This is a genomic window from Bombella apis (assembly GCF_018221685.1).
In the GTDB taxonomy this organism is placed as follows: Bacteria; Pseudomonadota; Alphaproteobacteria; order Acetobacterales; family Acetobacteraceae; genus Bombella; species Bombella apis.
The window spans coordinates 113,231-170,064 of sequence record NZ_JAGJTM010000001.1 but is presented as its reverse complement, the minus strand read 5'-3'; the positions used below and the strand labels follow the sequence as shown (position 1 = coordinate 170,064).

Annotated in this window: 49 protein-coding genes and 1 riboswitch (2 of these 50 running past the window's edge); of the genes, 27 read left to right on the top strand and 22 right to left on the bottom strand. The window is 59.4% G+C overall.

Annotated features, from left to right (window positions below; all coding sequences use genetic code 11):
• From J8Z04_RS00725 to J8Z04_RS00715, 3 genes are all read left to right on the top strand, one after another.
• Window positions 1-1,559: the 3' portion of a DnaJ domain-containing protein gene (locus tag J8Z04_RS00725; protein WP_192848688.1), read on the top strand. The gene continues 577 nt to the left of window position 1, outside the view; only the last 1,559 of its 2,136 coding nucleotides appear in the window; its start codon lies beyond the left edge, outside the window; its stop codon occupies window positions 1,557-1,559.
• A gap of 160 nt (window positions 1,560-1,719) precedes the next feature.
• Window positions 1,720-2,655, top strand: a complete 936-nt coding sequence (locus tag J8Z04_RS00720) for a ribose-phosphate pyrophosphokinase (protein ID WP_043559073.1) — start codon at window positions 1,720-1,722, stop codon at window positions 2,653-2,655.
• An 89-nt stretch (window positions 2,656-2,744) separates the two neighbouring features.
• Entirely contained in the window at window positions 2,745-3,341 is a 597-nt protein-coding gene (locus tag J8Z04_RS00715; RefSeq protein ID WP_192848689.1) for a histidine phosphatase family protein, read from the top strand.
• A gap of 85 nt (window positions 3,342-3,426) precedes the next feature.
• Here J8Z04_RS00715 and J8Z04_RS00710 read toward each other — a convergent pair whose 3' ends face one another.
• The 4 genes from J8Z04_RS00710 to J8Z04_RS00695 form a co-directional block, all read right to left on the bottom strand.
• Entirely contained in the window at window positions 3,427-4,986 is a 1,560-nt protein-coding gene (locus J8Z04_RS00710) for an efflux transporter outer membrane subunit (protein WP_081562414.1), read from the bottom strand.
• Between the two features lies 1 nt (window position 4,987).
• The gene (locus tag J8Z04_RS00705; protein WP_192848690.1) at window positions 4,988-8,080 is read right to left on the bottom strand and encodes an efflux RND transporter permease subunit; all 3,093 of its coding nucleotides are present in this window, start codon (window positions 8,078-8,080) and stop codon (window positions 4,988-4,990) included.
• A gap of 16 nt (window positions 8,081-8,096) precedes the next feature.
• Entirely contained in the window at window positions 8,097-9,212 is a 1,116-nt protein-coding gene (locus tag J8Z04_RS00700; RefSeq protein WP_192848691.1) for an efflux RND transporter periplasmic adaptor subunit, read from the bottom strand.
• Window positions 9,213-9,438: 226 nt separating this feature from the next.
• A complete protein-coding gene (locus tag J8Z04_RS00695; protein ID WP_232086413.1) occupies window positions 9,439-10,305 on the bottom strand; it encodes an OmpW/AlkL family protein in 867 nt (288 codons plus the stop codon).
• 264 nt (window positions 10,306-10,569) lie between these two features.
• Here J8Z04_RS00695 and J8Z04_RS00690 point away from each other — a divergent pair, with 264 nt between their 5' ends.
• The 8 genes from J8Z04_RS00690 (at window position 10,570) to J8Z04_RS00655 (ending at window position 18,373) form a co-directional block, all read left to right on the top strand.
• Window positions 10,570-11,313 carry a Crp/Fnr family transcriptional regulator gene (locus tag J8Z04_RS00690; protein ID WP_227656483.1) on the top strand — a complete coding sequence of 248 codons (744 nt, stop codon included), beginning with the start codon at window positions 10,570-10,572 and terminating at the stop codon, window positions 11,311-11,313.
• 98 nt (window positions 11,314-11,411) lie between these two features.
• Entirely contained in the window at window positions 11,412-11,936 is a 525-nt protein-coding gene (locus tag J8Z04_RS00685; protein WP_081562411.1) for a hypothetical protein, read from the top strand.
• Between the two features lie 110 nt (window positions 11,937-12,046).
• A riboswitch (FMN riboswitch) is annotated at window positions 12,047-12,198 on the top strand.
• Between the two features lie 92 nt (window positions 12,199-12,290).
• Window positions 12,291-13,352 (top strand): bifunctional diaminohydroxyphosphoribosylaminopyrimidine deaminase/5-amino-6-(5-phosphoribosylamino)uracil reductase RibD, encoded by a 1,062-nt coding sequence (gene ribD / locus J8Z04_RS00680; protein ID WP_232086414.1) that lies wholly within the window; start codon window positions 12,291-12,293, stop codon window positions 13,350-13,352.
• 4 nt (window positions 13,353-13,356) lie between these two features.
• Entirely contained in the window at window positions 13,357-14,007 is a 651-nt protein-coding gene (locus J8Z04_RS00675) for a riboflavin synthase (protein WP_081562410.1), read from the top strand.
• Window positions 14,008-14,012: 5 nt separating this feature from the next.
• Window positions 14,013-15,257, top strand: coding sequence for a 3,4-dihydroxy-2-butanone-4-phosphate synthase (gene ribB / locus J8Z04_RS00670; RefSeq protein WP_192848748.1), 1,245 nt, complete (start codon window positions 14,013-14,015; stop codon window positions 15,255-15,257).
• Window positions 15,258-15,260: 3 nt separating this feature from the next.
• The gene (ribH, locus tag J8Z04_RS00665) at window positions 15,261-15,731 is read left to right on the top strand and encodes a 6,7-dimethyl-8-ribityllumazine synthase (protein WP_043559053.1); all 471 of its coding nucleotides are present in this window, start codon (window positions 15,261-15,263) and stop codon (window positions 15,729-15,731) included.
• 269 nt (window positions 15,732-16,000) lie between these two features.
• Complete coding sequence (locus tag J8Z04_RS00660; RefSeq protein WP_332067211.1) at window positions 16,001-16,942, top strand: glycosyltransferase family 2 protein; 942 nt, start codon at window positions 16,001-16,003, stop codon at window positions 16,940-16,942.
• 18 nt (window positions 16,943-16,960) lie between these two features.
• Entirely contained in the window at window positions 16,961-18,373 is a 1,413-nt protein-coding gene (locus J8Z04_RS00655) for a hypothetical protein (protein WP_192848692.1), read from the top strand.
• A gap of 96 nt (window positions 18,374-18,469) precedes the next feature.
• On the opposite strand, the gene J8Z04_RS00650 is transcribed toward J8Z04_RS00655, so the two are convergent.
• A complete protein-coding gene (locus J8Z04_RS00650; RefSeq protein WP_192848693.1) occupies window positions 18,470-19,963 on the bottom strand; it encodes an ArnT family glycosyltransferase in 1,494 nt (497 codons plus the stop codon).
• A gap of 284 nt (window positions 19,964-20,247) precedes the next feature.
• On the opposite strand from J8Z04_RS00650, the gene J8Z04_RS00645 reads away from it, so the two are divergent.
• From J8Z04_RS00645 to rfbD, 6 genes are all read left to right on the top strand, one after another.
• Window positions 20,248-21,597: a glycosyltransferase family 39 protein gene (locus tag J8Z04_RS00645; protein ID WP_192848694.1), complete on the top strand. Its 1,350-nt coding sequence runs from the start codon at window positions 20,248-20,250 to the stop codon at window positions 21,595-21,597.
• Window positions 21,598-21,733: 136 nt separating this feature from the next.
• Window positions 21,734-23,146 (top strand): mannose-1-phosphate guanylyltransferase/mannose-6-phosphate isomerase, encoded by a 1,413-nt coding sequence (locus tag J8Z04_RS00640; RefSeq protein ID WP_192848695.1) that lies wholly within the window; start codon window positions 21,734-21,736, stop codon window positions 23,144-23,146.
• Between the two features lie 189 nt (window positions 23,147-23,335).
• Complete coding sequence (gene rfbB / locus J8Z04_RS00635) at window positions 23,336-24,391, top strand: dTDP-glucose 4,6-dehydratase (RefSeq protein ID WP_043559038.1); 1,056 nt, start codon at window positions 23,336-23,338, stop codon at window positions 24,389-24,391.
• Complete coding sequence (gene rfbA / locus J8Z04_RS00630) at window positions 24,388-25,311, top strand: glucose-1-phosphate thymidylyltransferase RfbA (protein ID WP_227449732.1); 924 nt, start codon at window positions 24,388-24,390, stop codon at window positions 25,309-25,311. Before rfbB ends, rfbA begins: the two co-directional genes overlap by 4 nt.
• Window positions 25,312-25,388: 77 nt before the next feature.
• Window positions 25,389-25,949, top strand: a complete 561-nt coding sequence (rfbC, locus tag J8Z04_RS00625; RefSeq protein ID WP_081562405.1) for a dTDP-4-dehydrorhamnose 3,5-epimerase — start codon at window positions 25,389-25,391, stop codon at window positions 25,947-25,949.
• Window positions 25,950-25,994: 45 nt separating this feature from the next.
• Entirely contained in the window at window positions 25,995-26,885 is an 891-nt protein-coding gene (gene rfbD, locus J8Z04_RS00620) for a dTDP-4-dehydrorhamnose reductase (RefSeq protein WP_192848696.1), read from the top strand.
• A 79-nt stretch (window positions 26,886-26,964) separates the two neighbouring features.
• Here rfbD and J8Z04_RS00615 read toward each other — a convergent pair whose 3' ends face one another.
• From J8Z04_RS00615 to pqqA, 6 genes are all read right to left on the bottom strand, one after another.
• Window positions 26,965-27,762, bottom strand: coding sequence for a polyprenol monophosphomannose synthase (locus J8Z04_RS00615; protein WP_081563323.1), 798 nt, complete (start codon window positions 27,760-27,762; stop codon window positions 26,965-26,967).
• A 167-nt stretch (window positions 27,763-27,929) separates the two neighbouring features.
• Window positions 27,930-29,036, bottom strand: a complete 1,107-nt coding sequence (pqqE, locus tag J8Z04_RS00610; RefSeq protein ID WP_081563322.1) for a pyrroloquinoline quinone biosynthesis protein PqqE — start codon at window positions 29,034-29,036, stop codon at window positions 27,930-27,932.
• Window positions 29,037-29,056: 20 nt separating this feature from the next.
• Window positions 29,057-29,359: a pyrroloquinoline quinone biosynthesis peptide chaperone PqqD gene (pqqD, locus tag J8Z04_RS00605; RefSeq protein WP_192848697.1), complete on the bottom strand. Its 303-nt coding sequence runs from the start codon at window positions 29,357-29,359 to the stop codon at window positions 29,057-29,059.
• Window positions 29,360-29,388: 29 nt separating this feature from the next.
• Window positions 29,389-30,120 (bottom strand): pyrroloquinoline-quinone synthase PqqC, encoded by a 732-nt coding sequence (gene pqqC / locus J8Z04_RS00600; RefSeq protein WP_192848698.1) that lies wholly within the window; start codon window positions 30,118-30,120, stop codon window positions 29,389-29,391.
• Window positions 30,117-31,034 (bottom strand): pyrroloquinoline quinone biosynthesis protein PqqB, encoded by a 918-nt coding sequence (pqqB, locus tag J8Z04_RS00595; RefSeq protein WP_043559430.1) that lies wholly within the window; start codon window positions 31,032-31,034, stop codon window positions 30,117-30,119. The genes pqqC and pqqB overlap by 4 nt, the downstream gene beginning before the upstream one ends.
• A gap of 167 nt (window positions 31,035-31,201) precedes the next feature.
• Entirely contained in the window at window positions 31,202-31,282 is an 81-nt protein-coding gene (gene pqqA / locus J8Z04_RS00590) for a pyrroloquinoline quinone precursor peptide PqqA (RefSeq protein ID WP_043559425.1), read from the bottom strand.
• 255 nt (window positions 31,283-31,537) lie between these two features.
• Between pqqA and gmk the strand changes: the two genes are divergently transcribed.
• From gmk to hisD, 3 genes are read left to right on the top strand one after another with little or no spacing between them, the layout of a single operon-like run.
• A complete protein-coding gene (gene gmk / locus J8Z04_RS00585; protein WP_043559423.1) occupies window positions 31,538-32,161 on the top strand; it encodes a guanylate kinase in 624 nt (207 codons plus the stop codon).
• A gap of 49 nt (window positions 32,162-32,210) precedes the next feature.
• Complete coding sequence (gene hisG, locus J8Z04_RS00580; protein ID WP_043559032.1) at window positions 32,211-32,903, top strand: ATP phosphoribosyltransferase; 693 nt, start codon at window positions 32,211-32,213, stop codon at window positions 32,901-32,903.
• Window positions 32,903-34,195: a histidinol dehydrogenase gene (gene hisD / locus J8Z04_RS00575; protein WP_043559031.1), complete on the top strand. Its 1,293-nt coding sequence runs from the start codon at window positions 32,903-32,905 to the stop codon at window positions 34,193-34,195. Before hisG ends, hisD begins: the two co-directional genes overlap by 1 nt.
• 82 nt (window positions 34,196-34,277) lie before the next feature.
• On the opposite strand, the gene J8Z04_RS00570 is transcribed toward hisD, so the two are convergent.
• Entirely contained in the window at window positions 34,278-35,054 is a 777-nt protein-coding gene (locus tag J8Z04_RS00570) for an alpha/beta fold hydrolase (protein WP_192848699.1), read from the bottom strand.
• A 235-nt stretch (window positions 35,055-35,289) separates the two neighbouring features.
• Here J8Z04_RS00570 and J8Z04_RS00565 point away from each other — a divergent pair, with 235 nt between their 5' ends.
• The 4 genes from J8Z04_RS00565 (at window position 35,290) to J8Z04_RS00550 (ending at window position 38,913) form a co-directional block, all read left to right on the top strand.
• Entirely contained in the window at window positions 35,290-36,579 is a 1,290-nt protein-coding gene (locus tag J8Z04_RS00565; RefSeq protein ID WP_192848700.1) for an O-acetylhomoserine aminocarboxypropyltransferase/cysteine synthase family protein, read from the top strand.
• A 97-nt stretch (window positions 36,580-36,676) separates the two neighbouring features.
• Window positions 36,677-37,147, top strand: coding sequence for a RidA family protein (locus J8Z04_RS00560; RefSeq protein WP_086431576.1), 471 nt, complete (start codon window positions 36,677-36,679; stop codon window positions 37,145-37,147).
• A 171-nt stretch (window positions 37,148-37,318) separates the two neighbouring features.
• Window positions 37,319-37,567: a DUF3297 family protein gene (locus tag J8Z04_RS00555; RefSeq protein ID WP_043559024.1), complete on the top strand. Its 249-nt coding sequence runs from the start codon at window positions 37,319-37,321 to the stop codon at window positions 37,565-37,567.
• A gap of 56 nt (window positions 37,568-37,623) precedes the next feature.
• Entirely contained in the window at window positions 37,624-38,913 is a 1,290-nt protein-coding gene (locus J8Z04_RS00550; protein ID WP_081563321.1) for an Nramp family divalent metal transporter, read from the top strand.
• A gap of 6 nt (window positions 38,914-38,919) precedes the next feature.
• Here J8Z04_RS00550 and J8Z04_RS00545 read toward each other — a convergent pair whose 3' ends face one another.
• From J8Z04_RS00545 to J8Z04_RS00535, 3 genes are all read right to left on the bottom strand, one after another.
• Window positions 38,920-39,414, bottom strand: coding sequence for a flavin reductase (locus J8Z04_RS00545; RefSeq protein ID WP_192848701.1), 495 nt, complete (start codon window positions 39,412-39,414; stop codon window positions 38,920-38,922).
• Between the two features lie 162 nt (window positions 39,415-39,576).
• Entirely contained in the window at window positions 39,577-41,295 is a 1,719-nt protein-coding gene (locus J8Z04_RS00540; protein WP_192848702.1) for an alginate export family protein, read from the bottom strand.
• A gap of 418 nt (window positions 41,296-41,713) precedes the next feature.
• A complete protein-coding gene (locus J8Z04_RS00535; protein WP_086431646.1) occupies window positions 41,714-44,302 on the bottom strand; it encodes an MMPL family transporter in 2,589 nt (862 codons plus the stop codon).
• Between the two features lie 342 nt (window positions 44,303-44,644).
• On the opposite strand from J8Z04_RS00535, the gene J8Z04_RS00530 reads away from it, so the two are divergent.
• A complete protein-coding gene (locus J8Z04_RS00530) occupies window positions 44,645-45,256 on the top strand; it encodes an IMPACT family protein (protein WP_043559417.1) in 612 nt (203 codons plus the stop codon).
• A 33-nt stretch (window positions 45,257-45,289) separates the two neighbouring features.
• Here the strand turns inward: J8Z04_RS00530 and J8Z04_RS00525 are convergent, their stop codons facing one another.
• From J8Z04_RS00525 to J8Z04_RS00500, 6 genes are all read right to left on the bottom strand, one after another.
• Window positions 45,290-46,282 (bottom strand): MIP/aquaporin family protein, encoded by a 993-nt coding sequence (locus tag J8Z04_RS00525; protein ID WP_081562395.1) that lies wholly within the window; start codon window positions 46,280-46,282, stop codon window positions 45,290-45,292.
• Between the two features lie 83 nt (window positions 46,283-46,365).
• Window positions 46,366-47,772 carry a DNA repair protein RadA gene (radA, locus tag J8Z04_RS00520; RefSeq protein WP_043559018.1) on the bottom strand — a complete coding sequence of 469 codons (1,407 nt, stop codon included), beginning with the start codon at window positions 47,770-47,772 and terminating at the stop codon, window positions 46,366-46,368.
• A gap of 1 nt (window position 47,773) precedes the next feature.
• A complete protein-coding gene (locus J8Z04_RS00515; RefSeq protein WP_192848750.1) occupies window positions 47,774-48,610 on the bottom strand; it encodes an ABC transporter ATP-binding protein in 837 nt (278 codons plus the stop codon).
• Window positions 48,610-49,395: an MlaE family ABC transporter permease gene (locus J8Z04_RS00510; protein WP_043559016.1), complete on the bottom strand. Its 786-nt coding sequence runs from the start codon at window positions 49,393-49,395 to the stop codon at window positions 48,610-48,612. Before J8Z04_RS00510 ends, J8Z04_RS00515 begins: the two co-directional genes overlap by 1 nt.
• Before the next feature lie 25 nt (window positions 49,396-49,420).
• Entirely contained in the window at window positions 49,421-50,551 is a 1,131-nt protein-coding gene (locus tag J8Z04_RS00505) for a hypothetical protein (RefSeq protein WP_192848703.1), read from the bottom strand.
• A 153-nt stretch (window positions 50,552-50,704) separates the two neighbouring features.
• Window positions 50,705-52,051: a UDP-glucose dehydrogenase family protein gene (locus J8Z04_RS00500; protein WP_192848704.1), complete on the bottom strand. Its 1,347-nt coding sequence runs from the start codon at window positions 52,049-52,051 to the stop codon at window positions 50,705-50,707.
• 126 nt (window positions 52,052-52,177) lie between these two features.
• On the opposite strand from J8Z04_RS00500, the gene J8Z04_RS00495 reads away from it, so the two are divergent.
• The gene (locus J8Z04_RS00495; protein ID WP_081562391.1) at window positions 52,178-53,971 is read left to right on the top strand and encodes a DUF262 domain-containing protein; all 1,794 of its coding nucleotides are present in this window, start codon (window positions 52,178-52,180) and stop codon (window positions 53,969-53,971) included.
• Between the two features lie 9 nt (window positions 53,972-53,980).
• On the opposite strand, the gene J8Z04_RS00490 is transcribed toward J8Z04_RS00495, so the two are convergent.
• Window positions 53,981-55,621, bottom strand: coding sequence for a hypothetical protein (locus J8Z04_RS00490; RefSeq protein ID WP_192848705.1), 1,641 nt, complete (start codon window positions 55,619-55,621; stop codon window positions 53,981-53,983).
• A gap of 289 nt (window positions 55,622-55,910) precedes the next feature.
• Between J8Z04_RS00490 and pstS the strand changes: the two genes are divergently transcribed.
• Window positions 55,911-56,834, top strand: the 5' portion of a protein-coding gene (pstS, locus tag J8Z04_RS00485; protein ID WP_408610232.1) for a phosphate ABC transporter substrate-binding protein PstS. It continues 135 nt past the right edge of the window; 924 of the gene's 1,059 nt are visible here — the first part of the coding sequence; it begins with the start codon at window positions 55,911-55,913; its stop codon lies off the right edge, out of view.

Genomic DNA, 56,834 nt, shown 5'->3' with positions numbered 1-56,834 from the left:
CGTCTCCAGACAGTACGGCTTCCCAGCAGGAGGCTGCATCTCCCCAGACAGAGGATCATGAAACGGCAGGGGGACTTTTTTCCCTGCTGTCCGTGCCGTTCTGGTTGCTGGGGGCTGTCATTCATATGTGCGGGGCCGTTCTGGCGGGCGTCTGGCACGTGTTGATCTTCATCCTTCTTTTGCCCGTAAGGCTCGTCCGGTTGATCTGGAGCTTCATCACCTGGCTGTTCAGCTGGAAGGGGCTGCTTCTTTTGATTGTCGGTCTGATTGTGAATGGCCTCCGCTCTGCAGAAAAGAAGGATGATTCCGCCCAGTCGTCAGAGTTTCCGTCCAGGGAGGAAGAGGAGGCCTATCAGCAGTCCGGACTGTTGTGGAGCAGCTTTTATGAGGGGACAGGGGTTCGCCCTATAAAGGATCTCATCGAACTTCTTCTGGAGAAGCGCAGGGATGACGCTTTCGATTTTCTGAAGGCTCTGCTGGAAAGGGAGGCAGGGTCTTTGCCTGCCACCCTGCGGGTCCTGTTCTTTCAGGCCCGGCAGGAAAAGAGCTGGAAAGGCTTCCAGCGTTTTTCCATAGAGGTTCTGGCGTTTCTGCGGGAGCATTTTCAGGCAGGCAGTGAAGAGGCGGCGCAGGAGCAGCAGGAGCGGGAACAGGCCTATCGCCGGGCCAGACAGTCCGGCTCCGCCCCACCGGAGGATGAGCCCTGGCATATCGTGCTGGAGGTTTCTGCAACGGCCTCTGCCGAGGAGATCACGGCCTCATACAGGCGGTTGATGAAGCAGCATCACCCGGACTGCTTTGCGCAGGAGGGAGGTGCTGCCTACGAGGCAGCCGTGGTAAAAAGCAAGAAGATTACCGAAGCCTACCGCTATGCCAAAACACTGAAACAGTTCTCGGAAAAGACAGGCCGGACGTCCCGGCAGAAACCGGAACCTGAGACGGATCCGCCACCTTCCGGCTTCGCCTCCAGCAGGGAGCAGGAAGCGTATCAGGCGGTCGGGATGATGTGGGCTGGCTGGATCAGCGAGCTGGCTCTTGCTGATGGTCAGCTTCTGCTGGACCATCTCGTGGCCCGGCGCCTGCGGGAGGCGTTCCGGTTTCTGTCTGCGCTGGTGCAGCCGATGGGTGGCGAGACCGCCCGGAACGTGCTGGAGGAGCTGGAGGCTGGCCGTTCATGGCAGGATTTCCGGCGTTGTTCGGTGCATGTGCACGGTCTGCTGCTTCAGGTGAACAGGGCAGAGACGGCCAGAAAGCGGCGGCGGCAGGAACAGCAGAGAGCCTGGGAGAGGGAAGAGGCAGAGCGGCGGCGTGAACAAGCCCGGCGGGACTGGCAGCGGGCCAGAAATGCGCCCCCCGCGGACAGGGCCTGGCATGTTGTGCTGGAGGTCTCCGAGGGGGCTTCCAATGAGGAGATCACCAGTGCCTACAGGCGGCTTGTCAAGCAGCACCATCCAGACCGTTTTGCCCATGTTGGTGGGGACGTCTATCAGGAGGCTGTCCGCCGGACGGCGGAAATCACACAGGCCTATCGTTATGTGCGGCAGTACCGGCGGTTCTGACCTGTGGGCGTGGACGGGAGAGCATACGGCATTTCATGGTAAACAGGTGGTAAATTAATCGTTCCGAAATAGGTCTGCTGGAAAATCATGACATTGATCGGGCGGGCTGATAGAAGGAGCTGAACCGCATCTTACCGTCCTTCTATGAAAAGTACCCGTCATGAAGATCGTTGCCTGCAACAGTAACCTGCCTCTGGCCCAGGCTGTGGCTGATGAGCTTGAAATCCCTTTGTGCAAGACATCCATTCGCCGCTTTGCGGATGGTGAGGTGTTTGTCGAGATTCAGGAAAACGTGCGTGGGGAGGACATGTTTGTCCTTCAGAGCACCTGCATGCCAACCAATGATCATCTGATGGAACTTCTCGTCGTGCTGGATGCCCTGCGGCGCGGCTCTGCACGCCGTGTCACGGCGGTGATGCCTTATTTTGGCTATGCCCGGCAGGACCGCAAGTCCGGTCCCCGCACGCCCATCAGTGCCAAGCTTGTCGCCAATCTGCTGACAGAAGCGGGTGCCAACCGCATCCTGACGATGGACCTGCATGCCATGCAGATTCAGGGTTTTTTCGATATTCCCACGGACAACCTCTACGCAGCACCGCTCTTTGTGCGGGACCTGATTTCCCGTCACCCGGACCCGGGAAAACTGATGATCGTTTCGCCGGATGTGGGTGGGGTGGTGCGGGCCCGTCAGCTGGCCCGCAGGCTGAATGTGGACCTGGCCATCATCGACAAGCGTCGTGAGCGCGCTGGTGTGTCTGAAGTGATGAATGTGATTGGCGATGTGTCCGGCCGTTTCTGCGTACTGGTGGATGACATCATTGATAGCGGCGGGTCTCTCTGCAATGCTGCTGAAGCCCTGATGAAGCACGGTGCTGCCGGGGTGGAGGCCTATGTGACGCATGGTGTGCTGACAGGCAATGCCTGCAAGCGGGTGCAGAGCAGCCCGCTTTCCATGCTGACCCTGACAGACAGCATCCCTGCGACGGATGAGCTGAAGGCAACGTCCAACATCCGGCAGATTCCTACGGCCAATCTGCTGGGCCGTGCCATCCGGGCCGTGGCGGATGAAAGCTCGGTCTCCACTCTTTTTGACTGAGATCTTTTTGATTGAGAGGTGCTTTGCGTGGCCAGGGGCATGAGACAGGTCCCGCCACGCTCTGACGGGATTTTGGGGAGGGTCAGGAAATGACACAGCTTCGGGCAGAACCGTACTGGTTTCTCCGTCATGGTGAAACGGACTGGAATGCACGCCATCTCTCCCAGGGGCGGACGGATATTCCCCTGAATGAGACCGGCCTAACACAGGCCCGCCTGGCAGGCCGCCAGCTGGCAGACCTGTTCGAGGCGGGGATGCGGCCCTTCACGCATATCGTAAGCTCTCCGCTCAAGCGGGCTTTCGTCACAGCCGAGCATGTGCGGGATGCGATCCGGGATCGGACGGGCCTTGATCTGCCGCTGATAAAGGATGCAGACCTTCAGGAGGTCAGCTTTGGTGTGCAGGAAGGCCAGCCGATGGGAGATTGGTACAATACATGGATCAACGGCACGTTTGTCCCGGAAAAGGGTGAGGATTTCCTCACGCTGAAGACCCGTGGTGTCCAGGCGCTCAACAGGGCGCAGGAGGCTGGAGAGGGAGCCCCCCTGATCGTGGCGCATGGGGCATTGTTCCGTGGGCTGCGGGCAGCCATGGGGCTGGAGATCAATGTACGTCTGCCCAATGCCGTACCGCTGAAGGCCATGCCGGAGGAAGAAGGCTGGGTGCTGAAACTGCTTTCGGCCTGAGATTTTCCCCGCTGAAGAAAAGGCCGCTTCCGTCTCTGTCAGGAAGCGGCCTTTTTCATGTCTGGATGGTTTGGCGGCCGTCAGCTTACCACGGCACAAGCGTGGTGGAGAGGCGTTTGGCATCCTTCGGGCTGACACCGAGGTCATTGCGGTTCCACCATCCCCCGCCGAGAGCCTGGAACAGGCCGACCGTATCGGAAAGGCGGGTGACCTTGTCCTGTGCGACGGAAATCTGGTCCTGCGCCACGGCCATGCGGGCCTGTGCCACGTCAATCTGGCTGTTGTCCCCCAGCCTGTGCTGGGCTTCTGCAATGTGCAGGGCCTGTGTGGCGGCGTCCAGCCCATTCTGGTCGGCCAGAAGTGTGCTGCCATCCAGCTCTACGGCATGGAGGCTGTCTGCCACATCGCTGACGGCAGACATGATGGCAGCCTTGTAATATTCCTTGGCCTGTTCGTAATTGGCTTTGGCTTCCCGCTGGGCATGAAGCAGTGACCCTCCCTGGAAAATGGGTTGGGTGACCGTGGCAGCCAGCATCCAGTTGCCCATCCCGGGTTTGAACATCTTGCTCATGCTGTCCACAGCCTCGCCAGGCAGGGCACTCAGCTGCACATTGGGGAGGCGGTTGGCAATGGCAATGCCGAGCTGCGCCCCGGCAGAGCGGATCTGCGCCTGTGCAGAGGCGATGTCAGGCCGTTGCAGGAGGAGCTGGGCCGGCAGGCTGACGGGCAGCTGATGCGGCAGGGTGAAGTCTTTCAGCTCGAAGATGGGCAGGTCCGCATTGGGGCTGAGGCCCACCAGAGTGGCCAGCTGGTCCCGGGTCTGGGCAAGCTGTGTCCGGAGAGGAGGTAGATCCGCCTGAAGTTGCGCCAGCGAATCCCGCAGCAGGAGCTGGCTCTGGCGGGACTGGTCCCCCAGGCCGACCTGATTCTGATTGATGCGAACCATGGCTGCCTGCTGGGCGATCAGAACTTCCTTGGCACGGATCTGCTCACGGAGACCCGCCTCGGTGATGGCCGTGTTGACGATGTTGGAGATCATCGTCAGCGTCGTGGCCTCCAGCTGGAAGCGCTGGATATCCGCCTGGGCTTTGGCGTTGCGAATGGCAAGGCGGGAGCCACCCCAGAGATCGGGCACATAGCCGATGTTCAGCTGGGCCGTGTGCAGGTTATAGAGCCATTCATTATTGTTCGGCACGGGCGAGAGTGCCTTGGAGGTCTTGTTGCGTGTCGGAATGAACTGGGCAGAAATGCTCGGATAGAGTGACGCCCCCTCAACACGGCGCTGCTCCCATGCTGCCCGCAGGCCAGCCTGCATGGCTTTCAATGTCTGGTTGTTGGTCAGGGCCAGCTCCACCATCTGGTTCAGACGGGGATTCTGGAAGGCCTCCCACCATCTGCCGGGAACATCTGCCCCGGAGATGAACTGCTGGCGGTGGAGGAGGCTGTCGCTGCTTCTGTCCCGTCCAGCTTCAGACTGGGTGATGTTCTTCTGGCTGTATCCTGTCCTCTCTGGCAGGGGGGGAATGTCCTTGGAGGAAGGGCCGACAATGCAGCCCCCCAACCCGGCAGCCATGCCGCCAAGAAGAACACTGGCCAGCAATCGGGAGGAACGGCCCCTCATGCAGGGGGTGGAATGCTGTTTCATGTCAGGCCTCCTGCTCTTTCTGGCTGGTCCTGCGGCTGACCCATTCTTCCAGACGGCAGAAGCAGACTGGCAGGATGAAAAGGGTCAGCAGGGTGGCAATGCCCAGTCCACCGACAACGACCGTCGCCAGGCCACGCTGCACATCGGTTCCCACACCTGTGGCCAGAGCGGCGGGCAGCATTCCGACACTGGCCACGGTTGCTGTCATCAGCACGGGGCGGAAGCGTTCGGTTGCTCCCAGCCGGGTGGCCTCCCGTATGTTGCCACCAGCACCAAGATGACGGTTGATGTTGGATACCATGATGATCCCGTTCTGGATGGCCACACCAAACAGGGCGATGAAGCCGACCGCCGTGGCAATGTTCAGTGTTTCGGCCCGTAGATGCAGGGCGATCAGCCCGCCCAGGGCGGCAAGTGGCACAATGCCGATGATGAGCAGCGCATGGCGGAACTTCTGGAACTCCGCATAGAGCAGCCCCAGCATGACGGCGAACATGACGCCCAGGGCTGCCACGAGGCGGACCTGGGCGTGCTGGGCCTCCTGGAAGGTTCCGGCCCATTCCAGACGGAACTTCTGGTGGTCGTAATGGACGTTCTGGTCGATGAGCTTCTGGGCATCGTCAAGGTAGAGGGACATGGGCCGGTTGCCATTATCCACCTGAAGGGTGATCTGCCGCTCGCCCATCTCATGGGCGATGCTGCTTTCACCCATCTGGAGACGGATATGGGCAATTTCAGCCAGAGGGATGGCACTGCCATCACCCGTAATCATGGGAATCTGGCCCAGCAGCTGGAGGTTGGAACGCTGCGTGTTGTCGATGCGCAGGGTTGCATTGTAGAAGCGGTCGCCCTCAATCACGCTGGTCAGCGGGGCATCGCCGATGGCGCTGTTGATGACATCCGTTACATCATTGATGCTGATGCCATAACGGGCGGCTTTCAGCCGGTCTGGTGTGATTGCAATCTGTGGAATCTTGGGTTCCTGGAAGATGTCGGCCTGCACGGTGCCGGGTACCTGCCAGAGCTGCTGGACGACCTGCTTGCCAAGGGTACGCAGGCCCGAGAGGTCGTCCCCATAGATGCGCATGACCAGCGGGCTGTGCGCTCCGCCAAGCTGATCGCTGAGATTGTCCTCGATCGGCTGGCTGATGGAGAAGGAAATGCCAGCGATCTTGTTCAGGCGGGCCCGGAGTTTCGTGATGAACTCGGCTTTGGTCTCGCCGTGGGCCCACTGGTTGTAGGGCGTCAGGCCAACGGGCATTTCGATGTGGGAGGGCGTCCATGGGTCCGTACCATCATCCGAGCGACCAAGCTGCGTTATGGCATAGGATGTCTCCGGGAACTCCCGTACCGCACGACGGATTTCCGAAGCCTTTTCCTGCCCTTTTTCCAGTGAGATGCCCGTTGGCATCTGCACCTGGAGCCACAGCGCCCCTTCATCAAGGTCAGGCAGGAACTCCCGGCCCGTCGTGACCCCAAGGGCAATGACGGTCACCAGTGCCAGTCCGGCACTGACGAAGGGGATGACAGGGTGGTCAATCAGATGGCGGAGCAGGGCGTCATAATATTTGTGCAGCCAGTCCAGTGGCCTGTTGTGCCAGATGGGCCGTGGCTTGCGCAGGGCCAGGAAGGACATGGTGGGTGTCAGGGCCAGGGCGCAGAGCAGCGCTCCCAGCAGGGCGAAGCTGACTGTCCAGGCCATGGGGCGGAAGATTTTGGCCTCGCTGCCTTCAAAGGCGAAGAGGGGACTGTAGGCCACCACGATGATGATGGTGGAGGCGAAGATGGCCCGGCCCGCACGGCGGGTGATGGCAAGAATGTCCGGCTGGTTCAGCGGGAGGTTGGGGTGCTCCTCCCTGTGGCGGAGGATGACCTCGGTGATGACGATGGCTCCATCGACGATCACGCCAAAATCCACGGCTCCGAGGGAGAAAAGGTTGGCCGCCATGCCGCAGGCCCGCATGAGGATGAAGGCGAATGACAGCGCAAAGGGAATGGTCACCGCCGTGATGGCGGCACTGCGGGGCGAGCCCAGGAAGAAGGTCAGGATGACCAGCACGAGGCCGATCCCCTCAAGAATCGTTTCGCTGACCTTGTCCGTTGTGGATTTTACGAGGTTGTCACGGTCCAGATACGGAACAATGCGGATATGTTTGGGTTTGAGCTGTGTCTGGAGCTTGGCGACGGCAGAGTGCAGGTCATCCAGCACCTGTGAGGGATTGGCGCCCCGCAGCATGGTCACGACCCCTTCGATCGTATCCGGATTGCCGTTTTTCCCAAGCATCCCTTCCCGGACCTGATGGCCGAATTCGATCCGCCCCAGCTCGGAGAGGAAAATGGGAACACCATCATGATGGCCGATGACGGTGTTGCGCATGTCCTCCAGAGAGTGGATCTGCCCCACGCCACGGATAATGTAGGACTGCTCACCACGGGTGACGCGGCCACCACCAGCATTGGCATTGCTGTTGCGGATGGCGTTCATCACATCGCTGATGCTGATGCCAAAGCGGATGAGGGCGTTGGGGTCGAGGATCAGCTGATATTCCCGGGTGAAACCGCCGAAATTGTCGATGTTCACCACGCCGGGCACCCGCTGGAGGGCGGGAATGATCTCCCACCGCTGCACGTCGGAGATGGTCATGAGGTCCTGATCGTCGGACTCGACCGTATAGCGGTAGATTTCTCCGCTGGCCCCGCTGATGGGGCCAAGGGAGGGCTGGGCACCGCCTGTCAGCTGGAGGCCGTCAAGCTGGCTCTGCACCAGCTGGCGGGCACGGTAGATGTCCTCTCCATCCTTGAAGATGAGCGTGATGAGCGAGAGGCCGAATGTCGTGCTGGAGCGGCTCTCCACAACACCGGGGACGGCTGCCAGTTCACGCTCGACAGGCGTGGTGACCTGATGTTCCATCTCCTCGGCAGCAAGACCGTTGACCTGCGTGGTGACCAGAACACTGGCCGGGCCGAGGTCCGGGTAGGCTTCCACGGGCAGCTGTTTCCACGCCAGCATTCCGGTGACGAACAGAGCTGCGGTAAGAAAAGCGACGGCCTTGCGGTGACCAAAGCACCATGTGATGAATTTCTCGATGAACATGACTGCTCAGCGGTCCTCAGTAATCATTGAGCAGGATGGCCCCATGCGTGATGATACGCTCACCAGCTTTCAGGCCGGAGAGAATGCGTACGGACTCTCCTTCCTCGTAGCTGATGGTGATGAAGCGGCGGCGGTAGGTGTTGGGGGCTGTCTCCACAAAGACGGAAACCTGGTCATTGTCCATCAGCAGGGCTGTTTTGGGCAGGAGGGGCTGGGCCTGCTGGGTGATGTTCAGCGTGGCGGTGGTGAACTGTCCGGGGCGCAGCGCCCCCTGGGTGTTGTTGCAGCGCAGATAGAGATTCAGGCGGCGGGTATCAGTATGGACGGTGCCGTCCAGCGAGGTGACGGGTCCATGGCATGTCTGGCCGGGGAAGGAGGCTTCCAGCGTCATGCTTGCACCGAGCATGGGCAGGAGGGATTCCGGCAGGCTGGCCTGGATCCAGACAGTGTCCAGATTGGCGACGTTCATCAGGGTTGCTGTCATGTCTGTCACATTCTGGCCGATGCCGGTGGATATGGCGGTGACGATGCCGGAGACAGGCGCTACCAGTGGTTGGTAGCCGGCATTGCCGTCTGTGCCGAGAGCCTGAAGGCGCAGATGGGCACGGGTGGCTTCGGCCTGGGCCTGTTCCAGATCATTTCTGGCAGACTGCATGTCTTTTACCGCATTGCCTCCCGCATTCAGCACGCCAACAGCACGGCGATAGGCCAGCCGGGTAAGGGTGAGGGTTGCCTGTGCTTTGCGGTCATCTGACCATGCCTGTGCCAGGTCACCGGAATACAGGATGGCAAGAACATCGCCTTTCTGTACATGCTGGCCTGTCTGCACATACAGGTTGGCCACCCGCCCGACGACCGGGGAATGGATGTCCACGCTCTGGCCGGGGGAGGCGATGATCTGTGCTGGAAGCTCTACCTGATGGGGGGAGAGGGTTTCCGCGACGGGCTCGACAGTCAGCTGGCCATCCAGCGGCCCTCCGGGCCTGATGCGCAGCAGGTCGCCGTTGTGAGTAACAGCGGGCGGTGGGGCAGTCTCTATGACCCGGTGGGGGACGAGAGACCACACACCCCAGAGAAGCAGAAGAACGACCAGGACGATGCCAGTAATAATCATGTTACGTGAGACACGCATTATTGGGATGTTCTCCGTTCTTCTGACTGCCAGGGCAAAATTCGTTCCCTTCTGACACATGCGCAGTGATTTGTCACGGTATTGTATCTGTACCGTAATATTCGAACTTTATGGATGAAGGCTGTCGTGATGAGTAATTGCTGTCCAGTATTGCGACTATATGAAAAAGGGGCCGCAATTACTCTGCGGCCCCTTTCCCGAATGATCTGATGTTGTTGTGGAAAGATCAGAAGCGGTATTCGATACCGGCACCAACAACAGTCGGATGCACGTCATCATGAACACGGACCCGACCACCAGTAATGGGGTTGCCGCGCTGGCTCAGATGAACGCTCTGATTGAACAGAAGGATCTGTTTGATATCGAAGTTGAAGAACCAGTTGCCGACCAGCTGGTAATCAAACCCGAGGTTGAAGCTCGGCCCGACGTTGGTTTTCATGTGCATGGCATCAAACACGGCCCCGTTGAAGGCCCCACCCAGATTGGTGGCCTGATGCATGTTGTGGAAGATGGCCACCGTGATGCCAAGACCGGCATAGGGGTTGAAGCGCTTGTGCGGGCGGAAGTGGTAGGCGGCTGTCAGTGTCGGGGGGAGAATCCAGAAGCTGCCAGCATCCAGCTTGCCCAGGTTGCCGACATGGGCAGCGGCTTCATGACGGGTGGAAGAAGCAATGAGGTCCAGGGAGAGGTGGTCCGTCAGGAAATATTCAAGCGTCAGTTCCGGCATGACCTGGTTGGTCACGCTTACATTGTGGCGGAAGATGCTGCCACCAGCCAGAGCTGCCGCAGGTGAGCTGGCATTCAGCTTGACGCGGGAGCCGGTGTTGTTGGTGATTACGCCGAGAGCGGAGAGGCGGACAACGAAGTCCCCTTTGCCAAGGCCGATCTTGGTATTGGCACAGGTCTGGAAAATGCCGCAGCGATGGTCATCCGGAGCATGAAGATGCACGGAGGCATCCGGAGCGGCCTGCATGGTGCTGGATGCGGATACGGAGGTGCGGGCTCCTGGCGCTGTTGTCTGGGCAACGGCGAAGGAGACAGACCCAAGAGCAAACAGCGCAGCTGTGGCCATCCGGGTGAAGGTGCGGCTCATTTTTCCTAGAATCCTCGATGAGTTACAACGGCGTGGCGAAAATGGACAAAATGTAATTGTTCCTTCCCCGCCTATAAGAATGATCTGCCTCGAAAACAAGAAAAAATTTATAACTGTAATAGGGCATTAACTGAAAATATTCTAGAAATTGATCTATATCAAAAAATGGGGCTTTTCTTATCACTGTCATAAGGAAGGTTTCTTTTCCAAGGGGGGGGATAACCCGCTAACTCTGACACCGGCTATAGTGAGACAGGAAAGATAATGGTGGAAACAGGTCGCAGCCTCATGGAGGCCGTTCGGGAACGGTGTGGTCGCTGCCCTGGCCGTTCGGTCAGTATCTGCAACGTCATTGAGGACCAGGACCTTCCTGCCCTTGTGGCGGAATCTTCCCGGGTGGTTGTTCAGGCGGGGCGCTGTTTCATACAGGAAGGCGCACCGGCGCACGATTTTTATGTGCTGACAGGCGGCCGGGCCAAGCTGTTCAGTCTCATGCCTGATGGGCGTCGGCAGATTGTCGGTTTTGCAGAAGTGGGAGATTTTCTGGGGCTGGCCTCCTCAGAGAGTTATGCCTTCACTGCAGAAGCTCTGGGAGAGGTGACACTCTGCCGGTTCCCCCATTCTGCCATCGACCGTCTCGTGGAGCGCTTCCCCCGTCTGCATGGCCGCCTCCAGCAGGAGGCTTCCAGCGAGCTGGTCAAGATGCAGGCGCGGCTCATGCTTCTGGGGCGCAAGACAGCCCGTGAGCGTCTGGCCAGTTTCCTTGTCGAACAGGCCAGCCCCTGCTGTGCCCATGCGCTGAAGGATGAGCACGGCCCGCTGACACTGTCCCTGCCCATGTCCCGGACAGACATTGCCGATTATCTGGGGTTGACGATCGAAACGGTGAGCCGGACGTTCAGCCTGTTCAGGAAAGAGGGGCTGATCAGCATCAGGGGGGCCAGTTCCGTCACGCTTCTGTCACCGGGGCTGCTGAGCGACATGGCTGGTGGCATAAAGCGGAGCTGAGCCTTCAGGAGTGTGGCATGGCCTTTTTTTAACTTTGGGGATGTAACCTCGTGGTGTAGTGGATGGACGCATCCGGTACTCATTCTAGGAGCTGCTTCATGAAGATCCGTACTCTGTTTACAGTTTCACTGCTTGCCTCGTCCTTTGCCCTGCTGCCGCAGGCTCATGCTTATGATCCGAATGATCCGCTGGCCATCCAGAGCAGCATGGACAGCGTGACGAAGTCCATCCAGAACGAAAACGCCAAGCTGCAGGCCCTGCAGGAGAAGTATGCTGGCGCTCCGGAGCGTGCTCGTGCCCGCATCCAGAAGCGCATGGATGCCCTCCAGTCCGACGTGAAGCAGCGTCAGGAGCGTCTGCAGAACCTTCAGGACAAGTACAAGAACCTTGCCGCCGACAAGAAGGCCGAGATCCAGAAGAACATTGATGATCGCAAGCAGCAGATCAAGGATGTGCGCGACAGGTACAGGAATGCGCCGGCTGAGGAGAAGCAGCGCCTCAAGGACCAGCTTGATGCCCAGAAGTCTCAGCTTGACGCTCAGAAGAAGAGCCTGAAGGAGATGCACGACAGCACGGTGCAGTCCGGCAAGGACTTCGTCCATTCCCTGAAGGGCGGTTTCTGATCTTCTACAGGATCAGTCCTGACAGGACAGGGTGATGAGAGAGGCCGCTCCCATTGGGGCGGCCTCTTGCTCTTTGGGGGGAGTACCTCCATATAGGGCGTGATTGAGATAGACGTTCTCGGGGCAGGGTGGAATTCCCTACCGGCGGTGTTGGTGGCTTTGGCTGCCTCAGCCCGCGAGCGCCCTGCATCCGTGCAGGGGACAAGCAGACCCGGTGTGAATCCGGGGCCGACGGTCAGAGTCCGGATGAGAGAGAACGTTCTTCCTGTCCATCGCGGGAGGGGGGATGCCGCCTTTCCGTGAGGGGGGAAGGCGTGACGTCGCCGCGAACGTCCCTGAGACGATTGGGGACTGATGATGACAGATGTGTCGAGTGGGACACGAAGAACGGACAGCCCGCCCCCGCCGCTGGAGAGCGTGCGGGCCGGTTTCCGGGAGGCCGTGAAGGCGGCCGTGCAGAAGATGGGGGCGACCGCTCCCAATCCGGCGGTGGGCTGCGCCCTGCTGGATGGTGAAGGGCACCTGCTCGCCGTGGGAGTACATCCCGCTGCGGGCCAGCCTCATGCCGAGGTCATGGCGCTGGAGCAGGCCCGGGAGAAAGGCGTGCTGGAGCAGGTCCGCACTGCCCTGGTGACGCTGGAACCCTGCAACCATCATGGCCGGACTCCTCCCTGTAGCGACCGGCTGAAGAACAGTCCCGTGCAGACCGTGTGGATCGGTGCCCGGGACCCCAATCCGCAGGCCAGAGGGGGAGCGGACCATCTGGCTGGGGGCCTCTCTCCGAAACAGGTGCATTTTCTGGCCGATGAACCCGGGCTGCGCTCTCTGGCGCAGGACTGTGCCGCACTGCTCGCACCGTTTGCCTGCCGTGTGACGCAGGGCCGCCCGTGGCTGAGCGTGAAGCAGGCTCTGGACGGGCACGGCAGCATGATTCCTCCGGAAGGGCAGAAGACCTTCACCTCGTCCGCATCCCTGCGGCTGGCCCATCAGCTCCGGCGGGCCTGTGACGCCGTGGTGACGGGGATCGGGACCGTTCTGGCTGATGACCCGTCCTTTACCGTGCGGCATGTGTCCGATCATGCCGGGCGGGCACCCCGGCCCCTGATCGTGCTGGACCGGCAGGGCCGTCTTCCAGCCGCCTGGCGTCAGGCCCGGGAGGCGGACGGGTTCCATGTGGAACAGTGCCGTGACCTGTCATCCCTGCCTGCCCTTCTGGGGCAGATGGACATCAACTGGGCCCTGATCGAGGCCGGACCTGCCCTGCTGGCCGGCGTGCGGGAGGCGGGCCTGTGGGATGACTGGCTGACCATCCGTCATGAGGGGGCCGACAGGGACGACCAGCTTTCCATTACCCTGCGTGAAGAGAGTGCGGACAAGCGGAGCCCGATCCAGCTTCTGCGCCAATATGGGGACTAAGACCATGTTTTCAGGAATCATCGAACGTGTTGGCGACGTGCAGTCCGTGTCCCTGCGGGACAGGGCCATGGATGTACGGATCGCCACCCATTTTACCGATCTGACGGAAGGTGAAAGCATCGCCACCAATGGCGTGTGCCTGACCGTGACCCGTTTCACGCCCGAGGGTGTGGCGGATTTCCATCTGAGTGGTGAGACGCTGGCCCGGACGGCTCTGGGTGACCTCGTGGAGGGGGCCCGTGTGAATCTGGAACGGGCCGTCAGCCTCAATACACGGCTTTCCGGCCATATCGTGCAGGGGCATGTCGATGCGGTAGGCAGGCTGACCCATGTTGCCGAAGCTGGGGAATCACATCATCTGCGGATTTTCATGCCTGCTTCCCTGCGCCGCTATGTCATCGAGAAAGGGTCCATCACCATCAATGGCATCAGCCTGACGGTGAATGAGGTGCATGATGATGTGCGCCATGACGGGCAGGAAGGCTTTGAGATCAGCCTGATGATCATTCCCCATACATGGACCCATACGGACCTTTCCACGCTGGCCATCGGGGCGAAGGTGAATCTGGAAGTGGACATGATGGCCAAATATGTGGAGACGCTCCTGCGCCACACGCCGGAAGAGGAACTGCGTTACAGGGGAGATGCCCGGTGAGCAGCCTGTCTTCAAACCTGAAGGCCGCCATCGCCGCCGTGCGGGCTGGCCGCATGGTCGTGATGGTGGATGATGAGGATCGGGAGAATGAAGGTGATCTCATTCTGCCAGCCCAGTTTGCCACGCAGGAGACCATCAATTTCATGGCCCGTCAGGCCTGCGGGCTGATCTGCCTGTCCCTTGAGGCTGACCAGATAGACCGGCTTGGCCTGTCTCCCATGGTGGCGAAGAATCAGGACCCGCGGGGCACGGCCTTCACCGTGTCCATCGAGGCCGCCCACGGCGTGACGACGGGCATTTCCGCTGCCGAGCGTGCCCATACGATTCAGGTGGCATCTGCGCCGGATGCGACACCGGCGGACATCATCTCCCCCGGTCACATGTTCCCCCTGCGGGCCAACCCTGATGGCGTGATGGCCCGGGAGGGGCATACGGAAGGAGCTGTTGACCTCATGCGGCTGGCAGGTCTGCGGCCGGCTGGTGTGATCTGTGAGATCATGGCCGAGGATGGCACGATGATGCGCCTGTCGGAGCTGCGTCACTATGCCCGTCGGCACGGTCTGCCGCTCATCAGCATTGCCGAAATGCGCCGCTGGATTGCTGAACATGGGCGGGGTGATGTCGGAGTTCTGGACATGGCAGAAGCGCCATTGTCGGAGGAAGCCCAGCTTGCCGTGGCCGACCTGCCGACCGTGTGTGGTGGAGAGGATCTGCGTGTCCATGCCTTCCGTGGAGCTGATGGTGTGGAACATCTGGCCCTTGTGAAAGGGAAGCCTGACCAGACCGTGCCACTGGTCCGCCTTCATTCGGAATGTGTGACGGGGGATGCGCTGGGGTCGCTGCGCTGCGACTGTGGCCCACAGCTGCGGGAAGCCCTGAAGCGGATTGCGGCGGCGGAATCAGGCGTGCTGCTCTATCTGCGGGGGCATGAGGGCCGGGGGATCGGTCTGGCCAACAAGATACGGGCCTATGAGCTTCAGGATCAGGGCATGGACACGGTTGATGCCAATGAGGCGCTTGGTCTGCCCGCTGATGCCCGCCGCTGGGATATGGCGGCCCATATGTTGGCCAGTCTCGGCGTGACCCGCCTGCGCCTGCTGACGAACAACCCGGAAAAAGAGCGTGGCCTGACGGAGGCCGGACTGGTGGTGGAAGCCGTGGAACGGCTTGTCGTGCCATCCAATCCGTTCAACCGCCATTATCTGGAAACGAAACGCACCCGTATGGGGCATATGCTGCAGGAGAGCTGAACCATGAGCAAACATATCGCTACGGCCCCGGAAGGCCTGAAACTCAATCCAGCGCCAAGACTGGCCCTGCTGGTCAGCCGCTTCAACCCTGATGTGACGGGCGGTCTGCGTGATGGTGCGCTGGAGTGGCTGAAGGAACGTGGCATTGATGAGACGGTGGATGTCTATGAGGCCCCCGGTGCGTTCGAGCTGCCCATCATGGCCCAGCACCTTGCCCGTAAGGGTATCTATGAGGGGGTGATCTGCCTCGGCTGTGTCATCAAGGGGGATACGGCTCATTTCGAGTTCATTTCCATGGGGGCCACTGTTGGCATCATGCAGGCCCAGCTGGCGAATGATGTGCCGATTTCTTTCGGTATTCTGACAACCTATACGGACGAACAGGCCATCGTGCGCTCCCGGGGGGATGAGCACAACAAGGGCCGTGAGGCCGCTGCGGCCTGCTTTGAGACGGTGGCCTTCCTGCGGAAGTGATCTGGCCCTCCTGTATGGCAAGAAACATTCCTGCCCTGTGGAGACAGGTCAGGAATGTTGCCGCCAGGTCATTGGGTGACGTGCTTCATGGGCCCGGAGGTGGCCTGATATTTGATGGAGAACGGCGAGGTATTTAACAATCGTGCAATAGAAGTCCCCATATAATGCTTCTGGCAGGATTGTTGCGTTTCTGTGCCCGACATCATAGACAGAGTGACTGATACCTGTATGGAATTTTATTGTCCTGAAATGTTCGGAAAGAGGTTTGCGTGGATTTTGAGACCATAAAGGTGGCCGTCCTCATCCCCTGTTACAATGAAGAAATGACAGTGGGGCATGTTGTGGAGAAATTCACGAGGCACATGCCGGGGGCGGAGATTTATGTCTATGACAACAATTCCACCGACCGGACAGTGGACGTTGCACGGGCCGCAGGGGCAATTGTCCGGACAGAGCGGATGCAGGGGAAAGGGTACGTCGTCCGGCGGATGTTCTCCGACATTGATGCAGATTTCTACATCCTGATTGATGGTGATGAGACCTACGAGGCCGAGGCGGCCCCCAGGCTGCTGGAGCATGCGTATGAGCATGGTCTGGACATGGTCAATGGGGCTCGTGTCACGGACCGTCCGGCGGCGTATCGCATGGGTCATGTATTGGGCAACCGGCTGCTGACGGGGCTGGTGACCATGATTTTCGGGCGCCGCCTTACGGACATGCTGTCCGGCTATCGGGTTTTCTCAAAGCGGTTCGTCAAGTCATTCCCGGCCTTGTCCCAGGGGTTCGAGACGGAAACCGAGTTTACCATTCATGCGCTGGAGCTGGGGTTGCCTGTCGGTGAGCTGAAGACGGCTTATGTCGAGCGGCCACCGGGCAGCGTGTCCAAACTGAGCACTTACAAGGACGGTATCAGGATACTCTGCACGATCGTCCAGATCGTGAAGCTGGAAAAGCCGTTTCTGCTGTTTTCCTCCATTGCGGCTGTCCTGTTTGTCCTGGGGCTTGGGTTGGGGATTCCTGTCGTTTCCTTCTATCTCCGGCAGGGTGTCGTCCCCCGCCTGCCAACAGCCCTGCTGGCCACGGCCCTGGTGCTGCTCTCTTTCCTGAGTTTTGTCTGTGGGTTGATCCTCGACACGATTGCCATTGCCCGGAAAGAGCAGAAGAGGCTGACCTATCTTTCCTATCCTGCCGTCTTTCCAGACAGGCGCTGAGCTGCCGGGAGCGCTGTGATGTTCTGCAAGAAAAACGTGACCACGGTCATATGGTGTGCCGCCATCGTGTGGAGCATCATGGGTATTCTGTCATGGTCCCATCTGCCGATAGAATACCGGCCCGGTGGGCTGCGGCTGACTTTCAACAGCATGATCGACCACATGCTGCATGGCCATTTTGATGTGGACCCGAAGACCGTGGAAGAGGAGGGCTTCCTCCGGAATGGGAAAGTGTATGCCTACTGGGGCATTTTCCCTTCCCTGCTGAGGTTGCCAGTCCTGCTGTTCCCCAATGGGCTGCATTGGGACATCACCCGCCTTTCATCCATCATGGCCCTGCTGATGGTCCTGTTTTTCAATTACAGGACATGGCGTTTCGTGTCTGAGCGTTACCTTGGAGGTACGTCCTGGGTTTCGCTCTGTCTGGCCATTGCCCTTGCTTTTTCGGGTGAACAGGTCTGTTTTTTTGAACACAGCCTGTATCAGGAGGTCTGCTTCTGGGCTCTGGCCTTCGCTTCATGGTTTGTGTACTGCGCCATCCGTGTCCTCTGCGAGAAGGAGTACTGGCGATATGGTGGGGTCTGCATGGCCGTTGCGGCGGGCTGTGCGCTGTTGACCCGTGTTTCGATGGGGATCGGGCTGTATGTGGCGCTGCTCTGTTTTCTCATCATCCATTTTTACAGATGGTGCCGCAGCTTCAGGACGAAGGATGAGGGCGTCACGCTGCTGTCTCTCGTTGTGCCGACAGTCATCTCCGTTCTGGCCATCATCGTGACGGCATATGTGAATTACAGACGATGGGGCAATCCGCTTACCTTCGCCAATTACGACCTGTACCTCTACAATGTGGAGTTTCCCAGCCGCATCATGCGGACCAAAACTTATGGGCTGTTCAATCTTCAGAGATTCTATCTGGGGATTGTCTATTTCTTTGTACCGGTGTGGATTTTCCAGAAGGCTGACGGGCATTACGTTCTTCAGGATAGTTTCACGCGGCTGATTGATGCGAATGAGCTGCCACCCAGCAGCTTCTTTCTGACAGATGGTTTCATGCTGCTCTGTGGTGCGCTGCTGATTGTCGGGCTGCTCCGCAGGGGCCGTGTGTTCCCCATCAATCGGGCAGCGCTTGCTTCTGTCGCCGTATCCTTGGCAATACCGGCTTTCCTGATGATGATTGCCATCAGCATGAATTACCGGTACCGGGCGGAATTCTACCCGGATATCGTTTTCCTCGGGACGCTTGGCTGTGTCTATCTGTACAATAACCTGAAGGATGTACGGGCTCTGAAAAAGATTCTGGTTGCCCTGCTGGTTGTCAGCGTTGTCTCATCCAATCTCAATATTTTCCTGTATGGGGAAAGTGAGCTCGGCCCTGCCTATCTCTACATCAAGGACGGTATCTTTTCTTATTACTACCATCGGGTTTTCTGAAAAAGCAGGAAGTTCTCCTGCCTGAAGATCAAAAAAAGGCGGCTTCTCCGGGAGAGGGAGAAGCCGCCTTTTGCAATCATGGCGCCTGCGGGAGGGTCAACGGATCCGCCTGTAGATTATGAACCCGCTGAAGGCATAGCGTGGGGGATGTTCGTAGATCATCTCATAATGCTGTTTGAGCTCTCTTGTGAGAACAGCATAGGTATCCCGGTTGATGGACATGTCATGCTCGGTATCGTCGGCAGAGAGGAGAATGTAGAGGGGTTTCTGGGCCAGTATGGCTTCGGTCTCCTGCACAGGGTCGATGCCCAGAGCGTTCCGTTCCGTATCGGTGCTGAGATGGGCCGAAAAGGGGAAGCGTGTCAGATGGCAATAAGGGACACTGTCCAGCAGAATATCAGGCGTGTCGTAATTGAAGACACAGCCGACAGGGGATGAAAGACGGGAGACGGCCTGCCGCAGGGTGGAAAGATCGCTGGCACGGTTGATCTTCTTTTCCGTGTCGTAGGTGCGGATGCCCCCCCATACCAGCAGCAGCACGAGCCAGAGACGGCTGAAAGGGGAGGCCCAGAGTGGTGCTGCGGTTATGAAAAAGGCCGGATAAAGGGGCAGGGAATAGTGTTTGGTAAAGGTGTTGAAGAGGGCAAAACCGGCAAAGGCTGTCCACGCCCACCCGCCAAGGAAAAGGGAGAGAGGCTGGCAGTGGGCGGTCTGTTTTTTGAAGAGAAAGCGCAGGACTGTCGTGCCGAGCAGGATGCCCAGCATGACAAGGCACCAGTATACATTATGCAACCACTGGTGCAGAGAGGCAGCCGGGATGGGTTTTTTCAGGAAGATGGAGACGGTGTTGGCAAACCACCATTCCTGGAAGTGGCCGTCCAGCGCATAGAACAGCATGACAGCCAGTGTTGGCACGAGGGCAAGCCCACACCAGATGATGGCATGGCCCATGACCTGCTTCAGGGTACCGCCCTGCCGGTAGGTCAGTCCCATCAGGAACAGCCCGACATAGATGCCTTCAAAAACGACAGATGTTTTCAGCTGGAGAGCGATGCCAAACAGCAGCATGACTCCCGCTCCCGTCTGGAACAGGGTGAGGCGGGCCTGCCCGGCCATGAACCGTGCGACCAGCAGGATGGCCCAGACGACCAGCAGATTATAGAAGATGGGCGTCTGGCCGCCGCAGCCCTGTGAGTTGGCAATCCAGACCAGATAGAGACAGCCAGCACAGAGGGCCCCTCCGACCGGGGCGATGAGGCGGGCGACCTTCATGCACAGGATGGACGTCGCCCAGGCACTCAGCAGGGCAATGGCCTGATAGGCCCAGATGCGGTAAGGACCGAAAAGGTGGAAAAGTTCATAGAGCAGAAAGATGCCGATGGGTTTTCTGTCCCATATGTCGACATAGGGCAGTTCGCCATGCAGCATTCTGCCACCGACAAGCATATAGAATTCTTCATCAGCGAAGATGAAGGGATTCCCGAACACCATGAAACGGGTCAGGATTGCCATGACAAACAGTAGAGAGTACGCTACGTACTTGCTGTCCAGTGACCGGGCAAGGCGGTCCCGGAATGAATTATATGACATGCAGGCAGCCAGTTAAGTATAAGGACGATTTTCTTTAGAAGAAAACGAGAGCGCATTCTATACGCAGGACGCATGGGGTCAAATATATTTGGCTGTTTCAGGCAGTAAATCGTTATATTTTTTGTGGTACAGGGCCCTTTGTAAAGGAAGTGTTAGGAATAAGACGATGTTTTTTTCAGGGGTTGGATCCGTTCATGTCTAAAAAAGAGGACAGTTTTGTATGGCCCTGGTGTCTGGCCTGGGCAGTTCTGTTTCTTCTGACATGTCTCCGGACTGTACTTGTCATGTTCCATCATGTCCCGCTGGACGTCAATGAGGGGTGGAATGCCCAGCTGGCCAGCTGGACAGCCGGTGGAGATCACCAGCTTTATTCATCGGACCGGGGTTTTGTTTTCAATAATTACCCGCCTCTTTCTTTTGTATTGATGGGCGGGCTGGTCCGGCTCGGGTTCGATGCCATCATTACAGGCCGCATCCTGTCATGTCTGTCCGTTCTTGCATCGGCCGTGTTGATCGTCCGCATCATCCAGGTCGTGACAGGCAGACTTCCGGTGGCCCTGGCCACGGCCTCCCTGTTCCTTGTTACGGCGAATACAGCCTTCCAGGGTTACTTCGGGATGAATGACCCACAATGGCTGGCCCAGGCCCTGATGTTGGGGGGGCTGTACGTGGCGGTCAGCCGGAATGTGGCTGACCTGACATGGCGGCGCCTGTTTCTCTGTGCTGTCCTGATCGTGCTGGGGGGCTTTACCAAGCATAATCTCGTGGCCTTGCCGCTGGCCCTGTCTGTCTGGCTGCTCTGCATCGACCTGAAAAAAGCCGTCCTCTGGGGCATGATGGCGGCCGGGCTGCTGCTGGTCGGGTTTGCCAGCTGCTACGAGGTTTACGGGGTCAGTTTTTTCCGGGATGTTTTTCTCCATCAGCGGGTCATCCGGTTGGGGCGGGTCATTCATGGCCTGCGGCAGCTGCCCCTCATGGGGGGGATGTTTCTGGTCGGGCTTGGGCTCTTCTTCCGGCAATGGCGCTCCCTGAAATGGCAGGACCCGGCCTGTCTGGTGGGGTTGTTTCTGGCGTTCGGCTGTCTGTTCGGCTGTCTTGAATCGCTGGGCGAAGGTGTTGATTGTAATTGCATGTTTGATGCCTTTGTGGCGGCGACCCTGTTGTGCGGGATCGGGCTGGCCCGTCTTCCAGAGGGGCCGGAGCAGAAGCGGCGCTTTGTCCGTGCCTGCTGCGTGATGAGCCTGCCCCTGCTGTTCCTGCTGCCGCTGTGGGGGGTGACTTCTTACAGGCAGGTCCAGACGGTCAGTCTGAAAGACCGTGAGTGGCAGACCTACATACAGGCGCTGAAGATGCACAGCACATCCCTGCTCTGTACGGATATGGCCCTGTGCTACTGGGCGAATAGCCGTGATGCCATTGATGGGTTCAATCTTTCACAGGCGCTGAAGAAAAATCAGGATATTGTGGCCCTGCGGAACGTGATCGCCCAGCACCGGTTTTCCCTTGTGCAGCTTTACGGTACCTCGGCCCATTACAGCAGCGGCAATCTCACCGTGGATAGCTGGCTGGCGAAGGCTGGCTATCGGCCAGTCATGGATAATGGTGAGCTGATTCTTCTCGGATACGTCCACTGAGGCAGGGAAGCTGCCAGAATTGTGACGGTAGCATGGCGGTGCTCTATCCGGTAGCCTCATGAACATGGTATCGTGATGGCTCACATGATTTTTATGACCAGAGGCTGGATGACAGCCTGTGCTGGAAAGGTGTGCGATGATTGTTCCTGTTGTTCTCTCCGGTGGGTCCGGAACACGACTTTGGCCGGTCTCTCGCAAGAGCTATCCCAAGCAGTTCTGTGCTCTGCTGAGCGGGGACACGCCGTTTCAGGAAACTGTGCAGCGGACACGGGCGCTTGGGCTGGAGGCCGCCCCCATTGTGGTGGGGAATCGTGAGCATCGCTTCATCATGGCTGAGCAGCTGCGGCAGACAGGCATCGAGGCAGCGAGTATCATTCTTGAACCGGTTGCCCGCAATTCTGCTGCTGCCATGGCTGCCGCCGCTTTCTGGCAGGCCCGGCAGGACGAGGAGGCCATTCTCTGGTTCATGCCAGCCGATGCTGCCATAGAGGGGCAGGAAGCGCTGAAGCAGGCGCTGGAGCAGGCCTGTGAGGCCGCCCGGCAGGATTATATCGTGACCTTTGGCATCCGGCCGAACCGGGCAGAAACGGGCTATGGATACATCCAGCAGGGCCCCCTGCTGGATGGGCAGGAGAATGCCTATCACATTGCCCGTTTTCTGGAGAAGCCGGATGCCGAAAGGGCCAAGGTCCTTGCCAGTGATGGGCAGCATCTCTGGAACTCGGGAATGTTTGTGGCCCGTGCCCGTGTCTTCCTTGAGGAACTGAAAAAATATGAACCGGCCATTCATGAGGCCGTGTCCCGTGCAGTGCAGGAAACCAGCTGCGACCTTGGCTTTGTTCAGCTGGCCGGAGAAACTTTCTCCCGTGCCCCATCCATTTCCGTGGATTATGCCGTGGCGGAGCGGACGGATCGTGCCGCAGTCGTGCCGTCCAGTTTCTCCTGGATGGATGTCGGCAGCTGGGATGCCGTCTGGGAGCTGACCCCCAAAGATGAAAACGGTAATGCCGTACAGGGCAACGTGTTTCTGGACCGTGCCCGGAACTGTTACGTCAAGTCCGATGGCATCGTGGCGACCGTGACCGGTGTGGATGATCTCATCATCATCGTGACGGGGGATGCCGTCATGGTGTCACATCGGGAGCGGGCGCAGGACATCAAGCACATGGTGTCACGCCTGCGGGATGAGGGCCATACGGAGGCGGAACAGCATGTCCGCATGTACCGCCCATGGGGATTCTATGAGAGTCTCATCCAGGGGGACCGTTTCCAGGTGAAGAGGATCCATGTCAGTCCCGGGGAGAAATTGTCCCTCCAGAAGCACTTCCACCGTTCGGAGCACTGGGTTGTCGTGGCGGGTACGGCCCTCGTGACACGGGATGACGAGCAGATCACGGTGCGGGAGAATGAGAGCATCTATCTGCCGCTTGGCTGCGTACACAGGCTGGAGAATCCGGGTCGCATCCCTGTCACGCTGATCGAGGTGCAGTCCGGCCCTTATCTGGGAGAGGATGACATCGTCCGTCTGGATGACGTGTATCAGCGGTAGGTGTCATCATCGTTACTATTACTGGCAGGAGCCCGGACATGTGGCCCATGTATCGGGTGGACTTTCAGGAATGGAAACCGTTTTTTTGCCTGATATGTTTATTATGAACAGAGGGTAGCGGGAATATTGTCGGCAGTGGGGGGCTTTTGGGTAAAGTTCCCCCGACAGATTGATGGATGAGGAGGCATGATGAGGGTTGCGGTAACAGGTGGATGCGGCTTCATAGGGTCCGCTGTCGTGCGGCACCTCATGGAGGGGACCAGCCATCAGGTTCTCAATGTGGACTGCATGACCTATGCAGCCTCCGAGGAGACGGTGGCTGCCGTGGCGTCCGATCCACGCTACCGTCATGTGCGTATTTCCATCAATGACCAGCCAGCCGTGGAGAAGGCTCTGGCAGAGTTCCAGCCGGATGCCATCATGCATCTGGCAGCAGAGAGCCATGTTGACCGCTCCATCGAGGGGCCGGGTGCCTTCATTCAGACCAACATCGTGGGGACGTACTGTCTGCTGGATGTAGCCCGCCGGTACTGGATGGGGCTGGATGGGGCGAAGAAGGCTGGATTCCGGTTTCTTCACATCTCGACGGACGAGGTTTTCGGTCATCTGTCACCGGAGGATCCTCCTTTTACGGAGGAGACGGCCTACGACCCCCGCAGCCCGTATTCGGCCAGCAAGGCGGCTTCCGACCATCTGGTGCGGGCCTGGTACCATACCTATGGTTTTCCGGCCTTCGTGACGAACACGACCAACAATTACGGGCCTTGGCATTTCCCGGAAAAACTGATCCCGCTCATGATCATCAATGCGCTGGAGGGCAAGCCCCTGCCTGTTTACGGCAAGGGCGAGAATCTGCGGGACTGGCTCTTTGTGGAGGATCACGCCAGGGCACTGGTCCGGGCTGTGGAGCATGGCAGACCGGGTGAGACTTACGCCATCGGGGCCAGGCAGCCCCGTAGCAATCTGGAGGTTGTGCGCAGGATATGCGCCCTGCTGGATGAGCTGGAGCCGGACCCGGCCGGCCCGAGGGAGCGGCTGATCACTTTTGTCAGTGACAGGCCGGGGCATGACTTCCGGTATGAGATTGATCCCAGCCATGCCGAGCGCTGTCTCGACTGGGAGGCGGAGCACGATTTCGAGACAGGCCTGCGCAGGACTGTCCAGTGGTATCTGGATAACAGGGCATGGTGGCAGCGCCTGCGCCGCCAGCGGTACGATGGCCGGAGACTGGGAGCTGAGGCATGACGGGTATGCTGAAAGAAACGACTGACCAACCGCCAACAAAGGGTATCCTGCTGTCTGGTGGGTCCGGGACGCGCCTGTACCCGATGACGCTGGCTGTCTCCAAGCAGCTTCTGCCTGTCTATGACAAGCCGATGATCTATTATCCGCTGACGACCCTGATCCTGGCAGGGATACGGGATATCATGATCATCACCACGCCGGATGATCAGGCGCAGTTCCAGCGTCTGCTGGGCACGGGTGAGCAGTTTGGCGTGACTTTCACCTATCGTGTCCAGCCGAAGCCGGAGGGGATTGCACAGGCTTTTCATATTGCCGAAGACTGGATCAATGGTGCGCCTTGTGCCCTGATTCTGGGGGACAACCTCATTTTTGCTGATGGGCTGCGACATATGTTGCGGGATGCCACACAGCGGTCTCATGGTGCGACGGTATTCGCCTATCAGGTGCGGGACCCGGAGCGTTATGGCGTTGTGGCATTCGATGAGGCTGGGCGGGCGCTTGATATTATTGAAAAACCGGTCACACCTCCCTCCCAGTGGGCGGTGACAGGGCTGTATTTCTATGATGGGCGGGTGTGCGACTTTGCCCGTCGGGTGCGTCCCAGTGATCGTGGTGAACTGGAGATCACGGATCTGAACCGCATCTATCTGGAGGAAGGAACGCTGGAGGTGGACCGGCTGGCCCGTGGGTGTGCGTGGCTGGATGCTGGAACACCGGACAGCCTGATGCAGGCCGGTACGTTCGTGCAGGCCATCCAGTCCCGGCAGGGGCTGCTGGTTGGTTCACCAACGGAGGCAGCCTATCGCATGGGATTCATCTCCCATGCGCAGCTTCTGGAGACAGGCACCAGGATGAAGAAAACGCCGCTTGGGCAGATGCTGCTTTATGTGGCAGCAGAGAGTGGGCCGGTAGTGGTGTGAGGCTGCCTGCCCCGGTTCTGCCCGTCCGGGAGGCTCCTGTATCGGGCCATGAAACAGAGAGATGAGGAGATGACGAGATGAAGGTTGAGGCACTGTCCCTGCCCGGCATCGTGAAGGTGACGCCGGCCCGTTTTGGGGATAATCGAGGGTTCTTCTCCGAGACATACAATCAGAAGAGCATGGCTGCGGCTGGCATTCCTGATACGTTCGTGCAGGACAACCAGAGTCTGTCCCGTCAGAAGGGTGTGGTGCGTGGGCTGCACTGCCAGCTGGCCCCTCATGGGCAAGGCAAGCTGGTGCGGGTGACACGGGGGGCCATCTGGGACGTGGCGGTAGATGCACGCACTGGCTCACCGACTTACGGCCAGTGGGTCGGTGTTGAACTGTCGGCTGAAAACTGGTCCCAGCTCTGGCTGCCTGTCGGGTTCCTGCATGGTTTTGTCACGTTGGAGGAAAATACCGAGGTGCAGTACAAATGCACCGGTTTTTATGACAAGGCATCCGAGCGGTCCGTGCGCTGGGATTGCAGCCAGATCGGGATCGACTGGCCGGTGGCCCCGGGGGAGGCTGTTCTCTCGGAGAAAGACCTGGAAGCCCCTTCCTTCGAGGCTGCCAAGGGGTGGTTCGAGTACCGGTGAGTCCCGTGCGGGCTACGTGTTTTCTGGCATGAAAGGGTCTTCATCATGACGAAGCCTTCCATTCTTGTGATCGGCCGGACAGGCCAGCTTGCCACATCCTTGAGAGATCAGGGCGGGAAGCATGTCGTGACCGTTGGCCGCCCGGAGGTGGATTTTGCAGCCCCGGAGACATTGGCTGCGGCCATTGAGACGTACCAGCCTGATATTATTGTCAATGCGGCGGCCTGGACGGCTGTCGATCTGGCTGAAACGGAACAGGAAGGGGCCCGGCAGGGCAACCATGCTGGCCCGGCCCGTCTGGCTGAGGAGGCTGCCCGCCGGGGGATTCCGTTCATTCACGTCTCGACGGATTATGTCTTTGATGGCCGGAAGGGAACGCCCTATCTGGAGAGTGATCCGATCAATCCTGTCACGGTTTATGGGCGGACCAAGGCTGATGGGGAGACGGCTGTTCTGAAGGCGCAGCCCCAGAGCATCATCCTGCGGACGGCATGGGTCTACTCCGCTCATGGCAAGAATTTCGTCAAGACGATGCTGAATGCGGGGGCAAAGAATCCCCACCTGCGTGTGGTGGGGGATCAGCGGGGAAACCCGACCTCGTCCGATGATCTGGCCGCTGTGATTCTGGGCATCATCGGGACGATCAGACAGACAGGCTGGCAGGATTCCTATGCTGGTATTTACCATGCCACGGGCGCTGGTGAGGCCACATGGCATGAGCTTGCCTGCCACGCTCTGGAGGAAGCCGCCCGTCATGGCCAGCCCATGCCGAAGGTAGAGGCCATCACTACGGCAGACTGGCCCACACCGGCGGCCCGCCCGGCGGATTCCCGCTTGGACAATGGCAGGCTGGAGCGTGTTTTCGGGCAGAAAATGCCAGACTGGCGTGACAGTGTGGCCCGGACAGTCAGAACCCTGCTGAAGCCTGAGGCCTGAAGAGGCCCTGCCGAAGGGGATGAAAAAAGGCCGTTCCCAATGGGGCGGCCTTTTTTCATATCAGCGGTGGCGCTGTGAATCAGGCTGATCGTTTGCGGGACAGCAGGCGCCATCCAGCCCAGAAGAGCCCGGCACCCGCAAGAGCTGTCGTGCCATAGGTCAGCCGGGGGCGACGGCGGAAGCTGTGTTTGGTCAGCATCCGTGCAAAGGAGAGCATGACGCCAGAATCCAGCTTGCTTTCCCCATGGGCCCTGTCCCGGAAATTCATGGGAATTTCCTGAACCCGCAGAGGTTCAGGCCGGGCGATCATGATGTCCAGAAGGATTTTGAAGCCCGTGCCATCCAGCCGGGGGGCACGGTCCATGAAGACGGAACGCCGCATGGCAAAAAAGCCGCTCATCGGGTCTGTCAGGGGGACATTGAGAAGCTGGCGGGCTGTCCAGATGCCGGTATTGGAGAGAAAGCGGCGCCAGACGCTGGAAAGCCCCTCATTGCTGCCACCCGTGATGTGCCGGCTGGCAACGGCGATATCTGCCCGACCATCCCGCAGGGCGGCAATCATGTGGGGCAGACAGCCTTCATCATGCTGGAGATCGCCGTCCATGACAGCAATCAGGGGAGCAGACACGCTGAGGGCCCCTTCAATCACGGCGGAGGACAGCCCTCGCCGACCAATACGCAGCAGCCCCCGCACGTAGGGTTTCTTCTGGGCCAGCTGGCGGACAGCTTCCATCGTGCCATCGGGGGAGTTGTCATCCACGAAGACAACCTCCCATGTCATGCCACTCAGGACGGTCTCCAGAGCATCTACGACGGGGACAACGTTCTCGACCTCATTGTAGCATGGGATGATGATGCTGATCTCAGGGGCGGTCATAGCAGATTCCATGTGAGGGGGATGTCCACTAATAAGGGGGATGACAGGTGAGCGCAAGGTAATGACCCTGCCCGTGCGGGATGCCATAATATCTTGTTAATGGAACTGCTTCCCATTATTTCAGATGTGTAAATGAAGTTCTGGTGCTTCTGGAGACAGGGGGCTGTTCAGAAAGTCTTTTGGCCCATACGACGATAGATGAACGCCTGTTCGTCAGTCTGTTCTGCTTCTGCAATGGCGTCATCAATCAGGTGGCGATGGGGAGAGAGGGAGCAGACAGGGTCGGTCTGGGAGGCATCTCCGAGCAGGGCCAGTGCCTGGCAGCGGCATCCGCCCCAGTCAATTTCCTTGCGGGCGCAGGAGGCACAGGGCTCCGGCATCCAGTCAGTTCCCCGGAAGAGGGTGAAAGCCTGTGAGTGGTACCAGATATGGCTGAGTGAATGATCCCGCACATTGTCGAAGTGCAGGGAGGGGATTGTTTCCGCTGCATGGCAGGGCAGGACATGGCCGGAGGGTGAGACGTTGAGAAAGCGTTGCCCCCAGCCCCCCATGCAGGGTTTGGGGCGTTCGGCATAATAATCTGGCGTGACATAATCAATGGCCAGCCCGCCTTTTGCCATTTCGGCCTCGACATGGCGGCCCGCCTCTTCCAGCTGTGTGCGGGATGGTAGCAGGGCTGCCCGGTTTTTCAGGGCCCAGCCATAATACTGGGTATGGGCCATCTCGACACGCTGGGCATCAAGCTGGCGGGCGAGAGCAAACATGGCGGGAATGCGGGAAATGTTGGCCTTCTGCAGTACGAAGTTCAGCGTCAGGGGGATGCCGGCCTGCGTGATGAGGCGGGCTGCCTCCAGCTTGCGGGGCTGGACGCTTTTAAAATCGCTCAGCCGGTCCGCTTCTGGTCCATCGGTATCCTGAAAGGAGAGCTGCACATGGTCCAGCCCGCTTTCATCAAGCCGTTTCATGGTCTCAGGTGTGATGAGAACACCAGACGTGATCAGGTTGGTATAGAGGTTCAGCCTGTGGGCATGGGAGATGAGGGTGTAGAGGTCCGGGCGGGCCATGGGCTCCCCGCCAGAGAAATGGACCTGAAGGACGCCCATTCCGGCTGCCTCCTCCAGCACACGCAGCCAGTCTTCCGTGCCAAGTTCCTGTGCCTTGCGCTCCAGCTCCACAGGGTTGGAACAGTAGGGGCAGGAGAGCGGGCAGCGGTGTGTCAGCTCGGCCAGCAGGCTCATGGGAGCCGGGGGAGGCGTGGAGGTTCCGTCTGTCATGGGGCTGTCTGGTGTCCCGCTCACAGTCGGAGAATCCTCTTCTCCGTCAGCTCGGAGAGCAGGGCGAGCACATCCGTGGCAATCTGTTCCCTGGGGGCCTCGTAGCGTGCTGCCAGCCGGTCGATGACCGTACCGAGACGGGTCTGTCCATCCAGCTCCTGGAGGATGGCAACAGCAATGGGGTCTGCCAGCAGGGCCCGCTCGGGGGCCTGGATCACCCATTGCTCCCGCACCCTGTCATGCTGGAGGCGGTAACCCCGGCTGAAACCGGGACAGTCATCTTCAGTCACTTTGACAGGTGGCGTGGGCAATGGGGAGGACATGGACAGCTTTCAGACGGGCAGGAGAGGAATCAGGGTGTTTCAGGGACGAATGCACCGGGCGGAACATGGCCTTCCACATAGGCATGGTCCAGAGCATCAAGCAGCTGCCAGAGGATGGCGCATTTGAACTCCAGTGCACCGAGGACCTCCCGCTGCTGCTCCGGCGTGCGGGCATGTTCCTTGACGTAATTCAGCGCAAAGGTGGAATCCTGCGGGGCCTGTGTCAGGCGGGGTTTGAAGTAGGCCAGCGTATCTTCTGAGATGTAGGGATAGTTGCGGAGCATCCCCTCCATGCGTTCCCCGATGATGGTCGGTGAGAAGAGTTCTGTCAGGGAGGAGGCAATGGCCGCCAGGATGGAGCGGTCCCGCACGAAGGCCACGTAGGCATCCACGGCAAACCGCGTGGCAGGCAGCAGGCCCTTCAGGCTCGTCACATAGTCATCATCAAGCCCCAGGCCGTTGGTCAGCTTCAGCCAGCGGGCAATGCCGCCGGGGCTTTCGGCCGTACCGTCATGGTCTTCAATCCGGCGGCGCCATTCACGGCGCAGCTCTGTCGTGGGCAGGCGGGCGAGCAGGGTGGCATCCTTCCGGGGGATCTGGGCCTGATAATAATAGCGGTTCAGGGCCCATGCCTGTAGCTGACCCTTGGTCAGCCTGCCTTCATACATGGCTTTGTGAAGCGGGTGCTGGCGGTGATAGCGCTCCGCCCCGATAGCACGGAGGCGGGCTTCCAGCTCGTCAGGAGAAAGGAGAGTGTTCATGACGGTCCCTCGGTCTTGAGTCTCATCCCGTCTTCACCAATGACCCAGCCCGCCTGCTCGGCTGCCTGACGCTGGGGGCTGTCTTCCAGGAGGACAGGATTGGAATTGTTGATATGGACGAAGAATTTCTTCGGCCTTGTACAGGCAGCAAACTGTCGGAGCGGGCCGTCTGTTTCATTCATGGAGACATGCCCCATGCGGTGCCCGCTCTTGGGGCTGAGGCCCGTGCGGATCATCTCGTCATCCTGCCAGAGCGTCCCGTCAAAAAAGAGCAGGTCAGCCCGGCTGGCACGGTCCTTCAGGGCCTGCGTGATCTCGGCACAGCCGGGGACGAAGAGCATGGTCTTTTGTCCATCGGAGATGGAGAGACCCAGCGTGTCGTCAGGCTTTGTGCCTTCCGCCTCGGCATAAAGGGGCGCCTTGCCGGGAACGGTGAAAACTTCCAGCACAAGGCCAGATGGGGCTCCGTTCTTCAGGAGAAGTGGCACCGTCGTGCCTTCCGAAAGGGCGATGCGGGGAATGATGCTGCGGTCCAGCGCCTCAAAAATGGGATTGCGGTCCAGCTGGGCTAGGGTAGACGGGCTGCCCATCAGAGTGAAGGGTTCTCGTTCCCGCAGGGTCAGCAGGCCGGTAATCGCATCAATTTCCGCCCCTGCAAGAATGACCCCCTGGATCGGCGTCCCACGGGTACTGCCATGCTGCTGGAGGGCCGGGGTGGCGAGAATCTGCTGGCGCAGGTCCGGTGAGGCATTGAGCAGGAACCAGTGAACCCCATCACCGCTGACGGCCAGAGAGGCCTGCGTGCGAGGCTTGGCTTTTCTGCCCTCACGGGCTTGAAGGCAGCCCGGTGCAGCGGAGTTCCATTGCGGGAAACCGCCACCGGCACCGGCGCCCAGAATAATGACATCAAGCACGACAGAGACCACCTTTCCCCAGCAGTGCAGCAGCTGGTTGTGTCCGTATTATGCACCTGCGACGCTCTCAGGCTACGGACCTGCCCCGCCGATCCATCAGGTGCGGAAACAGGGAGGTCAGGCATGTCTGCCAACACCTCCCTGTCACGCATATGCCCGTGCGGAGATTACTTCTTCTCGCCGCAGACATAGGAGTTGATTTCGCCGCCCAGAGGGATCTCGGTTACTTTCGGTGTGTTCCATGCCATGATGGGACTCCTTTTTATGGTCAATACAGGCCGTGTCCCGGACAGGAAACGAACCTGCCAAGGCAGGATAGAGCAGAAACAGCCGGAAATGCCAGAAGAAACATGAGAGGCAGCCCGGGCCTGACGGTATTCCGGCCATGCGGTGGGGTGACAGCGGGCCTCTGCTGGCAAAGGAGGTGTTTTTCTGGCAGGAACGGAGGCCGTGGATGGGCAGGCCATCCAGACGGCAGAACAGGGAAGCAGATGAGGCAGGGTATGGTTGAGCAGTCACGACGGGGCGTGTGTCTGGTAATTTCGGCACCATCAGGGGCGGGCAAATCCACCATAGCGCAGGCTCTCCGCAAGGCTGACCCGACCATCTTCACGTCCGTGTCCGTCACGACCCGCTCCCCCCGCCCCGGTGAGGAAGAGGGCGTTCATTATTACTTCCGTGATCTGGAAACATTCCGCCACATGGCGGCCAATGGTGAGCTGCTGGAGTGGGCAGAGGTATTCGGCCGTGGGTACGGCACTCCCCGTGCGCCGCTGGAGGAAGCTCTTGCCGCCGGGCGTGACGTGATTCTGGACATTGACTGGCAGGGCTGCCGCCTGATGCGCCGGGCCATGCCGGATGATGTGGTGGGGCTGTTCGTCCTGCCTCCCTCGCTGGAAGAGCTGGAGTCCCGCCTGCGTGGGCGGAACTCGGACAGTGAGGAGGAAATCGCCTCCCGCATGAAGGCCGCCATGAGCGAGATTTCGCACTGGCCGGAGTTTGATTACGTTCTGGTCAATGATGATCTGGACCGGGCTGTGGAAGAGGCACGGGCCGTGCTGTCGGCCAGCCGTCTGGCCCGTGCCCGCCGCCGGGATGTTGCCGCCCTCTGGCCAGTAGCGGGCTGAAAGCGGCTCTGATAAGCTGGCCCCGTATGTTGCAAGCAGGAGCTTACTGATGACTGATATGCAGGCGAAGACGCCGCTTATTCTGGCCCTCCCCAAGGGGCGGATCCTCAAGGCCCTACGTCCTGTCCTGCATCATACGGGGTTTGAACCGGCGCAGGACTGTCTCGATGAGAGCAGCCGCCGCCTCCGTTTTCCCACGTCCGAGCCGGGGCTGGATGTCGTGCGGGTCCGGTCCTTCGATGTGGCAACCTTCGTGGCCTATGGTGGGGCTGATATTGGTGTCTGCGGGGCGGATGTCCTGATGGAGTTCGATTATCCCGATCTCTATGCACCGCTGGACCTTGGCATTGGCGGGTGCCGCATCGCCGTGGCCCGCCCGAAGGGAAGCGGGGATGAAGAGCCGCCGGAAGGACGGTCCCGGCTGCGGGTGGCGACCAAATATCCGGCCATTGCCCGCCGCCATTTCGCTTCCCGCGCCATCAATGCCGAGATCGTGCATCTGCATGGGGCGATGGAGCTGGCCCCGGCGCTGGATATGGCCGACGTGATCGTGGACCTTGTGGATACAGGCTCCACCCTGCGGGCCAACGGGCTGGAAGAGGTGGAAACCATCGCCCATGTGACCAGCCGCCTGATCGTGAACCGCATCGCCCTGAAAACCCGCCCCGAGGAAGTCGGCAGCCTGATCGAACGGTTCCGGTCTGCCGTTGCCCAGTCTGCCCGGAAGGGAGAGTCCATCTGATGAAACGCCTGAATACGACATCCCCGCAGTTCGCAACGGAGCTGAAGGCCGTTCTGGCCCGCCGTGGTGAGCAGAGCGGCTCCGTGGCGGAGCCGGTACGGGCCATTCTGGCCGACGTGCAGAAACGGGGCGATGAAGCTCTCTGTGACTATACGGAGCGGTTCGACCGGCTGGCCCTGACCCCCGACCAGCTGCGCATCAGTGAGGCGGAGATCAGGGAGACGGCAGACCGTGTTGCCCCGGAGACGAAGGAGGCCCTTGCCCTGGCGGCAGAGCGCATCCGGGCGTTTCATGAGGCCCAGCTGCCCAGGGACCTCGATTATACGGATGATGCCGGGCTGCGGCTGGGGATGCGCTGGACGGCACTGGATGCCGCCGGCCTCTACGTGCCCGGTGGCAAGGCGGCCTATCCGTCCTCCGTGCTGATGAACGCCCTTCCGGCTCATGTGGCTGGTGTCAGACGGCTGGCCATGTGCGTGCCGACACCGGATGGCGTGCTGAATCCGCTGGTCATGGAGGCGGCCCGGCTTTGTGGCGTGACGGAGATTTACCGCATTGGCGGGGCGCAGGCCGTGGGTGCCCTGGCCTATGGCACGCAGAGCATCGCCCCGGTGGACCGCATCGTGGGGCCGGGCAACGCCTTCGTGGCGGAAGCCAAGCGGCAGGTGTTCGGCCATGTGGGAATCGACAGCATTGCTGGTCCGTCCGAGGTCGTGGTGGTGGCGGATGGCAGCAATGATCCCCGTCTGGTAGCGATTGATCTTCTGGCACAGGCAGAACATGACGAGCAGGCGCAGTCCGTCCTGATCACGCAGGATGAAGCCTTTGCCGACAGGGTCATTGCGGCAGTGGAAGAAGAACTGAAAACACTCCCCCGGGCGAAGATCGCCCGCAGGAGCTGGGAGGATTGTGGGGCAGTCGTGATTGTCCGGTCGGAAGATGAGGCGGCCGAGGTGGTAAACGAATTTGCCCCTGAACATCTGGAGGTCCTGCTGGATGACCCGAGAGCCTTCAGCAGGAAGGTCCGTCACGCTGGGGCGATCTTCATGGGGCGGTTCTGCCCGGAGGCGGTCGGGGATTATGTCGGTGGTCCCAACCATGTCCTGCCGACCAGCCGCACAGCCCGTTTTGCCTCCGGTCTTTCCGTCTATGACTTCCTGAAGCGGACGACATCCATCGAGACGGATATGGAGGGGCTGAAGAAGGTCGGCCCCGCCGGTGTGATTCTTGCCCGGGAGGAAGGGCTGGACGCCCATGCCATGAGCCTGTCGGAACGTCTGAAGCAGGGGTGAGGCAGGAGACCCTGTCATGAAGAAAGGGCCGCCCCGGCATGGGAGCGGCCCTTCTTCGTTCCGGACTGTAGGGAGGTTGTGCTCAGCCCCGCAGAAACTCCAGCATCAGGCTGTTGAAGCTGGTCGGGTCTTCCACATGCAGCCAGTGCCCGGTGTTGGGAATGGTCTTGATGTCCGCCTGGGGGAAGTAACTCCGGATGACATCATGATGCTGCGGCTTGATGTAGGGAGAGTTTCCGCCCCGGATGAACAGGGCCGGACCGTCCCACGTCTTGCCCTTGAAGACATCCGGCCAGGACTGGATGACGGGGAAGCTCGCGACGATGTCCGTCACGCCGATGTTCCACCGGGCCGGGTTGCCGGGCGTGATGTGCTGGGCGATCAGCTCGCCAACGGAAGGGTCTTCTGTCAGGTCATGAAGGAACTTGCGGATTTCGGCATGGCTGTTCAGGGCCGGGAGCGGCGTGTGGTACAGCTGCTGCGCCAGATCGTGCTGACCGTGGATCATGATGTCCGGGGCAATGTCCGCTACCAGAAGTTTCCTGAAGCGCTCCGGTGCCGTCAGCGCAGTGGCCATGGCCGTCTTGCCGCCCATGGAGTGTCCCACGATGTAGGCTTCCCTGATCCCCAGCGCATCCATGCTCTCCAGCACGTCCTTGGCCATTTCCGGGTAGGAGATGGGGGCGTGGGGGCTGTCCCCGTGGCAGCGGAGGTCGAACGCCACCGTGTTGAAATAGGGACTCAAGGCTCTCTGGAGAATGCCGAGGTTGCGGGCCCGCCCAAAAACCCCATGAAGCATGACAACTGTCGGTGCATTGTCCACACCCGTCTCATTGCGAACAAGGGAAGCAAGTTGCATGACTGTAACTCTTTAACGGACTGAAAAAACAGGAAGAAGCGCTGCTTATAGAGTCATTCTGGATAAAATCAATCCTATATTACCTATGAGAGCTATTGCAGTTTCTTCATTTCTGTAAAGAAATGGTTCTGGCAGGAGCTGCGGCAGAGAAGGCATGGAGCGCGGTGCTGGACGGACGGGGGCATTCTCGGGCACGGTGGAGCCGATGTCATGATGCACGCAAGGAGACGCTCCAATGGTCCGGAAGATACAGCACCCTGAAACACTGGCCCTTCATGCAGGCTGGCGGGCAGACCCGGTAACGGGATCGGTCGTGCCACCCATCCATCAGACAACATCCTATCAGTTCGAGAGCAGCCAGCAGGCTGCGGACCGTTTTGCGCTGAAGGATGTGGGCATGATCTATTCCCGCCTGACCAATCCGACCGTGGATGTGTTTGAAAAACGCATGGCGGCGCTGGAGGGAGGTGCGGCCTCCGTAGCTGTGGCGTCCGGCCAGGCGGCGGCAACCGTGGCGATACAGACACTGGCAGAAGCAGGGGACAATATTGTCAGCGGGACGGACCTGTATGGCGGAACATGGAATCTGTTTGCCCATACGCTGAAGAACATGGGTGTGGAGGTCCGTTTCGTGGACCCCTCTGACCCGGCTGCTTTTGAGGCGGCCAGCGATGAGCGGACACGGGCCTGGTATCTGGAAACCCTGCCGAATCCCAAGCTGGTTGTGCCGCCCATGGCGGCCATTGCCAAGGCGGGGCGGGCGCAGGGGATTCCGCTGATTGTGGATAATACCGCAGCCCCTCTGCTGGCCCGCCCGCTGGAGCAGGGGGCTGCCATTACGGTTTATTCGGCCACCAAATATATTGGCGGGCATGGGACATCCATTGGCGGGCTGATCATTGATGGTGGCCAGTTTGACTGGGGGCAGCGTCATCCACTGCTGACACGGCCTGACCCCAGCTATCATGGTGCCATCTGGACGGAGGCCGCCCGCCCGCTGGGGCCGGTGGCCTATGCGCTGCGGGCCCGGGCCGTGCTGCTGCGGGATGGCGGGGCGGCTCTGTCGCCTTTCAATGCGTTCCAGCTCATTCAGGGTGTGGAGACGTTGCCCCTGCGGATGCCCCGCCATTGCGAGAATGCGTTGAAGGTGGTGGAGTTCCTGCAGGCGCGTCGTGATGTGGAGCGTGTGATCCATCCTGCCGTGCAGGAGGGGGAGGCCCGCCAGCGGGCCGAAGCCGTCCTGAAAGGAGGACTGGGTGGACTTGTCGGATTCGAGCTGCCCGGTGGCCGGGAAGCGGGTCAGCGTTTCATTGATGCGCTGGAGCTTTTCTATCATGTGGCGAATATTGGGGATGCCCGGAGTCTGGCCATCCATCCGGCGTCCACCACACATGCACAGCTGAGCGAGGCGGAACAGAAGGCGGCTGGTGTGTCGCCGGGCTATGTCCGTCTGTCTGTCGGGCTGGAACATCCCGAGGATATTCTGGCTGATCTGGCTCAGGCACTGGATCGTGCAGCGGGATGAAGGGTGTTTCCCGTCTCTTCCTCTTGGCAAGGCTTTCTTTACGGCGCAGTGTGACGGTCAGCCCATTCAATGAAGTGATGAACAGGAAAGGAAGATCATCATGTCCACACCAGAAAGCCGCCTTGCCGCACTGAACATCGAATTGCCCGTGGCGGCAGCCCCGGTTGCCAATTATCTGCCGGTCGTGCGGACGGGGAATCTGCTGGTCGTGTCGGGGCAGCTGCCGCTGGTGGATGGCAAGCTGCTGATTACCGGCAAACTGGGGGCCGAGGTCTCCAATCAGGCGGGGACGGCCTGTGCCCGGGCCTGTTTCATCAACATTCTGGCCCAGCTGAACACGGCCCTGAATGGTGATCTGTCCCGGGTGCGCCGTGTCGTGCGTCTTGGGGGCTTCATGGCCTGCACGCCGGACTTTACCGATCATGCTGCCGTGATGAACGGGGCGTCTGATCTGGCAGCGGAGGTTTTCGCCGGGGAAGTCGGGCAGCATGCCCGCTCCACCGTCGGGGTGCCCAGCCTGCCGCTGAATGCGCCAGTTGAGGTTGAAGCGATGTTTGAAGTCGTCTGATTGTCCGGTTGTCAGATATGAGGACGGGCCGTCCATCCCTGAGGGGGGGGGGCGGCCCGTATCATATTGGGGGGTTCTTTTTGGCTGGTTGCCTGTTATGGAGGAGGATCATCATCACCAGAAGCGTGCCGTGGTGGTGTGGCAATACTCTGTAAAAGGATGAATTGACGGATGAGTGATACAGTTCCTGATCGTCTCTCGATCTACCCGGACAGCCCGTACTTCAATGAGGAGATTCTGCTCCGTGGTATTGGGGTCCGCTTCAGGGGGGAAGAGAAGACCAATGTTGAGGAATATTGCATCAGTGAAGGCTGGATCCGTGTGTCCGTCGGGCGGACGCTGGACCGTCGTGGTCGGCCCATGACACTGAAGCTGACTGGCCCGGTTGAGGTGTGGTTCAAGGACAAGGCCGATGCCTGAGCTAGGCAGGTGCGGATGACGGGAGGGGCGGAACCGTGAAAGAGGCTGATGCTGCCATGCCTGTGGGGGATGCCGGACACGGTGCCGTCACAGTGCCGGAAAGGGCGAGCTTCTGGTTCCGCCGGTTTCTGGCGTTCGTGGGGCCGGGCTACATGGTGGCCGTGGGGTACATGGACCCCGGCAACTGGGCGACCGACCTCCAGGGCGGGGCCCAGTTCGGTTATCGGCTGCTGTCCGTCATTCTGCTGGCCAACATCATGGCCGTCCTGCTTCAGGCCCTTGCCGCCCGGCTGGGGATCGTCACGGGGAAAGACCTTGCACAGGCCTGCCGGGACTGGCTGCCCCGGGGGCTGAGCCTGCCTCTCTGGTTGACCTGTGAACTGGCCATCATCGCCTGTGATCTGGCGGAGGTCATCGGCACGGCTGTGGCCCTGAATCTGCTGTTCGGCATCTCCATCATGGCCGGAACGCTGATTTCCGTGCTGGACGTGTTCATTGTCCTGCTGCTCATGCGGCGGGGCATGAGAGCGTTGGAAGCTTTCGTCATCACCCTGCTGGGGATCATTGCTGTCTGTTTTGGTGTGCAGCTTGTCGCAGCGGCCCCGCCTGTTGGAGCGGTGCTGAAAGGGTTTCTCCCCTCGTCAGAGGTTTTTACCAATCCGGGTATGCTCTATGTGGCCATAGGCATCATCGGGGCGACTGTCATGCCCCACAACCTTTATCTTCATTCTTCGCTGGTCAAAAGCCGTACCTATACCCGCACGGATGAAGGGCGGGAGGATGCGCTGCGCTGGGCTACATGGGACAGTACACTGGCCCTGACGCTTGCCCTCTTCATCAATGCAGCCATCCTGATCGTGGCAGCAGCGGCGTTCCATGGCACGGGGCATCAGGACGTGGCGGAGATCAGCGATGCGTGGAAGCTCCTCTCCCCCGTGCTGGGGTTCGGGCTGGCCTCCACACTGTTTGCCGTAGCCCTGCTTGCTGCGGGTACCAACTCCACCGTGACGGGGACGCTGGCCGGGCAGATTGTCATGGAAGGCTTCCTGCATCTTCGTCTGCCCTACTGGGCACGGCGTCTGCTGACCCGGGGGCTGGCTGTTCTGCCCGTCATTGTCGTGATCGCCATTTTCGGGCAGGGCAAGGTGGGTGACCTGCTGGTGTTCAGTCAGGTCGTGCTGTCCATGCAGCTGCCCTTCGCCATGGTTCCGCTGGTCTGGTTCGTGTCCAGCCGGAAGCATATGGGGCGATTCCATCTTTCCCCGCTTCTGGCTGTGCTGTCCTGGCTGGTTGTGCTGGTGATTGTCGGACTGAACATCAAGCTGCTGGGAGATGCCCTTTTCTGAAGCGTGTCAGCAGGGTGTGCATTTCGGGGGCAGATAATGGAAGCTGCGGTCGAACCATGTCAGACCGTGACCAGCTCCGTCTTTGACGGTGATGGTATGCACACGGCAGATCAGCACGTCATGTGTGCCGATGCTGTGGGTATCGTCTATCGTACAGTCGAGCGTGGCAAGGGCACCATCCAGAAGCGGTGAGCCAAGCGGACCAGTCTGCCATGTTCCGTAACCGAAACGGTCTGTAGAAGAAAGGGTGCTGTTGGCGAAAGCGCAGGCAAGAGTGTCATGCCCCTTGCCGAGAATGCTGATGCCCAGCCTGCCATTTTCCAGAAAGGCCCTATGGGACTGGTTGCTGCGGTTCAGGCAGACCAGAACGGTGGGAGGCGTGTCCGTCACGCTGGTAATGGCAGAGACAGTCAGCCCATGTCGGCCTGCTGGACCATCAGTCGTGACAAGAACGACAGGGGAGCCAAGGCGGCTCATGGCGTTGCGAAAGACAGCCTGCATGGCGGACCCTTCTGGTAGTGATAAAACAGGACCAATGAAGGACTGATTATGGACTCATTGTCACAGGGATGCAAATGCCATTCCCGAGAGGTGGGAACGCAGATCGCCCCTGCGTGGCATCACGGCAGGGGCGATCTGGGAAAGGGCGTGTGACGCCGGTGCTCAGTAGGTCAGTGTCAGGGAGGACTGATAGTAGGTTGCGTCGCGGGCACCAACCTGATGCATGGCATGGGAGGTGAGGAAGCGGACGACGTGGTGATCCCATGTCAGATGCGGGCCGAGGCGCAGGCTGGCGGCCATCTGCGGAGCAATGCCGACAAAGGAATCATGATTGTAGGAGTTGAACATGCCGGAGGTGAACTGCCGCTGGAAGATGTTGCGGCCATAGATGGAATAGGTGTCATCCCCTGTGCTGTAACGCCAGTAGATGGGCAGCTTCAGCTGGAAGGTCAGGTAGCTGGTGGGTGAGAAGCTGGCCTTGGGGGCGAAGTCGATCAGGTTCTGGCCGGTCAGGTAGTTGGTCGGGTCCAGATAGTTGGTGTTCACACCAAAGGGCTCGATGTAGGTGTTCACGCTGCCGGTCGTTCCACGGGCACCACCGCCGGAATAGGCATCACCCTGCACACCAATGGTCGGATGCCACATGACATGGCGGAAGTGGTAATCCACCGTACCGTTCATGGACCAGGCATTCACGTTGCGGTTCATGCGGTCATAATGGTTGGCCCTGTTGTAGGACTGGTAGAACGTGCCCTGCTGGTAGGCCCCGCCGAAAGAGAAGCTGATGGGACCGGCCTCACCATGCCAGCGCAGGCCGAAATTGTTGCGCTTCGTGTGGCCGAGGGCGGAGGCGTTGTACATCACGGTCTGCTGGGCAGGGCCGCCATTTATTTCATAACCGTAATAGAAAAGGTTGATGAAAGAATAGCCCTTCTCGCCGAGAAAGTGGAAATCAGGCGGAGCGATGGTGACATTGGCCCCGTACAGCCGTGTCTTGTAATCCAGCGTGTCGTGGAAGAGGGAATTGCCGCCACGGAAGCTGTCCGTATGGTTGTTTTTTGTGTTGATGAAGTAGAAGCCGTCAAAACGGACCCGGTTCCAGTGTTCATAGATGCGGAAACCATCCCAGCTGAGCGGCACGTTCAGCACGTCACGGTTGCCGATCATGTAATCCGGGGCATCCAGGAACTGCTGGCGACCGAAAATGAAGCCGCCATGCCCCCCCGCAGCCTTCCCGCTGAGTTCCACAAAAGCCTGTTGCAGGTCCAGGTTTTTGCGGAACGTACCGTCATAGCTGTATCCATGCCACCCGCCAGCATCGGCATTGATGAGCTGGCCGAAGAAGCGCACGTGCTGGCCTAGATGCAGGTCGGCACTCCAGAGGTTGCGGACGGCAAAGCGGCCTGAATTGAAGGGCCGTGCCTTCATGGAGGTGGTGGGGTCGATGGCCGCACCGAAAACGGGGCGTTTGTCATACCAGTTGTTGAGGCGTGTTTCCCCAGCAAGGCTGAGCCAGATGGACCCGCTGTCATTCAGCTTCATGTGTTTGTAGGAATCGAAGGGATCGCCCCTGTCGCAGATGCCTTTCCCGGGGGTACTGATGCTGTCCATCCCGGCGGGTGTGCCATACTGGGAGACCGGGCCGAAGCCCGTCTCGCTGCCATCGCCCCGTGCCCAGACGCCGTAGGGGTTGGGGGTGGTTTTTCCGTCATCCTTGGGGCAACCACCGGGAGCCGTGTGCATGATGCGGTCCAGAATGCTGCGCTGTTGTGGTGCATCCAGTGTGGAGGTTTCAGCATGAGCGGAGGAAAAAGCAGTGCCGAAACCTGTTGCCAGAAGTGTGGTACATAGGATGGTGCGGGAGAGGGAGAAATGTCTCATTGTCTTCTGTCAGGCTCGTCTGTGAATTGCTGAGCGGAAGAAGACGGGAAAAAATGCTCCTCAACATTGATTTAAGGCAAGAATGTGCAAAAGGTTCTTACAGAATAAACCTTTTACAATAACATGAAAAACCTTTCAGACGAAAAAAACGGACCTGCTCCATCCGTGGTTTTTTCTTGAGATTATCATTATAAAACAGTGGATTATTCATTGATGTTGATCAGATGTCCTGCCCTGAAAAAGAAGGGTAGGGGGAAATTTTATTACCTATTTATTTATAGGATTTCCTTTTCTCTGTGATTTTCATATAAGATTCACTTGACTTTTTTCACGGAACGGTGAGCCCCTGACATCTGCCAGCATGGGCAGGTGTCAGGGATGATCCAGCAGAAGGTGAGGATGTTCACCTTTCAGCCGGTCAGTCTTTTGTCGTTCGGTGGCGTGGCAGCAGGGCCGGGATGAACAGAAGGGTGCAGACCAGCGTACAGCCAAGAGAGAGCAGCAGCAGCCGGCCCATGCTGGCTGTCCCCGGATGGGCTGAAGCTGCCAGTGAGCCGAAGGCGGAGCCGGTTGTCAGGGCAGAAAACAGCACGGCCCGGGCTGTTGGGGATGAAAGCTGGTTCTGAAGGCCCGCACGCCAGTTCATGACAAAATAGATGTTGAAGGAAACACCAACGCCCAGCAGCAGCGGCAGGGCGATGATGTTGGCGTAATTGAGCTGCTCCGGCACCGTGATGATCAGAATGACGGTCAGCAGGGAGGAAAGCAGCAGCGGAAGCAGGACAAGCAGCGTATCCAGCAGGCGGCGCAGCGTGGCGAAGAGGATCAGCGCGATGGCCACGATGGCACACAGGGCCGCCGTGATGAAGGCGTGTGTGATGGTCTGCGCACTGGCGATGATCTCCAGCGCAGGGCCGCAGATGTCCGGGGTTACGCTTTCCAGCTCATGCACGAAATGGTGGAGTGTTTTCGTTTCGGACATGCGCCCATTGGGGTGGATGATCAGCCGGTAAGCCCCTGTGGAGGCAATATAGTCGCTGCGTATGTCTTTGGGGATGGTATCAAGGGTGATGGGGGACGGGGCGAGCAGCGCCTTCAGCTGGCTCAGCTCTCCCGGCAGGAAGCGTGTCAGGGCTTCATTGGTGGCCATCAGCGTGGCATCGGGTGCTGTGGAGAGGTGTTCCAGCGCTGCATGAAGGGCTTTCAGGGAAGGGGAAAGCCTGTCATCCAGCCCATCAAAATCATGTGCCGCTTTGAGAGCTGCTGCCCGGAGGTCCGCTGCCGAAGGGGGCGGTGCCGGATGGGCAACGGAAAGCGTGGGCAGCAGGATGTCGGCAGCTTCATGAATCAGCTGGAGTTTCGTTTCCTGATCGTCCGGGACCAGAGCTCCCAGCCAGAGAACATCATGCACGCTGTCCAGCTTGCCAAGAGCGGCGGCCAGCCGGCCTGCCGTTGCCGTGTCGGGGACAAGCACCTGGGCATTGTAGGGTGTGGTGAGAGGGTTCTCCTCAAGCAGGCTCAGGGCCTTCATGCCTTCCGTATTGGGATTTTTGGTATGGAGCGGGTCGGCATCAAACATGAGGGATGGCGCCAGCCCGGCTCCGATGAGCCCCAGCACGGCAAAGATGGCCAGTACGGGCAGGCGGAAACGGTGCAGGGCCCTGTCCAGTGGTTCAAGACAGGTGAAGCCCCGGAGGTTGTCCCCCGGCATGGCCCGGAAGAATCGCAGCAGGGCAGGCAGCAGCGTCAGCGTGCAGATGAAAGCGATCACCATGCCGCCACCGGCAATCAGCCCCAGCTGGGCCACGCCGACAAAATTGGTGGGCGTGAAGGCAAGAAAGCCCGCTGCGGTGGCCAGAGAGGCAACAAATATTTGGCCGCCACTTTCCAGGCCTGTGCGGTCCAGTGCGGCGAGGGGGGAGAGAGGCCGCCCCTGTTCATCCTTCTGGCAGCGGAAACGCACGCCGAACTGGATGGCAAAATCCACGGCAATGCCGACAAACAGGATGGCAAAGGCCACGGAGATCATGTTGAGGGTACCAACGGCCAGTGTGGCAAAGCCGGTTGTCAGCAGCAGCCCGATGATGAGCGTGAGGAGGATGGGAATGACCACCCGCAGCGAGCGGACGGCCAGCAGGAGCCAGAGCGTGACAAGGGCGAGGGAGATGAACAGCCCGATGATCATGCCCTGGGCCACGGTGGAGAATTCTTCATCACTCAGCTTGGCTTCTCCGGTGATGAGCGCATGGGCCCGACCAGCCTTTACAGTAGGCAGGCTGTCCAGTGCGGTCCGCATGGCCGCCGTAGCGGCTTCGGACGGTTCGAAGGAGGTGAAGTCAGGTTTCGGGTGGGTGACGACAAACTGGTAATGGCTGCCTAGGTCGCTCAGGCCACCGGCCAGCAGCTTTTCCCATGAAAGAGGAACAGCATGGCCAGCAAGACCATCGTTGAGGGTCCGTGTCAGGCCATCAAGAGCGGTATTGAAACTGGCAGGGATGGGCTGATTGCTGCGTATGGCCGTGGCCATGAGGCTGAATGTGCCAAACAGCCCACGGGCCGAGGGGTCTGCTGCCAACATGCCAAGGAAGGGCTGTGCAGCAATGGTGGAATCCATCAGCGGTTCCAGCTGCTTCGTATCGATGAAGAGGAAGGCATTCCGGGTGTAGAAAGGGTTGGCATCCGGCTGGTCCACCCGGTCGAAATGGGTCGTGTCCCGGGAAAGGACAGCCGTAAGGGCATTGGCGGTTTCCCGGCCTTCTTCCGGCGTGGCAGCGCTGATGATGGCGACGAGGGTGTTCTTCTCGCCGGGGAAGAGGCTCTCTATCTGACGGTTTTTCTGCTTCCATGGCAGCGTGTCGGCAAACAGCCTGTCCGTCTCTGTCGTGATGCCCAGCTGGGTCATGCTCAGCCAGGCTGATCCCACGCAGAGGAGCATGAAGATGGTCAGGACAAGGGTGACATGACGGCCGCAGAACGCATTGAGGCGGCTTGTCAGAGTGGAAAGCATGGGGAAAACTGACCTCTTTGTGACCGTGCAGGCACCCTGCATATAACAGAAAGGCCGGGGCCAGAAGGCGTCTCGGCCGGACCGGAAGGAACCTGGCAGGGCAGCCGGGAGGCCCCTGCCGGGACGCATGACGGATGGCGTTTTCTGGCCATTCGGGGCGGAGGGACCGTCCCTGCGGATACCATGCGCACAGGAATTACTAGCCTGAAGGGGGGCTTTTTTCTATCCCCTGCATGAGGTGGCGAGGGAATGAAGGGGAGGGCGCATGGCTGCCCGGTCCGTGGTGGTGTTCTTGTGCCCGTGCAGGCTTTCTGGCTGACAGCAGGAGTATTCTACGGCAGAATGGGCGGCATGACCTGGACATTGGACGGCATTGCCGAGCATGAAAGCATCATCCGCCATAGCGTGTTCCGGACTCTGGCCGCCCCTGTGGAGGACGAGGCAGGAGCGATGGCCTTTCTGGCAGAGGTGGCCGTGCCGGATGCCACCCATAACTGCTGGGCCTTCCGTGTGGGAGGGCGGTATCGTGTCAGTGACGATGGCGAGCCATCCGGTACGGCGGGCCGTCCGATTCTTTCAGCCATAGAAGGGCAGGACTTTGACGGGGTCATGGTGGTCGTGACCCGCTGGTTTGGAGGCATCAAGCTGGGGGCCGGTGGTCTGGTCCGGGCCTATGGCGGTGCGGCAGCGGCCTGCCTGCGGGAGGCCGCCAGGATCGAGCGGGTGGAGCGTATCCGCCTTGGCTTTCATTGCCCCTTTCCCGTTTTTGCTGAGGTGGAAGCCAAACTGCCGGGCTGGAATGTGGAAACACGGCGCTGCGATTTTGGAGCGGCTGGTGCCACGATGGAGCTGGCTGTCCCCGTGCAGGAGCGCATGGCCGTGGAGGCCTGGTTGCGGGACCTGACACGGGGGCAGGAACCCGTCCGGGTGCTGGACGGGGAGCCGGAAGGGTAAGAGACGGGGCTTCTGCTTTCGCTCCCGTTTCTGTCAGTTTTTCTTTCTGTCCTGCCGTTTGAGCTCTTCCGGTGAGGGGCCGGTGGCTTCAGGTGCCGTGTAGCGGGGAACACGCCCGTGATGGCCGAAATTGACGATCCGGGCCTCTTTCAGCCCATGCATGGAGAAGAGCATGCGGGCAAGCTGGAGTGCCAGTGCAGAGCCAATGAAGGGGCCGACAAGATAGATCCACACACCATGCAGGTTATGGGCCAGTGTATCGGGGGCCAGTGTCCGCATGAAATTCGTGCTGTTGCCGGAGAACCCGGCAATCAACGGGTTGGTGACGGCAAAATAGAAGGCGCAGATCCATGTCGTCAGATGCTGCAATTTCGGGCGTGAGGCCGTGAAATAGATGATCATGATCAGTCCCGCCGTGGCGATGGCTTCCATCAGGGCGGCAAGGCCGAGGCCGTAATTGCTGGAAGGGAATGTTCCGGCATAATTGATCTGGCTGACCATGGGCTGCCAGAAAGGCAGCAGCAGGCTGATCCCCAGGCAGGAAATGAGTGTCCCGCTGAAGGCCCCGACAAGTTGTGCCCCGAGATAACCCAGCGCATCTGGCCAACGGATTTTCTTCGTCAGGAAGAAGGCCAGCGTCACGGAGGGGTTGAGATGTGCACCGCTGACCTTGCCGAAGGGGGACAGTGTGGCGACTGTCCCTGCCAGCCCGAAGAACAGGCCGATCAGGACAGAGCGGATGATGGGATGCGGGGCCAGCATGGCCGCAAAGGGGGACCGGTCTGACGCCAGGATGGTGGTCGTGCTGATGCCGATGGTCAGCATGATGGCCGTGGCGATGGCCTCCATGGCATACAGTTTCCAGTGGAGGGGCTGGTCAGGGTGAGGTTTGCCAGCCAAGGGGCGGTCCACCAGTTCCCGGTGGGAAAACCGGATATGAGGCAGGTGGATATGGGGAAAGCGGACGTGGTGGGCGGCAAAACGCTTTTTATCGTCCGGCTGCGGAGGGGGAGAAGAGATGGTCATGCGGCCTCTCTTGTGAACAGATGGAGGAACTACCCATCATGTTTCAGAATTGCTGGCGGGCCGGTCAAGACAATAAAGATGATTTAATCTTTTCCAGCCGGGGAAAAGCGGCGGACGAGGTCGCTCAGATGTCCCGTTTCAGCAATGGTGAGGGCGTGAGGGGCTTTGGGGCGGGCGTTGGCGGTGCCTACATGGCGGGGGATGACTGCCTGCCGGAAGCCCAGCTTGGCAATTTCTTTCAGCCTGATGCCTGTCTGGCTGACCTGCCGGACTTCTCCGGAAAGACCGATCTCGCCAAAATAGGCTTCATCAGGGGCAGTGGGCTGGCCCGTGGCGGCGGAGATCAGGGCTGCGGCTACGGCAAGGTCGGCAGCCGGTTCGGTGACCTTCAGCCCGCCGGTGATGTTGAGGTGGACATCCAGGCTGCCTAGTTTCAGTCCGCAGCGCGCCTCCAGCACGGCCAGAACCATGTTCAGTCGGGAGCTGTCCCAGCCCAGTACGGCACGGCGGGCGGCTCCATCACCACTTTTGGCAGAAAGCAGGACCTGCACCTCCAGCAGGATGGGGCGTGTTCCCTCCAGCCCGGCAAAAACGGCAGAACCGGCAATATTGCCATGCCGTTCGGCCAGAAACAGGGCGGAAGGGTTGGGTACTTCCCGCAGGCCGGTATCGGTCATGGCGAAGACGCCGATCTCGTCCGTGGCTCCGAAACGGTTCTTGGCTGCCCGGAGAATGCGGAATTGATGGCCCCGGTCACCTTCAAAATACAGCACGGCATCGACCATATGTTCCAGCACACGGGGGCCGGCAAGGGCTCCTTCTTTCGTGACATGGCCGATGAGAATGAGGACAAACCCCAGTGTCTTGGCCAGACGGATCAGCTCGAAGGCACAGCTGCGGACCTGCGAGACCGAGCCGGGGGCACTGGCCACGCCTTCCAGCCACATGGTCTGGATGGAGTCGATGACGACGACCTGAAAAGCCCGTCTTTCTTCCAGCGAGGCCGTGATGTCATTGACATTGATGGAGGCGGCCAGCTCCAGCTGGTCCAGCGCCTTGGGGTCACGGTCCAGTTCCAGCCGCCGTGCCCGCAGGCGGATCTGGTCGATGGCCTCTTCCCCGGAGACATAGAGGACATTGTGCTGCGCTCTGGCGAGAGCGCAGGTCATCTGGAGCATGAGGGTGGATTTGCCGATGCCCGGGTCTCCGCCCACCAGCACGACCGAGCCGGGCACAAGCCCGCTGCCCAGCACCCGGTTCAGCTCCGCCATGTTCGTGTCCAGCCGGGCCGGAGGGGTGGCCTTGCCATCCAGCCGTGTCGTTTTCAGGCCCGCACCTTTTCGTGTGGTGGCGCTACGGCTGGGGGTGGCGGTTCTGGTTTCTTCCTCCAGAGTGTTCCACTCGCCGCACTGTTCGCAGCGGCCTGTCCATTTGGGGTATTGGGCCTGGCAGTTCTGGCAGACGAACAGGCTGGCAGGTTTCCGGGCCATGTCAGCGTTTTTCCGCAGGGTTGGCCGTCATGCCACTGGTGGGGATCGGGCCGTCCAGCCGCCCGTGGGTGAACTGATCGACAATCGGATTGCCACTGTGCATCAGCGTATTGGCCGGTCCCTGCCAGATGATCTTCCCCCCGTAGAGCATGGCGGCATGGTCGCCGATGCGGGTGACGGAGGTCATGTCATGGGTGATGGTCAGCGCCGTGGCCCCCCGCTGGGTGACGCAGCTGCTGATGAGACCATCGATTACGGCGGACATGATGGGGTCCAGCCCGGTCGTGGGTTCATCGAAGAAGAGGATGTCCGGTTGTCCGGCCAGGGCACGGGCCAGTCCGACACGTTTCTGCATGCCGCCGGAGAGCTCCGCCGGGTTGAGCGGAGCCACATGCGGTCCCAGCCCGACCTGTTCCAGCAGGCGCAGGGCTTCCTTTTCCTGCGTGGCCCGATCACGGCGCCGGCCATGGCTCTTGGCAGTGAGACCGAAAAGGACGTTGTCCATCACGCTCATGCTGTCAAACAGCGCAGCATTCTGGAACAGCATTCCGATCCGTTTCAGCAGGGTTTCACGTCGGCTGCGCGAGGCACCGATGATGTTCTCGCCATCAATCTCGATGGTGCCTTCATCAGGCTCGATCAATCCCAGGATGCAGCGTAACAGCAGGGACTTTCCGTTGCCGGATCCTCCGATGATGACTGTGGATTTCCCGGCTGGCACATCCAGATCAATCCCGTTGAGGATTGTCCGGTCTCCGAAGGATTTTCTCAGGCCACGGATGCGGAGGCGGGGCTGGCCAGACGGTGCTGCCGTCCGGGAAGAGGAGGAAGACGTCATCATGCGGTAAAGAAGAGATCCGTCAGCAGGTAGTCAAAGGCGAGAATCAGGATGGAGGAGGCGACGACGGTTGCTGTCGCCGCCCGGCCGACACCCTCGGCTCCACCCCGGCTGTTGTAGCCTTCGTAACAGCCCAGCAGGGTGATGAGAAATCCAAAGACAGCCGCCTTCAGCAGTCCGACCAGTACGTCATGGCTGTGCAGGGAGGCATGGGTGGCATGAATGTAGAGTGCGGGGCTGAAGCCAAGCTTCCCCACTGCAACGATGAAGCCCCCGGCAACGCCCAGGATGTCGGCGATCAGGACGAGGAACGGCAGGGCCAGGATACCTGCCACCAGGCGGGGCGTGACGAGATATTTGATTGGATCGGTTGCCAGTGTGTTCAGGGCGTCAATCTGGTCTGTGACCCTCATGGAGCCGATCTGTGCCGCAATGGCTGCCCCGATGCGGCCAGCCACCATGAGGCCTGCCAGAACTGGCCCCAGCTCTTTCGTGATGGACATGACCACGATGCCACCAACGGCATTCTGGGCATGGTACTGGCTGAAGCCGCTATAGGACTGCAAAGCGATGACGGCACCGGAAAATATGGCTGTCAGGGCCACGACAGGTAGCGAGAGAAAGCCGATCTCGACCAGGCAGGACAGAATGACCTGCCCGTAAACGGGCAGGCGGAAAATGCCTCCCAGCCCCCGCAGGGCGAACAGGCTGAGGGCCCCGGCATGGTGCAGGCCTCCCAGTATGCCACGGCCAAGAAAGATGAAGGGAAGGGATAGAGCTCTCACACGGTCTGCCTTTGTTCTCTGCCGGTCACTGCGATGGTGTGTTCTGCGGCCCTGCCGGGGTGCCTGCCTGCGGCGCCTGTGGGGCAGGCTGGGATGTAGCTAATGCCGGTGGTGCGGGGGTGGGGGCCTGTGGAACGGGGCTGGACGCAGGGGGTGTTGCTGCCGGTGTGGCGGGGGGCGCAACAGCGGGCACTGCGGGCCGGACGGGTGTTCCCGCCGTCTGTCCGGCTGCTGTTCCAGCAGGAGGGGTGGATGTTCCGGCAGCCTGCTTCGGTACATGGGGAACGGCAGGATTGTTCAGCCCCTGTGCCTGGCCATCCGGCTGGGGGGGCTGGGCGGCAGGTGCCGGTCCTGCGGCCTGTTTTGCCGGGGTGGCCTCTGGCGGGCTGGCGTGGGTGATGTGCTTTGTTCCCCCATCCTGCACGGTGCCTGTCACCTTGCTGAGCGTGACGCTGGCAGCATCGCTGGTGGTGATGCTGGCATTGTTGACCGTGGCCATGATGGAGGCATCTGCCTGCTGGGAGGCATTCAGTGTCAGGCTGTCAATCTGCCCTTCGGTAATGGAAAGATGGCTGCTGTCGGACATCTGGGCCGAAAAGGCGGAGAGAAGGGCGGTATCCACCTCAAGGTGGCTCCCCCCTGTGGCATTGAGCTGTGCTGCACGGTTCAGCTGGTGGATGTGGGCCTGTGTCGTGCCGGAGATGGACATGTCCAGCGATTCCACACGGTCCACCTGAAGGGACGCATCATCCAGATTGCTTTCCAGCGTGGTGAGTGTGCCACTGATGGTGATGTGGGCCTGTGGGCTGTCATGCAATGTCAGCGCCGTGTCGCTGGAGAGGTGCAGGGTCAGCCGTCCGCCTTTTGGGCAGTTGTGCAGGGCGAGGCGGATATGGCTTTCCGTCCCGTCCCGGGTTGTCTGAATATCCGGGGTGAGGCCGGTAGCCTCTTCGACCACCACGCTGTCTTTCAGGGCGGCATCAGCCCGGATATGGACCTGCGCACAGGGCACGCTGAGGTCCAGCTCGTCCGCATGGAGGGGAGTGCGCACATCGGCTGCCAGAGCGCTGCTGGCCATCAGGGTTCCACCCAGCATGGCACCAAGGCACATGCCGCGCCCGAGCAACAGGGAAAGACAGGTCTGGACGTTACGCATGTTCACTCAGGAACTCCCGGCTACAAGAGATGGCAGGATTGTACCGCCTGCGGAAACGGACAGGGCGCAGGCCCTGTCAGCCTGCCCCCGTTCATGATTCCGTCATTGATGGCTACCATTATAGGCAGCCTGACCGCATGAGGATAGCCCGCTTTATGGGCAGGTATGTGGCGGCAGGGGGGCGCTGCCCAGACAGTGATAATGGAAGCCGGCTTCCAGCCATTCATCTTTCCGCCATATCTGCCGGTAGTCCAGCACGAGCCTGCCACGCATCCGGGGGGCGAGCTGGTCCGGGGTGAGAGCGGCAAAGGTGGGCCATTCTGTCAGGACCAGCAGCATGTCAGCCCCCTCGGCGGCCTGAAGAGGGGTGGCGGTGTAGGTGATGCCTTTTGGCAGCAGGGTGCAGGCTGTCTCCATGCCCTGCGGGTCATGGGCCCGCAGCGTGGCACCGGCCTCGTGCAGCAGGGGGAGGATGGTCAGGGCTGGGGCCTGCCGCATGTCGTCCGTATGGGCCTTGAAGGTGAGCCCCAGTACGGCGATGGTACAGCGTGTGATGTCACCCCCGGCCAGAGCAAGGATGCGCTCGGCAAGGCGGCGTTTGCGGGCCTCATTGGCTGCGATGGTGGTTTCGATGAGCTGCGTGGGGGTTCCGGCCTGTCGTGCGGAGGTTGCCAGAGCCTGCGTATCTTTGGGGAAGCAGGAACCACCATAGCCTGGCCCGGGTGTGAGAAAATGGGGGCCGATGCGGGGGTCCATCCCCATGCCCCGGGTCACGTCGGTGATCTGCCCGCCCGTGGCCTCGCAGAGATCGGCCATCTCGTTGGCGAAAGTGACCTTCATGGCGAGGAAGGCATTGGCGGCGTATTTTGTCAGTTCCGCACTTTCCAGCCCCATGAAGAGCAGACGGCCCTCTGGCCCGGACAGGGGGGCGTAAAGTGTTTCCAGCAGGGTGCGGGCGGTGGAGGGGGCCCCCAGCTGTTCTTCCAGCCCGATGATGACGCGGTCCGGCTGCATGAAGTCGGCAATGGCGTGGCCTTCCCGCAGGAATTCGGGATTGGAGGCGATGTGAAAGGTCAGGTCGGGCCGGGCCTGCCGCACGATGGCGGCGACCTGCCGCCCTGTCCCGACCGGGACGGTGGATTTCGTGACGATCAGCAGGCCGTCAGGGGCATGGGTGGCAATGGCCCGTGCGGCGGCATGGACGTAACTCAGGTCAGCATGGCCGCTGCCCCGGCGGGTGGGTGTTCCCACAGCGATGAAGACGGCCCGGCTTTTCTGGAGGGCGGTGGCCAGATCACCAGAAAAGGCCAGCCGTCCCGCCTGCCGCTGTGCGGCAACCAGCTCTTCAAGCCCGGGTTCATAGATGGGCATGGTTCCGGTTTTCAGGCGGTCCAGCCGTGCAGGATCATGCTCGATGACAGTTACATTCGCCCCGAAGGCCGCCAGGCAGGCCCCTGATACCAGCCCGACGTAACCGCCGCCAATCATGGTGATGTGCATGGGGTCTCCTGATGATGAGGGGGGCAAGTATATCAATAAATTTCGATCAGCAAATTCAGGTTTGATAAATTCAATCAATTGTGTTTTTTAATTTTCATTAAAAAACACAGTTCGTGGGTGGGTTTTATGGCAGCGATTGAATCAAGAGACGTAAGTGTAAAAGAATTGTTCCGGGATTTCTATATTGTTCCCAGCTATCAGCGTGAATATGTCTGGGAAAAAATTCAGGTGAGGCAGCTCCTTGAGGACATACGTGCTGAACAGCAGGAGGGGGGCAGTTCTGAATATTTTATTGGATCGATGGTTGTTTGCCCCAGTCAGACCAGGCAAGGAGCTGATGATCTGATCGATGGTCAACAGAGGGTTACGACACTTTTTATTATTCTCTGTGCCATCAGAGATAAACTGTCCAGCCTTGGTGAAGATAGTCTGGAGGGAATTAAAAAGAGTATCGTTGATGTTGATACGGACCAGGATGGGAATGACTGTCTTCGAGCTCACCTTGAGCCACAGTATAAAGATGCAGGAAATGTTTTTAATGATCTGATAGAGGGGCAGCCAATAAAAAAGGCTGAAACGAGATCCATAAAAAACATTTCTGTTGCTTACAGCACGGTAAGGCAGTTTTTATCGGATGATCTGGAAGATTCTCGGGAGGAAATTAAAAAGTTTTTTGGATATCTGATAAAGAATGTCAAATTGATAAAGATATATACGGATAGTTTTGGACGGGCTTTAAAGATATTTGAAACGATTAATGATCGTGGCATTGGTTTGAATGCCATGGATCTTTTGAAAAATCTTCTGTTCATGAGTGCAGACGAGAGAGATTTTGAAGATCTGAAGGAGTGTTGGAAATCTATTGTAGATGATTTGTATAAAATCAATGAGAAGCCATTACGTTTTCTGAGATATTTTATTTTTTCAACATGGGGCGTGCCTAGGCTTGCAAAGGATGAATTATACGAATGGCTCATAAAGAATGATGAAAAAATCGGTTTAAAGAATAGCCCGGTTGCTTTTACAGAACGGTTAAGGGAGGCCTTGGAGGCTTATGCTGGTTTCCTGAATAAGAAAGATCGTTATGGGAAAGATAGCTATACTCTGGAAAATATATCCTTTTTGTATAGAAAGCACACGTCTGCGAGGCAGTATCTCGTTCTTCTTCTTGCAGGGCGTCATCTTTCATCTGAGATTTTTTCGGTTCTTTGTCGGGATATTGAGTCGTTCTTGTTCGTATGTATCCTTGTTAAGGAAGAAATTCGAACGTTTGAGGCCTTGTTTGCTAGGTGGTCTCTTCGCCTTACCAAGGTGAAAAGCATGGAAGACTATAGAAATTTTGCAAAAGAAACGTTTCAGGCGCAAAAAAGGAAGCATGCAAACAAGTTTTATGCCACTTTCAAAGGTATGGATGACAGGTCTCTTCCCAAATATCAGTTTGATTACGTTCTGGGGAAATTGACTCAGCATGTCGATAAGAATGCGTATGGAGGTAATCATCCTCTCTCATATTATTGTAATTCGAAAGAAGTTCATCTGGAACATATTTTGCCTAAAAACTCAAATGGGGATGTATTTAAAGAGTTTGGACTTGGAGTGGATGATCCAAGGTTAATTTCGTCCATAGGAAATCTGGCTCTTGTTGAGAAATCAATCAATATGTCGCTGGGTAATAAGCCATTTTCCCAGAAGAGGCGTATTTATCCTAAATCCCGCTATCTTTTGACGAGGATTATTTCTGAAAGACCAGATATAGGTGATACGGCTATTGATCGGGCTGTGTTGCACATGCACCCATTTGACAAATGGGATAAGAATTCCATTCATCAGCGTGCTGAATGGTTGGCGGATCTTGCTTGTGCTGTTTGGGACGTTCCTATTGATGATTACGGTAAAGGGCTGGAGATGGAAGGGCGGTAACGGCCCTTCTCAATTGAAGGGCTGGTAGCGGAGGGACATCAGGACCATGTCGGCGTCGCTTTTGGGTTTGCCCCCTACGCCGGAGAAGGCCTGCACATGGGTGTGGGAATACTGCCCCCCCACCAGCAGGGTGCCATAATCACCCTTGGCGGCCGTGTACCAGAACCCCCCGGTTGCCTGCGCCACTGTGCGGATGTTGCCGGAGGCAGCACAGTTGGTGGCGAGTTCTGTAAAGCAGCCCCGCATGTCGAAACCACGGTTGCCATAGCCGTAATGGCTGCCATCTTCATCAAAGGAACGGCGGCTGAGGACAGTTTCTGCCCCGGCATAGGAATAGAGTTTCAGGGTCTTGAGAGGGTTGCCATAGAGGCCGAGCAGCAGGTTGGCTTCCGGCAGGGGTGTGACGGCACCGTTACGCCCGTAGGTATAATCCGGCATGTTGGACGTGCCGTAGCGGCCCAGGCCCGTGCCGACAAGGCCGGAGGCCTGGAAATACAGTTTCCTGTTGATGAGGGGCAGGACCATGCCGCCCCCGCCTCCACCGGCGATGCGGGTATGGTTGCTTCCTCCTCCCAGCGTGCTGGTCCGGTCCCGGAAGAAGCGCATGACGCCAGTAAGTTCGTAATGGCCCCAGCCGGGGTCGGCAGCGATCTTGGCGATGAGGTCCGGTGCCGGGTCGGTCGTGTAGTAGGTGGAAGGGTTGTTGACGTTCGTGCCGGTCAGCCGGTCGGTCGTGGTGCAGTGTCTGGCAGCGTTGGAGCAGGGAGATACACCAGCCGGGATGGCACTGGGGTTTTCGATGGACAGGCCGGCAGCGTAACGCTCCTCCTTGCCGAAGGTTTTGACAGCACGGAACTGGGCGTTGCGTGTCCAGTTGAAGCCGGGGACGTATTGGGCCTCGATGACCATGGGGGTCTGTTCGTCACGGGCCAGCAGGCCCTTGTTGTAGAGCGTGATGAGAGACCAGCTCTGTCCACCCAGCAGGTACCAGCCATCTTCGTGGTTCTTCAGTTCACCATAAACGACACGGGCACGCAGGACGTAGGAGTTTGACTGGCGGGAGTTGGATGATGAGCCGGAACCCTGGAAATCCGTCTCCACATAGGCATCGGCTACCAGTTTCCGGGTCAGCATCCCTTCTGCCAGCAGGGCCAGCCGGCTCTGCCGCTCTGTCTGGTGGAATTCGCTCATGTGGGAGGCAGGCTGGTTATGCCAGGGAATGCCGTTATAGGCACTGGCAATATCGGCAGCACTGTTGCGGGAGCGCCAGACGCCTGCGGCCTCCAGATATCCCCCCAGAGTCAGGCGGATACCGCCAATCTGGAGCTGCCCCCGGCGCAGCGGGCTGTAAAGGTCTGGATGGGCGGGTGGAATGGCTGTCAGCTCGCCATAGGGGGTACTGGCCGTGCGGGAAGGGGTCAGGATGGCATTGTCACCAAGGCCGAATACATCGTCATGCCTGGTCCGGGAGGACGCCAGATGCCCCGCCGCGGCTGCCGAGCCAAGCAGCCTTTCCCGGGGGGCATAAGGGTCGGCCTCAATCAGTTCTCTCTGGCGGGCCAGTTCAGCACGGACACGCCGATTCTCGGCAGTCTGTTTCTGCTTCATGGCTTCGAGCTGGGCCTGCATGGCGTGTATCTGTTTTTCCATCAGGGCAATTGCATCATTGGTGCCGGCGGCATGGGCAGATGATGCGAAGTGTGATGCACTGTATGACAGAAATATTACTGTCATAAAACTGTAATGAAAGGGATTTATATTACATTTTTTTGTCAGTTTCACGAAAATCTCCCGCAGTCATCACATGCCTTCATGTCTATTTACTCATTTTTTTGTGTCAAAAAAGAATTTTCTTTGTCTTGTGGTATATTTTTATTGTCTGAAGCGTCGGCGAAGCTATAACGGCAGACAGGTGATCATTGCGTGTGCCGAGGGATTTATGCGTCCGACAGATAAACGTCTTCTCCGCTGGAAGAACTGCGGCAGGGCCTTCATGCTGGTGCTGTCCATTTCGTCAGCCCTGGCCGGGGTGGCCCGTGCGGAGGATGTGGAGATAACGGGCGCAGGGTCCAGCTTTGCTGCCCCCGTCTATCAGAGCTGGAGCGTTCCGGCGGGAGAACAGGCAGGGCTTCAGGTCAATTATCAGACGGTCGGTTCCAGCGCCGGGCAGGATCAGGTCGTGGAACGTACGGTGGATTTTGGAGCATCCGACAAGCCGATGAGCCCGAACCGTCTGGCAGAGACGCACCTCTACCAGTTTCCGACCGTCATGAGTGGTGTGGTGCTGGTGGTCAATCTGCCCGGTGTTCCCGCCGGGGCATTGCGGCTGGACGGTCCGACACTGGCAGCCCTGTATGATGGTCGCATCACGGATTGGGACGACCCCCGCATCCAGGCTCTCAATCCCGGGGTGACGTTGCCGGATATGGGAGTTGTGGCCGTGCATCGGGCCGATGGTGCCGGGACGACCTATGTGTTCACATCCTACCTTTCCCGGACATCACCGGAGTGGGAGGCCCGTATCGGCGCAGGGACCCTTGTGGAGTGGGCTGGCGGTGCTGGAGCACGGGGCAATGACGGCATTGCCGCCCTTGTCCGTCAGACGGAAGGGAGCATCGGCTATGTGGAATATGCCTACGCCGCACAGAACCATCTGGGCATCGTGCAGATGAAGAATCATGATGGGCGGTTCGTGCTGCCATCCCTGAAGGGCTTCATTGACGCTGCCTCCGCAGCGGAATGGAAAGCGGAGGACCATTTTGCCGTCAATCTGCTGGACCAGCCCGGGGCGGAGAGTTGGCCCATCGTGTCAGCCACCTATGTTCTGGTGCCGGAAGATGCCGTGGACCGGCCCGAGGGGCAG

What these genes read in the sequence shown, in the direction of transcription:
- J8Z04_RS00720 (WP_043559073.1), top strand. Translation starts at nt 1,720, where the DNA reads ATGAAGATCGTTGCCTGCAACAGTAACCTGCCTCTGGCCCAGGCTGTG.
- J8Z04_RS00715 (WP_192848689.1), top strand. Translation starts at nt 2,745, where the DNA reads ATGACACAGCTTCGGGCAGAACCGTACTGGTTTCTCCGTCATGGTGAA.
- J8Z04_RS00710 (WP_081562414.1), bottom strand. Translation starts at nt 4,986, where the DNA reads ATGAAACAGCATTCCACCCCCTGCATGAGGGGCCGTTCCTCCCGATTG.
- J8Z04_RS00705 (WP_192848690.1), bottom strand. Translation starts at nt 8,080, where the DNA reads ATGTTCATCGAGAAATTCATCACATGGTGCTTTGGTCACCGCAAGGCC.
- J8Z04_RS00700 (WP_192848691.1), bottom strand. Translation starts at nt 9,212, where the DNA reads ATGCGTGTCTCACGTAACATGATTATTACTGGCATCGTCCTGGTCGTT.
- J8Z04_RS00695 (WP_232086413.1), bottom strand. Translation starts at nt 10,305, where the DNA reads ATGAGCCGCACCTTCACCCGGATGGCCACAGCTGCGCTGTTTGCTCTT.
- J8Z04_RS00690 (WP_227656483.1), top strand. Translation starts at nt 10,570, where the DNA reads ATGGTGGAAACAGGTCGCAGCCTCATGGAGGCCGTTCGGGAACGGTGT.
- J8Z04_RS00685 (WP_081562411.1), top strand. Translation starts at nt 11,412, where the DNA reads ATGAAGATCCGTACTCTGTTTACAGTTTCACTGCTTGCCTCGTCCTTT.
- ribD (WP_232086414.1), top strand. Translation starts at nt 12,291, where the DNA reads ATGATGACAGATGTGTCGAGTGGGACACGAAGAACGGACAGCCCGCCC.
- J8Z04_RS00675 (WP_081562410.1), top strand. Translation starts at nt 13,357, where the DNA reads ATGTTTTCAGGAATCATCGAACGTGTTGGCGACGTGCAGTCCGTGTCC.
- ribH (WP_043559053.1), top strand. Translation starts at nt 15,261, where the DNA reads ATGAGCAAACATATCGCTACGGCCCCGGAAGGCCTGAAACTCAATCCA.
- J8Z04_RS00655 (WP_192848692.1), top strand. Translation starts at nt 16,961, where the DNA reads ATGTTCTGCAAGAAAAACGTGACCACGGTCATATGGTGTGCCGCCATC.
- J8Z04_RS00650 (WP_192848693.1), bottom strand. Translation starts at nt 19,963, where the DNA reads ATGTCATATAATTCATTCCGGGACCGCCTTGCCCGGTCACTGGACAGC.
- J8Z04_RS00645 (WP_192848694.1), top strand. Translation starts at nt 20,248, where the DNA reads ATGTTCCATCATGTCCCGCTGGACGTCAATGAGGGGTGGAATGCCCAG.
- J8Z04_RS00640 (WP_192848695.1), top strand. Translation starts at nt 21,734, where the DNA reads ATGATTGTTCCTGTTGTTCTCTCCGGTGGGTCCGGAACACGACTTTGG.
- rfbB (WP_043559038.1), top strand. Translation starts at nt 23,336, where the DNA reads ATGAGGGTTGCGGTAACAGGTGGATGCGGCTTCATAGGGTCCGCTGTC.
- rfbA (WP_227449732.1), top strand. Translation starts at nt 24,388, where the DNA reads ATGACGGGTATGCTGAAAGAAACGACTGACCAACCGCCAACAAAGGGT.
- rfbC (WP_081562405.1), top strand. Translation starts at nt 25,389, where the DNA reads ATGAAGGTTGAGGCACTGTCCCTGCCCGGCATCGTGAAGGTGACGCCG.
- rfbD (WP_192848696.1), top strand. Translation starts at nt 25,995, where the DNA reads ATGACGAAGCCTTCCATTCTTGTGATCGGCCGGACAGGCCAGCTTGCC.
- J8Z04_RS00615 (WP_081563323.1), bottom strand. Translation starts at nt 27,762, where the DNA reads ATGACCGCCCCTGAGATCAGCATCATCATCCCATGCTACAATGAGGTC.
- pqqE (WP_081563322.1), bottom strand. Translation starts at nt 29,036, where the DNA reads ATGACAGACGGAACCTCCACGCCTCCCCCGGCTCCCATGAGCCTGCTG.
- pqqD (WP_192848697.1), bottom strand. Translation starts at nt 29,359, where the DNA reads ATGTCCTCCCCATTGCCCACGCCACCTGTCAAAGTGACTGAAGATGAC.
- pqqC (WP_192848698.1), bottom strand. Translation starts at nt 30,120, where the DNA reads ATGAACACTCTCCTTTCTCCTGACGAGCTGGAAGCCCGCCTCCGTGCT.
- pqqA (WP_043559425.1), bottom strand. Translation starts at nt 31,282, where the DNA reads ATGGCATGGAACACACCGAAAGTAACCGAGATCCCTCTGGGCGGCGAA.
- gmk (WP_043559423.1), top strand. Translation starts at nt 31,538, where the DNA reads ATGGTTGAGCAGTCACGACGGGGCGTGTGTCTGGTAATTTCGGCACCA.
- hisG (WP_043559032.1), top strand. Translation starts at nt 32,211, where the DNA reads ATGACTGATATGCAGGCGAAGACGCCGCTTATTCTGGCCCTCCCCAAG.
- hisD (WP_043559031.1), top strand. Translation starts at nt 32,903, where the DNA reads ATGAAACGCCTGAATACGACATCCCCGCAGTTCGCAACGGAGCTGAAG.
- J8Z04_RS00570 (WP_192848699.1), bottom strand. Translation starts at nt 35,054, where the DNA reads ATGCAACTTGCTTCCCTTGTTCGCAATGAGACGGGTGTGGACAATGCA.
- J8Z04_RS00565 (WP_192848700.1), top strand. Translation starts at nt 35,290, where the DNA reads ATGGTCCGGAAGATACAGCACCCTGAAACACTGGCCCTTCATGCAGGC.
- J8Z04_RS00555 (WP_043559024.1), top strand. Translation starts at nt 37,319, where the DNA reads ATGAGTGATACAGTTCCTGATCGTCTCTCGATCTACCCGGACAGCCCG.
- J8Z04_RS00550 (WP_081563321.1), top strand. Translation starts at nt 37,624, where the DNA reads ATGCCTGTGGGGGATGCCGGACACGGTGCCGTCACAGTGCCGGAAAGG.
- J8Z04_RS00545 (WP_192848701.1), bottom strand. Translation starts at nt 39,414, where the DNA reads ATGCAGGCTGTCTTTCGCAACGCCATGAGCCGCCTTGGCTCCCCTGTC.
- J8Z04_RS00540 (WP_192848702.1), bottom strand. Translation starts at nt 41,295, where the DNA reads ATGAGACATTTCTCCCTCTCCCGCACCATCCTATGTACCACACTTCTG.
- J8Z04_RS00535 (WP_086431646.1), bottom strand. Translation starts at nt 44,302, where the DNA reads ATGCTTTCCACTCTGACAAGCCGCCTCAATGCGTTCTGCGGCCGTCAT.
- J8Z04_RS00530 (WP_043559417.1), top strand. Translation starts at nt 44,645, where the DNA reads ATGGGCGGCATGACCTGGACATTGGACGGCATTGCCGAGCATGAAAGC.
- J8Z04_RS00525 (WP_081562395.1), bottom strand. Translation starts at nt 46,282, where the DNA reads ATGACCATCTCTTCTCCCCCTCCGCAGCCGGACGATAAAAAGCGTTTT.
- radA (WP_043559018.1), bottom strand. Translation starts at nt 47,772, where the DNA reads ATGGCCCGGAAACCTGCCAGCCTGTTCGTCTGCCAGAACTGCCAGGCC.
- J8Z04_RS00515 (WP_192848750.1), bottom strand. Translation starts at nt 48,610, where the DNA reads ATGACGTCTTCCTCCTCTTCCCGGACGGCAGCACCGTCTGGCCAGCCC.
- J8Z04_RS00505 (WP_192848703.1), bottom strand. Translation starts at nt 50,551, where the DNA reads ATGCGTAACGTCCAGACCTGTCTTTCCCTGTTGCTCGGGCGCGGCATG.
- J8Z04_RS00500 (WP_192848704.1), bottom strand. Translation starts at nt 52,051, where the DNA reads ATGCACATCACCATGATTGGCGGCGGTTACGTCGGGCTGGTATCAGGG.
- J8Z04_RS00495 (WP_081562391.1), top strand. Translation starts at nt 52,178, where the DNA reads ATGGCAGCGATTGAATCAAGAGACGTAAGTGTAAAAGAATTGTTCCGG.
- J8Z04_RS00490 (WP_192848705.1), bottom strand. Translation starts at nt 55,621, where the DNA reads ATGGAAAAACAGATACACGCCATGCAGGCCCAGCTCGAAGCCATGAAG.